Origin of the sequence: Raineya orbicola, from assembly GCF_002843425.1 — a bacterium.
Lineage (GTDB): Bacteria > Bacteroidota > Bacteroidia > Cytophagales > Thermonemataceae > Raineya > Raineya orbicola.
In genome coordinates this window covers 1-57,671 of the sequence record NZ_NKXO01000017.1, presented here as the reverse complement: position 1 = coordinate 57,671, position 57,671 = coordinate 1, and the positions used below count along the sequence as shown (strand labels likewise).

At 37.9% G+C, this 57,671-nt stretch carries 48 protein-coding genes (1 of these 48 running past the window's edge); 28 read left to right on the top strand and 20 right to left on the bottom strand.

Annotated features, from left to right (window positions below):
• Positions 1-689, top strand: partial view of a gliding motility-associated ABC transporter substrate-binding protein GldG gene (gene gldG, locus Rain11_RS06555; protein WP_101358548.1) — the end only. Its footprint begins 1,036 nt before the window's first position; only the last 689 of its 1,725 coding nucleotides appear in the window; its start codon lies beyond the left edge, outside the window; the stop codon is at positions 687-689.
• Between the two features lie 339 nt (positions 690-1,028).
• Here gldG and Rain11_RS06550 read toward each other — a convergent pair whose 3' ends face one another.
• From Rain11_RS06550 to Rain11_RS06530, 5 genes are all read right to left on the bottom strand, one after another.
• Positions 1,029-1,418, bottom strand: coding sequence for a hypothetical protein (locus tag Rain11_RS06550; RefSeq protein WP_101358547.1), 390 nt, complete (start codon positions 1,416-1,418; stop codon positions 1,029-1,031).
• 57 nt (positions 1,419-1,475) lie between these two features.
• Positions 1,476-2,528, bottom strand: coding sequence for a tRNA preQ1(34) S-adenosylmethionine ribosyltransferase-isomerase QueA (queA, locus tag Rain11_RS06545; protein WP_101358562.1), 1,053 nt, complete (start codon positions 2,526-2,528; stop codon positions 1,476-1,478).
• A 101-nt stretch (positions 2,529-2,629) separates the two neighbouring features.
• Positions 2,630-3,004 (bottom strand): response regulator, encoded by a 375-nt coding sequence (locus Rain11_RS06540; protein WP_101358546.1) that lies wholly within the window; start codon positions 3,002-3,004, stop codon positions 2,630-2,632.
• Positions 3,005-3,125: 121 nt separating this feature from the next.
• The gene (murD, locus tag Rain11_RS06535) at positions 3,126-4,487 is read right to left on the bottom strand and encodes a UDP-N-acetylmuramoyl-L-alanine--D-glutamate ligase (protein WP_101358545.1); all 1,362 of its coding nucleotides are present in this window, start codon (positions 4,485-4,487) and stop codon (positions 3,126-3,128) included.
• Between the two features lie 37 nt (positions 4,488-4,524).
• Complete coding sequence (locus Rain11_RS06530; RefSeq protein ID WP_101358544.1) at positions 4,525-5,208, bottom strand: phosphatase; 684 nt, start codon at positions 5,206-5,208, stop codon at positions 4,525-4,527.
• A 178-nt stretch (positions 5,209-5,386) separates the two neighbouring features.
• Here Rain11_RS06530 and Rain11_RS13875 point away from each other — a divergent pair, with 178 nt between their 5' ends.
• Entirely contained in the window at positions 5,387-5,557 is a 171-nt protein-coding gene (locus Rain11_RS13875) for a hypothetical protein (RefSeq protein ID WP_165778088.1), read from the top strand.
• Positions 5,558-5,656: 99 nt separating this feature from the next.
• Here the strand turns inward: Rain11_RS13875 and Rain11_RS06525 are convergent, their stop codons facing one another.
• A complete protein-coding gene (locus Rain11_RS06525) occupies positions 5,657-6,526 on the bottom strand; it encodes a hypothetical protein (protein ID WP_101358543.1) in 870 nt (289 codons plus the stop codon).
• Between the two features lie 111 nt (positions 6,527-6,637).
• Between Rain11_RS06525 and Rain11_RS06520 the strand changes: the two genes are divergently transcribed.
• Both Rain11_RS06520 and Rain11_RS06515 read left to right on the top strand, forming a co-directional pair.
• Complete coding sequence (locus tag Rain11_RS06520; RefSeq protein WP_101358542.1) at positions 6,638-8,362, top strand: AAA family ATPase; 1,725 nt, start codon at positions 6,638-6,640, stop codon at positions 8,360-8,362.
• Positions 8,359-10,077: an AAA family ATPase gene (locus Rain11_RS06515; protein WP_101358541.1), complete on the top strand. Its 1,719-nt coding sequence runs from the start codon at positions 8,359-8,361 to the stop codon at positions 10,075-10,077. Before Rain11_RS06520 ends, Rain11_RS06515 begins: the two co-directional genes overlap by 4 nt.
• 78 nt (positions 10,078-10,155) lie before the next feature.
• Here Rain11_RS06515 and Rain11_RS06510 read toward each other — a convergent pair whose 3' ends face one another.
• The 5 genes from Rain11_RS06510 to Rain11_RS06490 form a co-directional block, all read right to left on the bottom strand.
• Entirely contained in the window at positions 10,156-10,767 is a 612-nt protein-coding gene (locus Rain11_RS06510; protein WP_101358540.1) for a superoxide dismutase, read from the bottom strand.
• Between the two features lie 57 nt (positions 10,768-10,824).
• Positions 10,825-11,280, bottom strand: a complete 456-nt coding sequence (locus Rain11_RS06505) for a nucleoside deaminase (RefSeq protein ID WP_243390552.1) — start codon at positions 11,278-11,280, stop codon at positions 10,825-10,827.
• The gene (locus Rain11_RS06500) at positions 11,249-11,857 is read right to left on the bottom strand and encodes a hypothetical protein (protein WP_133121525.1); all 609 of its coding nucleotides are present in this window, start codon (positions 11,855-11,857) and stop codon (positions 11,249-11,251) included. The genes Rain11_RS06505 and Rain11_RS06500 overlap by 32 nt, the downstream gene beginning before the upstream one ends.
• Positions 11,858-11,933: 76 nt before the next feature.
• Complete coding sequence (locus Rain11_RS06495) at positions 11,934-12,707, bottom strand: enoyl-CoA hydratase/isomerase family protein (RefSeq protein WP_101358538.1); 774 nt, start codon at positions 12,705-12,707, stop codon at positions 11,934-11,936.
• 100 nt (positions 12,708-12,807) lie between these two features.
• The gene (locus Rain11_RS06490) at positions 12,808-13,668 is read right to left on the bottom strand and encodes an OmpA/MotB family protein (RefSeq protein WP_101358537.1); all 861 of its coding nucleotides are present in this window, start codon (positions 13,666-13,668) and stop codon (positions 12,808-12,810) included.
• 280 nt (positions 13,669-13,948) lie between these two features.
• Between Rain11_RS06490 and Rain11_RS06485 the strand changes: the two genes are divergently transcribed.
• The gene (locus Rain11_RS06485) at positions 13,949-17,245 is read left to right on the top strand and encodes a DUF7948 domain-containing protein (RefSeq protein WP_101358536.1); all 3,297 of its coding nucleotides are present in this window, start codon (positions 13,949-13,951) and stop codon (positions 17,243-17,245) included.
• A gap of 167 nt (positions 17,246-17,412) precedes the next feature.
• Here the strand turns inward: Rain11_RS06485 and Rain11_RS06480 are convergent, their stop codons facing one another.
• From Rain11_RS06480 to Rain11_RS06460, 5 genes are all read right to left on the bottom strand, one after another.
• The gene (locus tag Rain11_RS06480) at positions 17,413-18,582 is read right to left on the bottom strand and encodes an acyl-CoA dehydrogenase family protein (protein WP_101358535.1); all 1,170 of its coding nucleotides are present in this window, start codon (positions 18,580-18,582) and stop codon (positions 17,413-17,415) included.
• 191 nt (positions 18,583-18,773) lie between these two features.
• Positions 18,774-20,216, bottom strand: a complete 1,443-nt coding sequence (locus Rain11_RS06475) for a CCA tRNA nucleotidyltransferase (RefSeq protein WP_101358534.1) — start codon at positions 20,214-20,216, stop codon at positions 18,774-18,776.
• 17 nt (positions 20,217-20,233) lie between these two features.
• Positions 20,234-20,446 carry a KTSC domain-containing protein gene (locus tag Rain11_RS06470; protein ID WP_101358533.1) on the bottom strand — a complete coding sequence of 71 codons (213 nt, stop codon included), beginning with the start codon at positions 20,444-20,446 and terminating at the stop codon, positions 20,234-20,236.
• A 12-nt stretch (positions 20,447-20,458) separates the two neighbouring features.
• Positions 20,459-21,985, bottom strand: a complete 1,527-nt coding sequence (gene guaA / locus Rain11_RS06465) for a glutamine-hydrolyzing GMP synthase (RefSeq protein ID WP_101358532.1) — start codon at positions 21,983-21,985, stop codon at positions 20,459-20,461.
• Positions 21,986-22,095: 110 nt separating this feature from the next.
• A complete protein-coding gene (locus Rain11_RS06460; RefSeq protein WP_101358560.1) occupies positions 22,096-23,694 on the bottom strand; it encodes an FMN-binding glutamate synthase family protein in 1,599 nt (532 codons plus the stop codon).
• Between the two features lie 133 nt (positions 23,695-23,827).
• On the opposite strand from Rain11_RS06460, the gene Rain11_RS06455 reads away from it, so the two are divergent.
• Entirely contained in the window at positions 23,828-25,312 is a 1,485-nt protein-coding gene (locus Rain11_RS06455) for an acyl-CoA synthetase (protein WP_101358531.1), read from the top strand.
• Here Rain11_RS06455 and Rain11_RS06450 read toward each other — a convergent pair.
• Positions 25,305-25,691: a DUF1987 domain-containing protein gene (locus tag Rain11_RS06450; RefSeq protein ID WP_101358530.1), complete on the bottom strand. Its 387-nt coding sequence runs from the start codon at positions 25,689-25,691 to the stop codon at positions 25,305-25,307. The two genes, Rain11_RS06455 and Rain11_RS06450, sit on opposite strands and share 8 nt — an antisense overlap.
• 122 nt (positions 25,692-25,813) lie before the next feature.
• Between Rain11_RS06450 and Rain11_RS06445 the strand changes: the two genes are divergently transcribed.
• The 9 genes from Rain11_RS06445 (at position 25,814) to Rain11_RS06405 (ending at position 37,161) form a co-directional block, all read left to right on the top strand.
• The gene (locus Rain11_RS06445) at positions 25,814-26,911 is read left to right on the top strand and encodes a Nif3-like dinuclear metal center hexameric protein (RefSeq protein ID WP_101358529.1); all 1,098 of its coding nucleotides are present in this window, start codon (positions 25,814-25,816) and stop codon (positions 26,909-26,911) included.
• Positions 26,912-26,942: 31 nt separating this feature from the next.
• Complete coding sequence (locus tag Rain11_RS06440; RefSeq protein WP_101358528.1) at positions 26,943-27,743, top strand: zinc ribbon domain-containing protein; 801 nt, start codon at positions 26,943-26,945, stop codon at positions 27,741-27,743.
• Between the two features lie 99 nt (positions 27,744-27,842).
• Complete coding sequence (locus Rain11_RS06435; RefSeq protein WP_101358527.1) at positions 27,843-29,039, top strand: S-adenosylmethionine:tRNA ribosyltransferase-isomerase; 1,197 nt, start codon at positions 27,843-27,845, stop codon at positions 29,037-29,039.
• A 101-nt stretch (positions 29,040-29,140) separates the two neighbouring features.
• Positions 29,141-30,874: a lysine--tRNA ligase gene (lysS, locus tag Rain11_RS06430; RefSeq protein WP_101358526.1), complete on the top strand. Its 1,734-nt coding sequence runs from the start codon at positions 29,141-29,143 to the stop codon at positions 30,872-30,874.
• 20 nt (positions 30,875-30,894) lie between these two features.
• Entirely contained in the window at positions 30,895-31,140 is a 246-nt protein-coding gene (locus tag Rain11_RS06425; protein ID WP_101358559.1) for a 4a-hydroxytetrahydrobiopterin dehydratase, read from the top strand.
• 5 nt (positions 31,141-31,145) lie between these two features.
• Positions 31,146-31,922 (top strand): enoyl-CoA hydratase/isomerase family protein, encoded by a 777-nt coding sequence (locus Rain11_RS06420; protein ID WP_101358525.1) that lies wholly within the window; start codon positions 31,146-31,148, stop codon positions 31,920-31,922.
• 8 nt (positions 31,923-31,930) lie between these two features.
• Entirely contained in the window at positions 31,931-32,776 is an 846-nt protein-coding gene (locus tag Rain11_RS06415) for a hypothetical protein (RefSeq protein WP_101358524.1), read from the top strand.
• Positions 32,773-33,768 (top strand): DNA adenine methylase, encoded by a 996-nt coding sequence (locus tag Rain11_RS06410; protein ID WP_101358523.1) that lies wholly within the window; start codon positions 32,773-32,775, stop codon positions 33,766-33,768. The genes Rain11_RS06415 and Rain11_RS06410 overlap by 4 nt, the downstream gene beginning before the upstream one ends.
• A gap of 114 nt (positions 33,769-33,882) precedes the next feature.
• Positions 33,883-37,161 carry a DUF7948 domain-containing protein gene (locus Rain11_RS06405; RefSeq protein ID WP_101358522.1) on the top strand — a complete coding sequence of 1,093 codons (3,279 nt, stop codon included), beginning with the start codon at positions 33,883-33,885 and terminating at the stop codon, positions 37,159-37,161.
• A 40-nt stretch (positions 37,162-37,201) separates the two neighbouring features.
• Here the strand turns inward: Rain11_RS06405 and Rain11_RS06400 are convergent, their stop codons facing one another.
• Positions 37,202-37,783, bottom strand: coding sequence for an adenylate kinase (locus tag Rain11_RS06400; RefSeq protein ID WP_101358558.1), 582 nt, complete (start codon positions 37,781-37,783; stop codon positions 37,202-37,204).
• 115 nt (positions 37,784-37,898) lie between these two features.
• Between Rain11_RS06400 and Rain11_RS06395 the strand changes: the two genes are divergently transcribed.
• The 3 genes from Rain11_RS06395 to Rain11_RS06385 all read left to right on the top strand — a co-directional run bounded on the left by Rain11_RS06395 (position 37,899) and on the right by Rain11_RS06385 (position 42,417).
• A complete protein-coding gene (locus tag Rain11_RS06395; RefSeq protein WP_101358521.1) occupies positions 37,899-40,925 on the top strand; it encodes a tetratricopeptide repeat protein in 3,027 nt (1,008 codons plus the stop codon).
• A gap of 211 nt (positions 40,926-41,136) precedes the next feature.
• Positions 41,137-41,847: an ABC transporter ATP-binding protein gene (locus tag Rain11_RS06390; RefSeq protein ID WP_101358520.1), complete on the top strand. Its 711-nt coding sequence runs from the start codon at positions 41,137-41,139 to the stop codon at positions 41,845-41,847.
• Positions 41,848-41,997: 150 nt separating this feature from the next.
• Entirely contained in the window at positions 41,998-42,417 is a 420-nt protein-coding gene (locus Rain11_RS06385) for a YbjN domain-containing protein (protein ID WP_101358519.1), read from the top strand.
• 113 nt (positions 42,418-42,530) lie between these two features.
• Here the strand turns inward: Rain11_RS06385 and Rain11_RS06380 are convergent, their stop codons facing one another.
• Positions 42,531-43,295, bottom strand: a complete 765-nt coding sequence (locus Rain11_RS06380; protein ID WP_317042749.1) for an alpha/beta fold hydrolase — start codon at positions 43,293-43,295, stop codon at positions 42,531-42,533.
• A 158-nt stretch (positions 43,296-43,453) separates the two neighbouring features.
• Here Rain11_RS06380 and Rain11_RS06375 point away from each other — a divergent pair, with 158 nt between their 5' ends.
• From Rain11_RS06375 to Rain11_RS06330, 10 genes are all read left to right on the top strand, one after another.
• Positions 43,454-44,479 carry a transaldolase family protein gene (locus tag Rain11_RS06375; protein WP_101358557.1) on the top strand — a complete coding sequence of 342 codons (1,026 nt, stop codon included), beginning with the start codon at positions 43,454-43,456 and terminating at the stop codon, positions 44,477-44,479.
• A gap of 82 nt (positions 44,480-44,561) precedes the next feature.
• The gene (locus tag Rain11_RS06370) at positions 44,562-45,677 is read left to right on the top strand and encodes a DNA polymerase III subunit (protein WP_101358517.1); all 1,116 of its coding nucleotides are present in this window, start codon (positions 44,562-44,564) and stop codon (positions 45,675-45,677) included.
• 25 nt (positions 45,678-45,702) lie between these two features.
• Positions 45,703-47,166, top strand: coding sequence for a Fic family protein (locus tag Rain11_RS06365; RefSeq protein WP_101358516.1), 1,464 nt, complete (start codon positions 45,703-45,705; stop codon positions 47,164-47,166).
• 9 nt (positions 47,167-47,175) lie between these two features.
• Positions 47,176-48,180: an NAD(P)H-dependent glycerol-3-phosphate dehydrogenase gene (locus Rain11_RS06360; RefSeq protein WP_101358515.1), complete on the top strand. Its 1,005-nt coding sequence runs from the start codon at positions 47,176-47,178 to the stop codon at positions 48,178-48,180.
• Between the two features lie 95 nt (positions 48,181-48,275).
• Complete coding sequence (locus Rain11_RS06355) at positions 48,276-48,680, top strand: DoxX family protein (protein ID WP_101358514.1); 405 nt, start codon at positions 48,276-48,278, stop codon at positions 48,678-48,680.
• A gap of 15 nt (positions 48,681-48,695) precedes the next feature.
• Entirely contained in the window at positions 48,696-49,175 is a 480-nt protein-coding gene (gene ispF / locus Rain11_RS06350; RefSeq protein ID WP_101358513.1) for a 2-C-methyl-D-erythritol 2,4-cyclodiphosphate synthase, read from the top strand.
• Between the two features lie 37 nt (positions 49,176-49,212).
• Positions 49,213-50,607 carry a dipeptidase gene (locus tag Rain11_RS06345; protein ID WP_101358512.1) on the top strand — a complete coding sequence of 465 codons (1,395 nt, stop codon included), beginning with the start codon at positions 49,213-49,215 and terminating at the stop codon, positions 50,605-50,607.
• Positions 50,608-50,684: 77 nt separating this feature from the next.
• Positions 50,685-52,580, top strand: a complete 1,896-nt coding sequence (locus Rain11_RS06340) for an ATP-binding response regulator (RefSeq protein ID WP_101358511.1) — start codon at positions 50,685-50,687, stop codon at positions 52,578-52,580.
• On the top strand, positions 52,577-54,112 hold the full coding sequence (locus Rain11_RS06335; protein ID WP_101358510.1) for a PorP/SprF family type IX secretion system membrane protein: 1,536 nt from the start codon (positions 52,577-52,579) through the stop codon (positions 54,110-54,112). The genes Rain11_RS06340 and Rain11_RS06335 overlap by 4 nt, the downstream gene beginning before the upstream one ends.
• A gap of 19 nt (positions 54,113-54,131) precedes the next feature.
• Positions 54,132-55,256 (top strand): methylmalonyl-CoA mutase family protein, encoded by a 1,125-nt coding sequence (locus tag Rain11_RS06330; RefSeq protein ID WP_101358509.1) that lies wholly within the window; start codon positions 54,132-54,134, stop codon positions 55,254-55,256.
• 30 nt (positions 55,257-55,286) lie between these two features.
• Here the strand turns inward: Rain11_RS06330 and Rain11_RS06325 are convergent, their stop codons facing one another.
• Positions 55,287-57,560: a TonB-dependent receptor gene (locus Rain11_RS06325; RefSeq protein ID WP_101358508.1), complete on the bottom strand. Its 2,274-nt coding sequence runs from the start codon at positions 57,558-57,560 to the stop codon at positions 55,287-55,289.
• Positions 57,561-57,671 lie beyond the last annotated feature (111 nt).

The following is a 57,671-nucleotide window of genomic DNA, read 5'->3' as shown; positions in this document are numbered from 1 at the left end:
GGAGGCATTATTTAGCTATTCGCAATTTTTATACACACCCCACCACCAAAAATTTAGAGGCACTTTGGGGCAGATACGTGAGCAGTTTGGATACAGTGGCATCAGCAGGAAAAATTAAAAAAATACCGCTTGCCAGTTCCTCCCCTTACTCTTTGGTTGTAGCCTACCCTGTAATTATCAAGTATGACGAAGCCCGCCAAAATCCAGATATGGAAAAATACAAGCGTGGCAAACCCTATACTCTGATGTATCTTTTGGAAGGAAAATTCACTTCGCTGTACCAAAAAAGAATTTTACCCTCCGACCCTCGCTACAAAAACTTTATCCCCGAGAGCCAACCTACCAAAATCTTGGTTTGTGCCGATGGTGATTTTCTACGCAATAGCGTAAATGCCAAAACCAAACAAATTTTACCTTTGGGGTACGATAAATTTACAGGCGTTCAATTTGCCAATAAACAATTTTTGCAAAATATTTTAAGCTATATGCTTGATGAAAACGGAATTATTCTCTCTCGCAATAAAGAAATTATGCTTCGCCCATTGGATAAAAAGAAACTGCAAAATCAACGAACCTTTTGGCAGTGGTTTAATGTAGGCTTGCCCGTAGTGTTTCTAATCATTTTTGGAATAGCGTGGAATGCGTGGAGAAAAGGCAAATATGCTGTTCCTTTCAAAGAAGTTGTTTAGGATTGTAATTTTTTATTTGTTCTTTGTAAAAAAACAAGAAAAAAATGTGATTGTTGGATTAAAAACACCACCCCCAACCCCTCCTCAACGAGGAGGGGGGAGTTTTAAGTCCTAAAAATCAAAATTTCAGGAATATCTAATCTCCCCTCCTTTCCAAGGAGGGGATTAAGGGGTGGTTTTATCAAGTACAAAAAGATTATTTTTGATTCTAAAGCATAAATTTGGAAAACCTTTTTAATCCTAAACAACTTCAAATAGAAAATTAAAAGCGGCAACATTACACAGCTATAATGTTGCCGTTGAAAACTATTGAGCAGTTCGTCAAATGCTATTTTTTGCCTAATTTACTTTCGTAAGACGCACAGGCAGGGTTCTTTTTTTATCTAAACTTGTCCAAGTACCTGTAAGCACATCATAAAATTTTTGTGGGTCTCCTTTCAAGCTAAAATATCCCGTAACAACATTGCCATCACCTACCTCAGTAAGTTCAATGGTTTCCAATCTTGCCAGCCACACGCCTCTCAAAGAAAGTTCTTTGCCAACGTGGTCGTAGTAGTAAGTACCTGTGTAAGTAGTTTGATAGTTATGCCAATCGGAAGTAATACTCAAAGTAACTTTTACATTACCCACTGTGCCTTTGTAGTTCATTGTGAAATTATTAACTTGTGCAAAGCTCATCACAACCAATACACAAATAAAAAAAGCAGAGAGCGAGATTTTTTTGAACATAATGTTTGGAGCTTGATTTTTGAACAAAATTAAAGCGTTTTCTTGAAAAAAGTAAAATTACAAAATCAGCATAGCATCTCCGTAGGTATGGAAACGATACTCTTCTTGTATTGCGATTTCATAAGCCTTCATAATGAGTTCATAGCCACCAAAGGTACAGGCAGTCATAAACAATGTACTTTCAGGCAAATGAAAATTAGTAATGTAGGCGTTAGGAATTTTGAAGTCATAGGGGATAAAAATAAACTTATCTGTCCAAGCATCAGCGGGCTTCACCCTGCCCGAAGCCGAAACAGAAGATTCCAAAGAACGCATCACGCTTGAACCTACGGCACAAACTTTCTTTTTGGCATCAAGGGCTTCGTTTATCCTTTGAGCTGTTTTTTCGGGGATACGAAACTGCTCGGAATCTGGTTTGTGTTTGGTGAGGTCTTCTACTTCTACGGTTTTGAAAGTTCCTAAACTAATATGCATTGTAAGTGTTACAATATCAACTCCTTTGATAGCCAGTCTTTTGACAAGCTGTTTGGTAAAATGCAGGCAAGCCATTGGTGCGGCTACTGCCCCAACTTCTTTGGCAAAAATACTCTGAAAACGCTCTTCGTCTTCCTTTTCTACTTTTCTTCGCTTGATAATTTCTTTGGGCAAAGGCGTTTGCCCAAGTTGATGAACTGTTTTGTAAAACTCTTCGTCTTCGCCGTCCCAAAGAAAACGAATGGTTCTACCCCGATTGGTAGTGTTATCAATAACCTCGGCAACTAGCTCACCATCACCAAAATAGAGCTTATTACCCACCCTAATTTTACGAGCAGGATCTACAAGCACGTCCCAGAGATGATATTGAGAATTTAGTTCACGAAGTAAAAAGACTTCAATATCTGCACCTGTTTTTTCTTTATTGCCATACAAACGTGCAGGGAAAACTTTGGTATCATTTACCACCATTACATCTCCGTCATCAAAATAATCAAGCACATCTTTGAAAATACGATGTTCAATTTTACCTGTTTTTCGGTGAACGACCATCAAGCGAGATTCATCGCGATTGGGCGTAGGGTGCAAAGCAATGAGTTTGGTAGGTAAATCAAAGGCATAATCCGATAATTTCATAGGCATTCAGAGATTTTGATTTTGCAAGCCCGCAAATATAATATCAAACACCCCCCGAAAGCAAGTATTTCGCAAGAAAAAATCAGAAAATCAGATGATTGCTATAAGTTTCCCGTCATTTTTTTTACCATACCCACAAGCAAATCAAAATTGATAGGCTTTGGAATGAAGTCGTTAAAACCCAATTCCTTGAAGTCTTGCATAGTATAATTAGAGGCATTGCCCGTGATAGCGATGATAGGAACTTTTGATTTTTGCTCATCGGGCAAGTGCCGAATAGCTTTTGCACAAGCCTCGCCATTCATTACGGGCATATTCAAGTCTAAAAGTATCAAATCAACAGATTCGTTTTGTAAAATTTCTAAAACCTTTTCCCCATTTTTGGCAGTAAGAATTCTAAAATTTTGGTATTCCAAAACTTTTTTTGCCATATTTTGCACCACAGAACTATCTTCTCCGATAAGAATGGTTTTCATTGGGAGGTTAAATTTTTTCCTTTTTACAAATTATCTAACATCTTTTTTTGTTTGCTTTCTAATAGCAAGTTAGACCTAAAATTACACCGAAATTAGGAATTTTCATTTAGAAAAACAAATCTTATTTCAAACTTTCTACTGCTTTTCGGAACTGCTCTCCTCTATCCTCGTAATTTTTGAACAAATCAAAACTGGCACAAGCTGGTGAAAGCAAAACAATATCACCTTTTTTCGCTAATTTATAGGCTTTTTTGACTGCCTCCTCAATATTATCGGTTTTTGTAATATCTACTGCATTTTCAAAAAAATTGCAGAGTTTGCTATTATCTTTACCAAGGGCAATTAGATGTTTTACGCGACCTGCTACCAAATCTTTGATTTGTTCGTAATTATTACCTTTATCAACTCCTCCTGCAATCCAAATTATTTTTTTCTCCTCTTCAAAACTATCCAAAGCATAAAAAACTGAATCTACATTGGTTGCTTTGGAATCGTTAATAAATTTTACTCCACGCACCTCTCTGACTTGCTCCAAACGATGTGGCACACCTTGAAAAGTAGCAAGCCCCTCTTTGATTTTTTCGTTATCTACCCCTAAAATTTGAGCCACCAAAATAGCCACCATTGCATTGAAAATATTGTGCTTACCTTGCAGAGCTATATCACTTTCTTGGAAAGTGAGCTGTGAGGGGCGATTGTAAGGCAAACGTGTAATGATTTTACCATTTTGATAGTAAGAAACTTTGGAAATGGCTTTCAAATCATCTTTGGCGGCAAGAGTGATAGCCAGTTGCTGTACAGCAGGTTTGAGTTTGAGTATTTTTTTCTCAATAATTTCGCTATCAGCATTGTAAATGAAGTAATCATTTTCATTCTGACTGCGAATGATGCGAAATTTAGCATCTGCGTATGCCTCAAAACTCTCGTAGCGATCTAAATGGTCGGGGGTAATATTTAAGATAGCCGAAATATAAGGCTTGAACAAAAAACAACCATCAAGCTGAAAGCTACTCACCTCCAATACGTAATATTCGTGATGATTTTCAATAACCTTTTGGGCAAAACTTTCGCCTACGTTCCCCGCAAGCCCTACATTCAAACCAGCATTTTTGAGAATATGATACGTGAGCAAAGTAGTAGTAGTTTTACCATTGCTACCCGTGATAGCAATAATTTTAGCTTTGGTATGTCTGAAGCCAAATTCAATTTCTGAAATAACAGGAATTTGCTTCTCCAAAGCGGCAAGTACAATAGGGGTATTATCGGGAATGCCCGGGCTTTTGATAATTTCATTAGCGGAAAAAATGATTTCAGGGGTATGTGTTCCCTCCTCAAAAGGAATCTCATTTTCCTCTAAAATCTTTTTATATTTTTCTAAAATTTTGCCTCCATCGGATACAAATACCTCAAAATTTTTAGCTTTGGCAAGCAAGGCGGCACCCGTACCGCTTTCGCCTGCACCCAATACAACTACTTTTTTCATAGCTTTTATGAAATTTTTTCGCTTAAATTTTGGTCTATCACTTTTTCAATACAATAGTTTCAAGTGTATTGCGTTGCAAAAGATATTCTTGATAAGCTGAACTATAAGCAATACGTTCGGAAATAGTTTTATGGTAGCTATCAAAGAGCGAAAGAATTAATTCACAAATTTCCCGAATAGCCCCTTCCCCACTTTGCGAAGCCGTAATGTAGTCGCAAATTTCGTGTTTTTTTGCATATTCTACAAAGAAAGGTGCAGAATTTCTTTGTACCAAAAAACGTCCTGATACTTTTTGAGCCAAAGCTACATCTAAAATATCATCAAACACAAAAGCAATTTTCTGACTATCAAGCAAGTATTTTTTTTGTAAAATTTCTAATGCTTCGGTTTTATGGGAAAATTTAAGGCAAATGGCATTGAAATGCTCTCTTTGAGCAAAATGAATAGCCGTTGGGTTCTCTTCGCCTGTAATAATAGCTGTAAAAGGAATTCTTCCATTTTTCAGCCAATATCCGAAACGTAACATATTGATACCCATAGAGTCAGACTCGTTAAAGCCACTACTTTGCTCTTTGGTTTTGTAGCCTGTATTAAAAACGCCGTCCCAGTCCCATAGAAAGCCATTCCACTGCGAAGCCCTTTCAGCAAGCTCGGCGATAGAAACACAAAATTCAGCCCCCAACTGCTCTAATGTTTCCTGAATATGTAGCAATCGTTCCATTTGAAATAGGATAGCTCAAAATGTCCGCAAATTTGAAAAATCTTTTGATACCCCCAGCAGTTAATAAGATTTTTTTTAAGGCTTGTAAGTTTTTTAGAAGCAATCCAAAGAAAAATAATCCCAAAACTGCCAAAGATTTTCAATTATTTTCTTATATTTCAGCAAAAATTATAGAATTATGGATAACAAATTTGTAAAAATAGCAATAGCTTTACTAATTGGCTTAGTGGTAGTGGTAGTAGTAAAATTTTTGTGGAAAGCCTTTACTTGGCTTATTTGGGTTGCTATATTTTTGTTTGGTGCTTATGTAGCCTATGCAATGCTTTCTGATGACAAAAGTAAAAAGTGAGTTATAAAATCAAACCTCATTTAGAGTAAAGTCCTTGAAACTTTTGTAGGCTTGCCCCTAAAATATACTTAAAATCAAAATATTGAGACAACTTTACGCCTAACGCCAACGAAATTCCTTTTGCCCGAAAAGCGTGTAAATGCCCTCAAAACTACAAGTAGGGCTATGTAATCGGCAAGGCTTTCTTTCAGAAATAGAAATTTGTCCGTCTTTCCGCAGTTCAAAAGAAATATTACATAGCTCGTTTTCAAATGAATTGGCTTGCATATCAGAGCTTAAAGATGCTTTTCCTTCATATTTGCCTTTGCAATCGGTATTGGGGTTTATTTCAAGGAAAAAATCAAAAGTATTTTCTTTGAAATTCTTAATTTCTAAGTAGGCTTCTATTTGCCTTCCTCCCTCTATTACAAATTTACCTTCCCATTGCTCTTTCAGTGGTATTTTTCGTTCAAGAAATGGGCGTTCTTGGTAAGCTATAATATTATAGGCTTCATCAAAAACAAATTCAGCTTCAAAAGTTCTATTCTTCTCGGGCTCAATTTGTTTGATAGGTACAATGGCTTTTTGTGGAAAGACTTGTATTTTCGCTAAATCTGCAAAAAAGCGAGGGTTTTTGCGATTTTTCAGTTTTGCTTTTTCTATTTGAGCAACTGCTTCCTTAGTAATGTGCTTTTGTCCCAAGTAAAACTGCACGCTATCAGCAAAAAGTGATTGTAATTTCTTGAAATCTTGTTCATTGAGGCTCTGACAATACTGCTGAACAATATTGATAACAATCCCCTTTTGCTGTTCAACACTCAAATTAGCCTTATTTTCTTGAAAAACATACTCTATGCTATCTGCTTCTGTATTTTGTGAAGCAACTTCTTTATTTTGAGTACTATCTTTTTCTGTTTTTTCCGAGAGTTGCTCTTGCTTGCAAGCCCCCAAAATCAATACAAAGAAACAAAAGAAAAAAAAACTTCGCATATATCTGTAATATTCAAAAAGTTAGATAAATTTTGGTGTAAAAATAGCTTTTTGCAACTAAATACAAACATTTGAGTATCTTTTTTTAACTTTGCTTCAAAAGTTAAAGCGATGAGCAACCGAGTGTTTTTTCCCTATGGCATCAGTAATTTTGAAAAAATTGTACGAGAAAACCTTGTTTTCGTAGATAAAACAAATTATTTGCCTTTATTAGAAAATTATTCCAATATTGCTTTCCTGCGTCCTCGCCGTTTTGGGAAAAGTTTGTTTGTTTCGCTTTTAGAACATTATTACGATATGAACCGAAAAGAAAAATTTCAAGAGCTTTTCGGCAAATACTATATCGGCAAAAATCCTACCCCACTGGCTAACGCTTATCGGATTTTGTTTTTTAATTTTAGTGGCATCAATACTGAAACAGAAGAAAAAAGTCGGGCAGGATTTATTTCTAACATCAAATCAGCATTAGAAGAGTTTTTTATCAAGTATGCCCTCTTTGATAGAACCTTGCAACAAGAAATTCTAAATCATTCAGAAACAAGTGAAATTCTAAGTCATTTTTTTAGAAAATATGCCGCTTTTTACAAAGAACCTATCTACCTGCTCATAGACGAATATGACCATTTTACCAATGAAATCTTAATCCGTGATTTGCAAGAGTTCAAAGAAACCGTTTCCCTGAATGGCTATGTTCGTAAGTTTTACGAAGCTATCAAAAATGCCACACAACAAGGTGTCGTTGATAGATTTTTTATCACGGGCGTTTCACCTATTACATTAGATAGCCTCACAAGTGGCTTTAATATCGTGAGGCACCTAACCCACGAGAAAGACTTTGAGGCAATGATGGGTTTCACTGAAAGTGAAGTTAGGGACTTGCTTGGGCTTGTCCTTCAAGATAAAAGGCAAGAAGAAGCTGTTTTGAACGATATGAGGCGGTATTACAACGGATACAGGTTTTACCCTTCAAGCCAAGAAAATATTTACAATTCTGATATGGTTTTGTATTTCCTTGACCACTTCAAACAACAACAACAATACCCTCGCCAAATGCTTGACCCCAACATTGCCCCCGACTATGGAAAGCTCAAAGCAATGTTTGAAGTCGCTAATTGGCAAGAAAATATTAAAGTATTAGAGGAGGTTTTAGAAAAAGGGTACGTAGATACTCAACTGATTTTGCAGTTTAATTTTGAAAAATATTTCGGTAAAAAAGAATTTATCAATTTTCTTTTTTATTTAGGCAACCTCACTATTCAAGAAACCGATATTACAGGAACTATCCTTTTCAAAATTCCCAATCAAGTAATTGCCGAGCTATATTGGCAATATTATGCCGAAATTTTGCAAGAACAAGCCAACTTGCACACTGAAGCAGATTTAGTTTTATCAGCCGTAAGAGAAATGGCTATTAGTGGAAAAGCAACAATATTTTTCGGGTTGGTGCAGAAACTTTTACAACATCTTTCCAATCGCGATTTTATTCGCTTTGATGAAAAGCATATCAAAATGGTGCTGATGGCGTATTTCATTCAGTCTAATATTTTTTGGGTGCAAAGTGAGCGAGAAATCAGCGGGGGCGGGTATGTGGATTTAGAGCTTTTTATCAGACCCAATAACCCTTTCAAGCATCATCAGTTTGCTATTGAACTGAAATATCTCAAAAAAGAGGAGACCCATTTACTTCAAAACACTATGCAAGAAGCCAAAGAGCAAATTTTGCACTACTATCAGCAAGATACTTTGCTAAAAAGCAAAGAACAACTGCATCTGCTTGCCGTAGTGGTAGTAAAAGATGAAATTTTTGTAGAGGAAGTAAAAATTCAAATCGTATGAATAGCCAAGTATTTTTTCCTTATGGCATCAGCAATTTTGAAAAAATTGTACGAGAAAATCTCGTTTTCGTAGATAAAACAAACTATTTGCCTTTATTAGAAAATTATTCCAATATTGCTTTCCTGCGTCCTCGCCGTTTTGGGAAAAGTTTGTTTGTTTCGCTTTTAGAACATTATTACGATATAAACCGAAAAGAAAAATTTCAAGAGCTTTTCGGCAAATACTATATCGGCAAAAATCCTACTTCATTGGCTAATTCTTATCGGATTTTGTTTTTTAATTTTAGTGCAATTGATACTCGTACTTCTGAAAGCAGTTATAGAGACTTTTTGAACAGCATTAAAATTTCGGTACGTGATTTTTTGATAGGATATGGCTTGCTATCTTTGCGTGAAGCAAGAGAAATACTTGATGAGCCAACTCCTGAAATAATTTTAAGGAGTTTCTTCGGTTTTTATGAAAAAAATCATTTCAATCATAAAATCTACCTGCTCATAGACGAATACGACCATTTTACCAATGAAATTTTAATCCGTGATTTGCAAGAATTCAAAGAAACCGTTTCCCTGAATGGCTATGTTCGTAAGTTTTACGAAGCTATCAAAAATGCCACACAACAAGGTGTCGTAGATAGATTTTTTATCACGGGCGTTTCACCTATTACATTAGATAGCCTCACCAGTGGCTTTAATATCGTGAGGCACTTAACCCACGAGAAAGACTTTGAGGCAATGATGGGTTTCACTGAAAGCGAAGTCAGAAACTTGCTTGGGCTTGTCCTTCAAGATAAAAGGCAAGAAGAGGCTGTTTTGAACGATATGAGGCGGTATTACAACGGATACAGGTTTTACCCTTCAAGCCAAGAAAATATTTACAATTCTGATATGGTTTTGTATTTCCTTGACCACTTCAAACAACAACAACAATACCCTCGCCAAATGCTTGACCCCAACATCGCCCCCGACTACGGAAAACTCAAAGCAATGTTTGAAGTCGCTAATTGGCAAGAAAATGTAAAAGTACTAAATGATGTTTTAGAAAAAGGGTACGTAGATACTCAAATGATTTTGCAGTTTAGTTTTGAAAAGCACTTCGGCAGGAAAGAATTTATCAACTTTCTCTTTTACTTGGGTAACCTGACTATTCAAGAAACCGACATTACAGGAACTATCCTTTTCAAAATCCCTAATCAAGTAATTGCCGAATTATACTGGCAATATTATGCCGAAATTTTGCAAGAACAAGCCAACTTGCCCGCAGAGGCAGATTTAGTTTTATCAGCCGTTAGAGAAATGGCTATCAGTGGAAAAACAGAAAGTTTTTTTACATTAGTGCAGAAACTTTTACAACATCTTTCCAATCGCGATTTTATTCGCTTTGATGAAAAGCACATCAAAATGGTGCTGATGGCGTATTTCATTCAGTCTAATATTTTTTGGGTGCAAAGTGAGCGAGAAATCAGCGGGGGCGGGTATGTGGATTTAGAGCTTTTCATCAGACCCAATAACCCTTTCAAGCATCATCAGTTTGCTATTGAACTGAAATATCTCAAAAAAGAGGAGACCCATTTACTTCAAAGCACTATGCAAGAAGCCAAAGAGCAAATTTTGCACTACTATCAGCAAGATACTTTGCTAAAAAGCAAAGAACAACTGCATCTGCTTGCCGTAGTGGTAGTCAAAGATGAAATTTTTGTAGAGGAAGTAAAAATGTAAAAAATTAAAGTTTTCATCTTTCAAATGCAAAGAGCGACTTTTTAGTCGCCCTTTATTGAAAAAAAGTAAATTTAAGTCTTAAATGGCTTTTTTGTACTTTTCAGCTACTTTGTTCCAATCTACTACATTGAAAAAAGCGGCTACGTAATCGGCACGGCGGTTTTGATATTTCAAATAGTAAGCGTGTTCCCACACATCTAAACCTAAAATAGGCGTACCACAACGTACTCCTTCAATATCCATCAAGGGGTTATCCTGATTGGCAGTAGAGCATATTTTCAGGGATTTATCTTCCATTACACAAAGCCAAGCCCAACCAGAACCAAAACGCCCCATAGCGGCTTTGGAAAACTCCTCTTTGAACTTATCAAAAGAACCAAAAGCCTTATTGATAGCCTCGGCAAGCTCTCCTGTGGGCGTACCACCCCCATTAGGACTCATAATTTCCCAAAAAAGTGTATGATTGTAATGCCCACCGCCATTGTTACGAACTGCCACAGGATATTTGCTAATATTTTTGCACAAATCCTCAATACTCATATTTTCAGCATCGGTGCCTGCAATGGCATTATTGAGATTAGTTACATAAGCGGCGTGATGTTTGCCATAGTGGATATTCATTGTTTGAGCATCAATATGAGGCTCAAGAGCATTTTCAGCGTAGGGTAAAGGTGCTTGTGTGAATGCCATAGTTGAAAAAGTTTTAGGTTAAAGAACTATACACCGTAAAAACAAACAAAATTACATTTAGTTTCGCAATTCAGCAAAGAATTTTTTTAATAGCTCGCTACATTCTTGTTCCATTATGCCACCTATTATTTCTGTTTTGGGGTGCAAAAGGTTGCCCCAACGGCTAAAACCTCTGTGTTCGTCTTTTGCTCCAAACACAACTCTACTGATTTGCGACCAAGCAAGTGCTCCTGCACACATTACACAAGGTTCAAGCGTAACGTAAAGCGTACAACCTTGTAAATATTTGCTTCCCAAATGATTAAATGCAGAAGTTAAAGCAATCATTTCGGCGTGAGCCGTTACGTCTTGCAATTTTTCAGTCTGATTATAGCCTTTGGAAATGAGTTTTTCGTTAGCCACCACAATTGCTCCAACGGGGATTTCTTTTTCTTCATAAGCGATAAGTGCTAAATTATAGGCTACTTGCATCCAAAAAAAATCACTTTCCTTCTGTTGGATTTTTAGGTTCATTTTCTTTCAAATTCCTGATTTTTACCGATTGCATAATTTTAGGTAACAACGGCTGCCAAATAGACTGATACTTGGCAGGGCAATTGAAATTCACTACTACAATTCTATTTTCTACCACCGTGTACATCATATAGTTGTAGCGGCTCAAAGCATTTTTTTTGCCCATTATGCTTTCTTTATCATCTTCTACGGTGCCTACAAATTCCAAAACTACAAATCGTCTTCTGTTAATAGTTCGTACCTCTTCTGTAAAAAATTGAACTTTCGTGTAACTGGCTCGCAAACTACCTTTGTAGAGGTCTTTGAGCATTGGAATATCTTGCTCCTGCCAATAATTGTTCGTAATATTTACGCCCAAATCTATTTCTCCTGCGGGGTCAGAATACATTGCAGAAGGTTTTTTAGTTGTCAGATATTTTTTGGCAAGAGCCTCATCGGGCATAAGCGTAAAATCCGAAGGCACAAGCATACTGATACCGGGCGTCAGGAATGTTTTTTTGAGTTTGATATTTTGGGCATCTGCCCAAAAATGCGTTAAAAATAAATTTAACAATAGCCAATAATGAATTTTTAGCATTTTTCCTGCAATTTTTTGCAAAATTAACTTCTTTATATTTACTTTTTACATTTATGAAAAAATAAGAAATCTCTAATCACCATTCCAAAGGTTTTTTTTCTAAAAAAGAGGCTATTCCTTTCTTGCAGTCGGCGGTTTGACGAGCAAGAGCATTTTGCTGTGCGGCAAAACTAAGAGCCTCCGAGATAGGCATTGTAGGCACTTGGGCTATCATATTTTTAGTGGTTTGCATACTCATTGCAGAATTACTTTTGCAAAGATGTAAAGCAAACTCTTTCACTCTGTTTTCTAAATTTTCGTTAGGTACAATTTCGTTGATTAAACCATATTCCAGTGCCTTTTGAGCGGAAATTAAATCCCCAGAAAGAAGCAATTCTTTGGCTCTGCCCTCCCCTATTTTGCGAAGTAAAAATACCGATACAATAGCAGGAATAAATCCAATTTTTACTTCTGTATAGCCAAATTGAGCATCAGGCACAGCAAAAGAAAAATCACAAACAGTGGCAAGTCCCGCCCCACCTGCAATGGCGTGTCCGTGAATTTGAGCAATTACCACTTTGGGGTGTGTGTAAATGATTTCAAAAAGTTCTTTCAGATTAGAAGAATCGGCTAAATTTTGCTCGTAAGTATTATTTTGCAAAGTTTGCAAATATTCTAAATCTGCCCCTGCACAAAAAACCTTTCCTGTGGCACGTAATACAATCACTTTGGCGGATTCATCATTTTGAGCCTTCCCAAAAGCCTGTTTTAGTTCTTTTACAACTTGTTCGTTCAAAGCATTGCGTTTACCAGGGCGATTGAGCGTAATGTATGCTATGCGGTCTTGCGTATGATACTGCACAAAATTCATATGCTTACAAATTAAGGTTGCCCAAAGATAAACATTTTCTCAAATCAAAAAGCCTTTCCCAACAGAAAGGCTTTTGATTGGCAAAATTTTTATGAAAAAATTACTTTCCTCCTTTCATACCTTTTTCAATCATACCATAAAATTCTTCAATTTTAGGCATCACTACCACACGGATACGGCGGTTTTTAGCACGATTTTCGTCAGTATCGTTAGCTACCAATGGCAAAAACTCACCTCTACCCGCAGGAATAAGACGTGCAGGATTTACCCCCATACGCTGATAGAGCAAGCGAGCGAGTGAAGTAGCTCTTTTCACGCTCAAATCCAAATTGTCGTAAATATCACCTTTTCTTTTGTAGGGTACGTTATCAGTATGACCTTCTATCAGTACATCAAAAGTAGGGCGGTCTTTGAGTACTGCGGCAATAGCTTCTATCTGACGAAGGGTTTGAGGGTTATCCGTACGAATATCATAGCTTCCTGTTTTGAATAAAAGCTTTTCAGAAATGCTAATCATCACAACTGCTTTATCTACATTTACCTCAATATCTTGGTTATCTGTACCCACAGCACGTTTGAGCTGGGTAACAAGAGCTATGGTCATTGAGTCGCGTTTGTTGATAGCCTCGTTCAAGGTTTTAATTTGCAGGTCTTTTTCTTTCATTTGCTCCAAAGAAACTTGCAAGTTTTTGGCTTGCTCGGAAGAGAGCGTGGACATTTCCGTTACCTGACGAATCAGCTTTGCATTCATTTCCTTCAATTCTTTCACTTCACTTTCCAAGCGGGCTTTATCATTGTTGCAAGCATTCAAAGCCGTTTTGGTAGATGCTAAATCCGTTACATAATCTTTATTTAGTTTTTCTAAACTTGCATATTTTGCCTCTAATTCTTTGAGCTTCTTTTTGGGTACGCAAGCAAAAAAAATCAAAGGCATCAATAAAAAAAATCCTAAATGCTTCATAGAAAACAGGGTTTTGAGGTTGAAACAAAATTTTATGCAAACTTACACACAAAACTGCCATACTTCCAAAAGGTTTGAAAAAAAAGACCTGCCACAAAGTGCAACAGGTCTTTTATCCTTCAACCAGCTATGATTACCTCAAAGTTAAGAAACTTTTATGAATATTCAAAGATTTTTTTGAATTTTTTTAAGTAAAGAAGCATAAAGAAAAACTTTACGTCTATTCAGATTGGCTTGATTTTTGTTTTTTTGTTACATTTGTAAGATAAAATCTCCAAAAATGAAAAACTATCTACTTCTTATTTTACTTGTGGCAATTTTGCAAATATCTTTTGCACAAGGATTTAAGCAAATGCATATAAACACCGATAATGCTATTCGTTTCGTAGAAAACAAACATCAATGGGAAGATACCGTTCGCTACCGAGCAGAACTGAATAGCGGTTATCTGTTTGTTTATGCCAATGCTTTGCAATATAGTTTTTATGATGGCAAAGCACTTTTCTACCGCAAACACCCCGAACTTTTTCCACAAGAAGTGAAAAATGGTATCAAAGCTCATAGTTTTGTAGTAGATTTTTTGAAAGCTAATCCACGCACACGCATAGAAGCACGCCGTAGTAATGCTGAAAGTTATTTTTTCTATAAAGGCAATAACCCCAAGCATTGGGCAAGCGATGTAAAAAGCTATCAAGAACTTTATTACCACAATCTTTACAAAAGCATTGACTACCGAATTTTTAGTAAAGGTGAAAATCTGAAATATGAGTTTATCGTCAAGCCACAGGCTGATGCTCGTAAAATTCAAATGCACATCAAGTTTGCCGATGCAGTTGAAATCTTGCCTGACGGCTCGTTGGAGATAAAAACTTCCGTAGGCAGTGTGTATGAAAAAAAACCTTACAGCTATCAAATCATTGAAGGTAAAAAAGTAGAAGTTCCTACTGAATTTGTTTTGAAAAAAAATGTTGTAAGTTTCTATTTTCCCAAAGGTTACGACAAGGATTATCCGCTCATCATAGACCCCGAACTTATTTTTTCGACTTATTCAGGAGGGCGTTCCGATAACTGGGGCAATACAGCCACTTTCGATAACAATGGCAAACTCTATTCAGCAGGCACTACGTATGGAACAGATTTTCCACGCTTTACAGGGGCTATCAAAATTGGTTCGGGCGGTTTGAATAACCAAGACCTACGAAGCGATATTGCTCTTTTTCGCTACAATGCCACAGGAACTACTTTGGAGCAACTTATTTTCATCGGTGGTAATAGTTCCGAAGTAGCTCATAGCTTGGTAGTGGATAAAGATAACCGATTGCTTATTTTAGGCACAACCTCTTCTACAAATTTTCCTATTACGATGGGTTCAATTTTCGTGGGTGGTAGCAGTGTCAATCTTTTAGGCAATGATTATGCCAATGGTAGCGATATTTTTGTAATGAAAATCAATCCGAATGGCTCACTGAACCGCTCTCGCCTCATTGGCGGTACAGGCAACGATGGCATTAAACCTCGTGATATAGCTATCACCTTCATTCATAATTACGGAGACGAATTGCGAGGCGATATTTACACCGATGAAAATAAAAATGTTTATATTGCTTCTACCACTCGTTCAAGTAGTATTGCAGGCATTTCTGGTTCTCTACAAGGTTCGCAAGACGGCTTGGTAGTAAAAATGGACGAAAACCTCAATTTTCTTTGGGGTACATATTTGGGCGGTAGCGGGCTGGATTTCGCTCTTTCTATCAAAACCAATACCGCAGGCGAAGTATATGTAGGCGGAGGCACTACCAGCAATAACTTTCCCGCTACCGCTAGTGGTATGCACGCCACTGCGAGAGGAAGTGATGATGGATTTATAGCGAAATTTTCACCCACAGGTACGCTTCTGCAAGCCACTTATGTAGGTACTTCTGCCGCAGATATGGTTTTTTTGATAGATTTAGATGCCGAGCAAAATGTGTATGCTTTCGGGCAAACTTTTGGCAATTACCCCGTGAGTGCAGGAGTGTATAACAACCCCAATAGCGGGCAATTTATTCATAAAATCAATGCTAATCTCAATGCTTCGCTTTGGAGTACGCGTATAGGTGCAGGCGATGGCAATCCCGATATTTCGCCTACGGCTTTTATGGTTGTTACGGAAAACAATTGCGGAAATATCTACATTGCAGGTTGGGGCGGAAATACAAATAGAAATTCAGGGGGAAATAACAATGGCAGTGATGTTAGCAATATGCCTACTACAAGCGACGCTATCCGTAGAAATAGTGTAAATGGTAGTGATTTCTACTTGGCAGTGTATCGGAAAGATATGCAAGGATTGATTTATGCTACATTTTTTGGAGAAAACTCTACTGATGAAAACGGCGACCACGTAGATGGCGGTACCAGTCGTTTTTCCAAAGATGGTACAATTTACCACGTGGTTTGTGCCTCTTGCCGTGGCACAAATGGCTTTCCAACTACCCAAGGGGCTTGGTCAAGAAGTAACGGCAGTAGTAATTGTAATAACGCCGCTTTTAAGATAGCTTTTGATATTTCAGCAGATTTTCAGGCTCAAGACCCTAAAAACGGCTTTGCTGTTATTAAAAAAGATAGCGTAGTATGTGTAGATAGACTTTTTTTCAAAAATCTTTCCATAGGAGCACAGGGATTTTTATGGCAAATTTTTGATGAAAACGGCAACCTGATTTTTTCCCAAAATACCCAACGCGATTTCTTTTTTGATTTTACAAAAGGTGGAATTTACACCGTTCGTCTTACTATTTTCAATAATTCATCTTGCAAATCCCCTTTGATTGTAGAGCAAAAATATGATATTACTATTCCCGGATTTGTTATTACGGATAGCCTTTCGGTTTGTCAGGGTTCAAGTGTGCAACTTTCCGCAAGCGGTGCAGTGAGTTATCAGTGGTCTCCTCCTACGTACCTCAACAATCCTAATATTCCTAATCCTATTGCTACGCCTTTGGAAGATATTACTTACACGCTTTTACTTCAAAATGATAGTTGTACGGCTCAAAGAAAGATTATCATAAAAGTAGATAAACTACCTGAATTAGACTATGAGGTTCGTTTAGTAAAAGATTGTTTTTCGCCGTATAGTGTAAAATTCAGACTTATTGTCCCTGATAGCTTGCTTTTAGATGTAACTGACGATAGAGTTACTTGGACTTTGAGCAATGGGGTTATTCTGCAAGGCATTGAACCTCCGCTTTATACTTTTCCCAATCAGAATGATGAGCAAGGGCAAAACTACACGGTTACTCTATCATATGCCAGCCGAAAATGTCAAAAAGTAGTGCAAAGGGAGTTTGAAATTCCTTCGCTACGTATTCCGCCCAATACCATAACCCCCAATGGAGACGGCATTAACGACACTTTTGCCATAGAAGAAAAAGGAGCTAAACTCACTATTTGGAACAGATGGGGCAAACCTATTTACAAAACCGATAATTATCAAAACGAATGGGGTATGCAAAAAGAAATTGTAGCAGGTTTGTACTACTATCAATACGAAACTCCTTCGGGTGCTGTTTGTAAAGGATGGATACAGGTAATGAAGTAAAAATCATTCTAAAAACTGACTTTTGTCATTCATTCTAACTTATCTTTCATTTAGATTTGCTACAAAGATTTGAATAAAACCTTTATTCAAACCTTGCTATCAAAAACTTAGGTGTAAAACTCTTGGAGTAAGGAAGGTAATTTTGTTACCTTCCTTCTTGCGTTTTTTTAAGAATAGACAGGCTTGTACTCTACATCATCAATCATCATTTTAGCAATAATTTCTCGCATAATTTCAGACGTTCCCCCTGCAATAGTACCTACACGAGCATCACGATAGGCTCGGCAAACCAAATAATCTTCCATATAGCCATAGCCTCCAAAAACTTGCAAACACCTATCTACTACTTTGTTGGCGAGTTCAGAACAATGCAGTTTCACCATAGAACATTCCTTTACAGCTACTTCGCCTTCATTTTGTAGCCAGCAAGTATGATACACCATTTGCTCGGCGGCATACAACTCGGTAGCCAAATCGGCTATCGTATGACGTAGGGTTTGGTATTTAGCTATCTTTCTGCCGAAAGCTTCTCTTTCGTGCATATAACGAATGGTCTCCTCCAAAATCCATTTAGAACTCGCTACCGCCATAATTCCCGCCACTAAACGCTCCAGCTGAAAACTTTCCATAATATAGTAAAACCCAAAATTTTCTACACCTACCAAATTTTCTTTGGGTACGCGAACATTATCAAAACTAATTTCAGCAGTATCAGAGCTATGCCAACCCATTTTTTTGAGCTTGGTACGTGTGATACCTTCACTATCCAAATCTACCACTATCAGACTTATCCCCCCCGCCTTATTTTCAGGATTGGTAGAAACCGCAAGCGTAATAAAATCGCCATAAGTGCCATTGGTAATAAAGGTTTTCGCACCATTGATAATATAAAAATCGCCATCTTTTACGGCTTTGGTACGTATAGATGCTACATCAGAACCCGCCCCTGGCTCACTGATGCCCAAAGCGGCAACTTTTTCACCTGCAATTGCAGGAACAAGATATTTTTGTTTCAGAAAATCACTTCCCGCCCTAAAAATGTGGTTGATAGCCATATACTGATGAACACTTACGGCTGTTGGGAAGCCCCCTGCTCCTACTTTGGCAATTTCTTCCAAAAATACTACCGAATACCAAAAATCTGCCCCTACCCCTCCATATTCAGCAGGGAAATTCAAACCTAAATAACCCTGCTCTCCCATTTTTTTGAAAATTTCTTTGGGAATACGCCTCTCTTCCTCCCAAGCATTGATGAAGGGAATAACCTCTTTTTGTAAAAACTTTCTAACACTATCACGAAATAAGTTGTGCTCTTCTTTGAAATAGAGTGATTTCATAAGCATTTAATTTTGAAATGAAATATAAAAAATTTGTTAGTAAAACGCTGATTGCCTGAAAATGTTTTATTCTACTTTTGCAAGCAAGTAGATAAACGCTGTGAAAAATTGTTTTTCTGTAAGAAAAAAACTTATTTGCTCGTTGTAAAAAGTGTTTTATACAAATTTAGAAAAAGGTTACAGATAATCAATTACTGCATAGGAGTATCCTTTTTCAAAGGTTTCAATCCGTGTTTTTCACCTACTTTAAGCATATATTCAAAGGCTTGGGGCAAGGCATTGGGGATTTCTCCTTCCAAGATAGCCTCTCGCACCTCTGCTTTGATGTTTCCTACTTCGGGACAAGGTTTCAAGCCAAAAGTTTGCATAATCAGTTCTCCTGTAATGACCGGTTGGAAATTTCGCAAGCGGTCTTTTTCCTCAATTTCTTTGAGTCTTTGTTCTACTTTATCAAAGTTAGCAAGATACTTTTTTACTTTTTGGTGGTCTTTGGAGGTAATATCAGCACGGCATAGTTGCATTAAAGCCTCCAAATCGCTTCCTGCCTCAAAAAGCAAACGTCTTAAAGCTGAATCTGTGATATTATCTTTCACCAAAGCAATGGGTCTCAGGTGCAAACGCACCAATTTTTGCACAAAACGCATATTTTCACCCATAGGCAATTTGAGTTTTCGGAAAATATGCGGTACCATTTTAGCACCTTTTTCTTCGTGTCCGTGAAAAGTCCAGCCAACCTTTTCATCAAAGCGTTTGGTGGCAGGTTTGGCTATATCGTGTAAAATTGCCGCCCAACGAAGCCATAAATCCTTAGTTTTCTCACTTAAATTATCCAACACTTGCAAGGTATGATAAAAATTATCTTTGTGCCTTTTATCACCTACGGCTTCTACCCCTTGCAATTCTACCATTTCAGGGAAAATGTAATGCAAAAGCCCCGAATGAAAAAGCAACTTGAAGCCATAAGACGGCTTATCGGAAAGAATAATTTTGTTGAGTTCATCAGTGATACGTTCTTGGGAGACAATCTGTATGCGTTCTTTATTCCGAATAATTGCTTCAAATGTTTCAGGGGCTATATCAAAAGCAAGTTTTGAGGCAAAACGTATAGCCCTCATCATTCGCAAAGGGTCATCGGAAAAGGTAATATCAGGATTGAGCGGCGTTTGGATAATTTTTTTACGCAAATGTTCCACACCGCCAAAAGGGTCTATGAGTGTAGCAAAATTCTGCTTATTCAAAGAAATGGCAAGTGCATTGATAGTAAAATCTCTGCGATGTTGGTCATCTTGTAAAGTACCATTTTCTACAACAGGCTTGCGAGAATCTCGGCTGTACGATTCTTTCCTTGCTCCTACAAACTCCAAAGTCCATTCTTTATAGCGAAACATTGCCGTTCCGAAATTACGATAAGTGGTTACAGAAATGTTTTCATCTAACTTTTGAGCAACTTTCAGAGCAAACTCCACCCCACTACCCACACAAACAATATCAATATCCTTACCTATACGTCCCAGAAGCAAATCTCTCACAAACCCACCTACCAAATAGGCTTCTGTGCCAATTTCTTGGACAATTTGAGCCAGTTGGGCTAAAAACGAATTTTCTGCAAATATATAATCAAATTTATCAGACATTTCCTAATCACAAAGTTTTATCGCACACGTACATACGGATAACAATCAATCACGTGGCTTCTCATATACCTACCTTTTGATTCTGCTTCGAGTAACTCCTCAAATACCTTTGAAGGTACTTCAAAATATTGATATACTTGTCCCTGTTTGAATTTTACTTCTAAAATTTCCTTTTTAGCATCGTAAGCTACCGAAGTAATCATTGAGGATTCTACTGCAATGTGCTTCATTTTAAGAGTTTTTTATTCCCACTCAATAGTAGCAGGCGGTTTAGAGGATATATCCAATACCACTCTATTCACCCCTTTCACCTGATTGATGATTTGGTTAGAAATTTGAGCCAAAAACTCGTAGGGCAATCTTGCCCAATCGGCGGTCATTCCGTCTGTACTCGTAACCGCACGCAAAGCCACTACTCGCTCATAGGTACGCTCATCACCCATCACCCCTACACTCTGCACTGGTAATAAAATTGCCCCCGCCTGCCAAACTTGGTCATAGAGTTCGGCTTTTTTCAAGCCTTCAATAAAAATAGCATCTACTTCTTGCAAAAGTTTGACTTTTTCAGCGGTAATTTCGCCCAAAATCCGAATAGCAAGCCCTGGTCCAGGAAAAGGGTGTCTGTGCAAAATGTTAATAGGCAAGCCCAATTCTTTCCCGATATTTCTCACCTCGTCTTTGAAAAGCATTTTAAGCGGCTCTACCACTTTCAAGTTCATTTTTTCGGGCAAGCCTCCTACATTATGATGCGACTTGATAGTAACCGAAGGACCTGAAACACTCACGCTTTCTATTACATCAGGATAAATGGTGCCTTGTGCAAGCCATTTTACATCTTTAATCTGTCCTGCTTCACGTTCAAAAACATCAATAAATATTTTCCCGATAGCTTTTCGCTTGGCTTCGGGGTCGGTGAGACCTGCAAGGGCTTGGTAAAATTCTACTTTGGCATCAACCCCTTTTACATTCAAACCTAAATCTTGGTAGGAATGTAATACGCTTTCAAATTCATTCTTACGCAAAAGTCCATTATCAACAAAAACACAATACAGGTTTTTCCCGATAGCTTTGTGCAAAAGCAAAGCCGCTACGCTGGAATCCACTCCTCCTGAAAGACCTAATACCACTTTATCATTTCCTAATTCTTTTTTCAGAGCCTCTACACTGCTCTGAATGAAAGAAGTGGCTGTCCAAGTAGGCTGACAGCCGCAAATTTCCAAAACAAAATTCTGCAAAATCTGCTTCCCTTCCAAGGAATGTGTAACTTCGGGGTGAAACTGCAAACCAAAAGTTGCTTCATTTTGCACTTGAAAAGCCGCAACAGGTATGCTTTCGGTACGGGCAATGGTTACAAAATCAGAAGGTATTTGGGTAATCGTATCACCGTGGCTCATCCACACTTGCGAATGAGGCGAAATATGATGAAAAAGGGGATTATCCGCTTCAAATTCCGTCAGGTTAGCTCTGCCATACTCGCGTGTAGCCGATGGTTCAACATTTCCGCCAAATTTTTGAGCAAGCAATTGAGCACCATAGCAAATTCCTAAAACAGGCACTTTTTTACGAATAGCTTGCAAATCTATGTCTGGGGCATTGTTATCTCTTACAGAACAAGGACTTCCAGAAAGAATAACGCCCTTTATTTCTGGGCTTATTGTTGGCAAATGGTGAAAAGGATAAATTTCGCAGAAAACGTTCAATTCTCGTATTCTGCGGGCAATGAGCTGGGTATATTGCGAGCCAAAGTCTAAAATAATGATTTTGTCCATTGTAATATTAAGTTGGGACGGCAAAGATACAATAAATTAAGCCAAGATTAAAATGATTTTTTAGACTTTCAAGAAAAAGACAAGCCCCAACGAGCTTGCCTGCTGATAAATTATTTAAAGTTAATTTTTTGAGGTGGGCTTCCCAAATATGGGCAATTCATCAAATCTGCTACACTCGTGAAAGCAACAGGCGTTTTTTCGTATCCGAAATTATCAAAAAGTGTTTTAGTGCTTTCGCTTACCCCCATACCTACCTCTACATCGTGCATAGTCATTTGGCAAGGATGCTCATAGCCGCAAGCGTGGGCAATTTCCAAAACTTCTTTCCGAAAAGTTTTGATGTAATTAGCAAAACGAACAGATTTGAGAGCGGGGTCTAATCCTCCCATAAGCCATTTGTTTTGTGTAGCCACCCCTGCGGGGCAACGATTGGTATGGCAAACTTGTGCCTGAATGCAACCTATAGAAAGCATCGCCTCACGTGCTACGTGTATGCAATCTGCCCCCAAAGCGAAAGCCATAAGAGCCTTAGCAGGAAACCCTAGTTTGCCTGATGCAATGAAAACAATTCGGTCTGTAAGTCCTCTCTTCTGAAATACTTTATAAACTTCTGTAAAAGCAAAAATAAAAGGCAAAGAAACGTGAGCAGAAAAAGAGTGAGGAGCGGCACCCGTTCCCCCTTCGCCTCCGTCAATAGTGATAAAATCAGGTCCTTTTCCTGTTTTGAGCATTAAATCTGCTAGTTCCTCCCACATTTCCATTTTCCCAACGGCGGCTTTGAAACCTACAGGCAACCCTGTTTTTTCAGCGATATTTTCAATAAAATCTAATAATTCAGGAACATTGCTAAATGATTTATGATAAGCAGGCGAAATAGCATCTTCACCCACTTTCAAACCTCTTACTTGGGCAATTTCCTCAGTTACTTTTTTCCCGGGCAAAATTCCTCCTTTACCCGGTTTAGCTCCTTGTGAAAGTTTGATTTCAATAGCTCTGATAAAAGGATTTTTTTCAACTAACTCCACCATTTTTTGCATTGAGAAATTTCCTTTTTCATCTCTCACACCAAAATACCCTGTACCGAAATGGAAAATTACATCTGCTCCGTTGGAATGATAAGGCGAAAGCCCACCTTCACCTGTATTATGATAGCAACCAACCATTTTCGCTCCTAAATTCATCGCTTGTACGGCATTTTTAGAAAGCGAACCATAGCTCATCGCCGAAATATTGATAATAGAGTAAGGTCTAAAAGGGCGTTTGCGTTTGTTGTAAAGTCCCATTACTTTGGCACAAGGCACAAAATAAGGGTCTTTACGATTAGGGTGGTCTTCTGGCATACGATAGGCAAAAAGAGCTGGATTGATAAACACGTGTCCTGCGGCATAAAGGTCTTTATCTGTACCAAAGCCCTCTAAGTTGTTTTGTTGTTTGGAAGAGGCATACACCCAAGACCGCTCACTACGATTGAAAGGTAGTTCTTCTCTGTTATTAGCCACAATATATTGCCGAAGTTCAGGACCAATAGATTCCAACAAATACCGCAACCTGCCTATCACGGGAAAATTGCGTTTGATGGTTTGAGCCTTGTTCGTTAGGTCGCTGATAAGCATATAAATCAGGATTATGGGGATAAGAAGCCACAAGAAATGTAAGCTCCACTCCTCCCACTGAATAATTTTTTCAATCCATTCAGAAATTTTTTCCATAAGCATACGAATTTTAGGTGCGGTCTGAAAATACAAAAAATTCCGTATAAAGCAAATTTTTATCAGTTTTGAAAAAACATTTTTTCGTAACATTCAAAGTGCTTAACTTTGTGATACAAAGATTTTATATCAAATGCTTTGGTTTCAAGAAACTTCCAAATTTGGCTCTAAAATCGCACTTTGCGATGAAAAAGGGCATTATACGTATCAAGAGCTTTATGAAAATGCTCAAAAAGTAGCTTACTTTTTGATGCACCAACTACACACTAATTCTTTGCAAGGTGCGAGAATTGCCTATTTATTTCCTTCTTGCAAGGAGTACGTAGCAGTACAATGGGGTATATGGCTGGCAGGAGGAATCGCCGTACCACTTTCGCCACTTCACCCCAAGGCAGAAATGGAATATTTTATTCAGGATAGTGAGGCTTCTTTGGTAATCTTACACAATCAATTTACTTCCGAAAACTTTTCCGTACCAAGTCTTACTTGGCAAGAAATTGAATATCGTTCAGAAAATTTACAAGGTTTTTCTGCTCTACCCAAAGTACATTTAGAAAACCCTGCCTTAATGATTTATACCTCTGGCACCACAGGCAAGCCCAAGGGTGTAATACTTACACACAAAAATCTGGCTTTTCAGATTGAAACCCTTGTAAAAGCTTGGGAATGGAAAGAAAACGATAAAATTTTACACGTACTTCCACTACATCATATTCACGGCATCGTTAATGCTTTACAATGTGCTTTGTATGCAGGTGCGGAGGTTGTTTTTTTGCCTAAATTTGAAGCTCAAATAGTTTGGCAAATGTGGCAAAAAGAAGTATTTTCGGTTTTTATGGCAGTGCCTACTATCTACAACCGCCTCATTGCCGAATGGCATAAAGCCAGCGAAACTGAAAAAATCGCTATGCAAAATGCCTGTAAATCTATGAGGCTAATGATTTCGGGTTCGGCGGCTTTACCTGTAAGTATTTTAGAGGAATGGAAAAACATCAGTGGGCATTTTCTATTAGAACGCTATGGAATGAGCGAAATAGGTATGGCTATCAGTAACCCCTTGCACGGAAAACGAAAAGCAGGCTCGGTAGGTTTGCCCTTACCTGATATTCAAATACGTTTGGTTGATGACAACAACCAACCAGTACCACAAGGCGAAGCAGGTGAAATTCAAGTAAAAGGAGATAACGTGTTTGTGGGTTACTGGAAAAAAGAACAAGCCACTGCTGAATGTTTTACTGCTGATGGCTTTTTTAGAACAGGTGATATAGCCCTGAAAGATGACGAGGGCTACTACAAAATTTTAGGCAGAAAATCTACGGATATTATCAAGACCGCAGGATACAAGGTTTCAGCTATTGAAATTGAGGAAACCTTACGCCAACACCCACAAATTAGCGATTGTGCAGTAATAGGCATCTCCGATGATGATAAAGGCGAAAAAATTGTAGGTTTTGTTATTGCTAAAAATAAGGAGCTTGATGAAACCTCTTTGAAAAACTGGCTGAAAGAAATCCTTGCATACTATAAAATCCCTTCCAAGGTTCTTTTTGTAGAGGATTTTCCTCGCAATGCTATGGGAAAAGTAATAAAACCTGAACTCAAAAAACTACTCAAATAGCCGAAGGAGCAACCAAAATCTTAAAGTTCAATTGGCTGATTCGTTTGAAATCTTCTCCAAGCAAACGCATATCATCATCGTCTTCTTCGTAGTACCAATGTATTTCTACTTCTCTGCCCGTGGATTTGAGTTTGCGAAGTTTTCGCAAAATTTCGGAAATATACATTGAGGAACTAGTGTTGCAATACATTATGTTGAAAGTCGCTATTGTTTTAGCAGGTGCTTTTTCGATGTATGCATCAAGCCATCGCAAAATAGGCGTAAAGAAGGAGTAAGAATCCTCGGGTATAGAAACCCCCGAAAACTCAATTTTTCCTTCATTGGCATTAAGCACTACATCAGCAGTTTGTTCGGTAGCCTTAATTATTAAGTTTTCCATAGCAAGGCAATTTGCAGAAGTAAAATTTTCTATTTTTGCAAAGCTAATAAAATTTTATTTTCAAGCAACTGCAAAAAGCAAAGAAAAATTACATCTTTTTTCAAAACTTAAAGTTTGGCTTTATGCAAATCAGAGAAGTAATAAACCTCTTGGAAGGTTTTGCACCCACTATTTATCAAGAAAGCTATGATAATGCAGGTCTGATTTATGGTAATTTGGAAGCAAACATTACAGGCATCTTGATAAGTTTAGATATCACAGAAGCCATTTTAGACGAGGCTATTCGTGCAAATTGTAATCTCATAGTAGCCCATCACCCTATCGTTTTCAAGCCTTTGAAAACTTTTACAGGCAAAAATTATGTTGAAAGAGTACTTATCAAAGCTATTCGGCAAAATATCGCTCTGTATGCCATTCATACCAATCTGGATAATGTACAAAATGGTGTAAGTTTCCACATTGCCTCTATTTTGGGTTTGAAAAATATAAAAGTTTTAGCACCCACTACGCAAAATCTGTACAAACTCACAACTTTTTGCCCACCCGATTACGCACAAAAGGTTTTAGAAGCACTTTGGCAAGCAGGGGCAGGTCAAATCGGTAATTATCAAGATTGTAGTTTTCGTTTGGAAGGTATGGGTACCTATCGCCCCAACGAAAAAGCTAATCCTTTTGCAGGTACGCAAGGCTATTTGGAGCAAGCCCCCGAAACAAGGTTGGAAGTAATTTTACCTGCTCACGCCAAAAATGATATTTTCAAAGCACTACGCAAAGCTCACCCTTACGAGGAAATTGCTTACTATTTGCACCTCTTGGAAAATGAAAATCAGGAAATAGGAGCGGGAGCGATAGGAATGTTAGAAAATCCAATGACCGAAAAAGATTTTTTGGGTTATTTGAAAGAAAAAATGAATCTGAAAGTCATTAAGCACACCGCTTTACTCGGAAAGCCAATTCAAAAAGTAGCCTTATGTGGTGGAAGTGGTTTCTTTTTACTCAAAAAAGCTATTGCACAAAAAGCAGATGTTTTTATTACCGCAGATATCAAGTATCACGAATTCTTTGATGCTGATGGGCAAATTTTGCTTGCAGATATCGGACACTACGAAAGCGAAGTTTTTACCAAAAATCTAATCACAAAAATTTTACAAGAAAAAAATCCTCATATTCCATTAAAAATTTCTCAAATTTCTACCAATCCTATTGATTATTTTTTCTAAATTTGCGGTTTGAAACGAAATCCCAATTTGTATGGCACAAATAGCAGAAAAAAGCATTGAGCAAAAATTAGAAGCTCTTTTGAAGTTGCAAAAAATTGATAGCGAACTGGATAGCATAAAACGCTTGCGTGGGGATTTGCCCAATGAAGTACAAGACCTTGAAGATGAAATTGCTGGTTATCAGACACGCATACAGCGATTTGAGGAGCAAATCAAGGAGTGGGAACAGGTTATCAACGAAATGAAAAATCGCAAAAAAGAAGCTGAAAAGCTCATTGATAAATACAAAGGGCAACAAATGAATGTAAAGAATAACCGCGAATACGAAGCCCTTGCCAAAGAAATAGAATCCGAAGAGCTAGAAATTATACTATGCGACAAAAAAACCAAAGAAGCCAAAGAGAAAATTGATGCTAAAAAAGCTGAAATTGAAAACGTAAAAAAGACCCTCACAGAGCGTAAAAAGTTTTTAGAAGAGAAACAGAAAGAACTTACCCAACTCATTGAAGAGAGCGAAGAAGATGAAAAAAATCTTTTGATTCAAAGAGAAAAGCAAAAAAATCAGATTGATGAACGTTTGCTTGTTTCTTATGAGAAAATTCGCAAAAACTCCTCTAATGGCTTGGCAGTAGTTCTTGTACGAAGAGATGCCTGTGGCGGTTGTTATAGTATGGTACCTCCTCAAAGACAGGTAGATATTCGCGAAAGAAAAAAAATTATTGTTTGCGAACATTGTGGAAGAATTTTGGCAGGTGTAGAAGAAATACAACAAGTAGCAGAAGAAAAAACTACTCGCAAAAAAGGACTGAAAAAAATTTCTGAGGAAGCATAATCGCTCTCACCTGCTAATTCCGAAAATTATACAGCAGATATGTACATCAGTGCGTATCTGCATTTTTTCTATGCTACCCTTAACTAAAATGTTCTACCAATGCAACTTTCTGACTTTGACTACCACTTACCCCCTGAACTTATAGCCCAAGAGCCTTTACCCCTACGCGACCAAGCCAAGTTGCTATTTTACAATAAAGGCACTATTGCCGACCATATTTTCTACGAATTGCCTCAAATTTTACCCCAAAATAGCTTTTTAGTTTTTAACAATACCAAAGTTATTCCTGCTCGTTTGCTTTTGCAAAAATCTTCGGGAGCGTGGATTGAAATTTTCTTGCTTGAACCCGTAGAACCTCATAGCCTTGTAACCATAGCTATGCAGGCTCGTAGGCGATGCTTATGGGAATGTATGATTGGTAATAAAAAACGTTTCAAAGATGCTATTGAAGTTCCTATCACTATCAGAAAAGAAGAATTAAGCCTTAAATGCTCACTTGTAAGCGAAAACCGAGTGCTCTTTGAGTGGGAAAATGAAAAAGTTAGTTTCGCTGAAATTTTAGAATGTTTAGGTAAAATTCCTTTACCTCCTTACATTAAAAGAGAAGTAAGCGAAAAAGATAAGGAGCGTTACCAAACTATTTTTGCTCTGAAAGAAGGAGCTGTTGCCGCCCCTACGGCAAGTTTGCACTTTACTGAAAATGTCTTTGAAAATCTCAAAAATAAAAATATCTCTTATGATTTTCTTACTTTACACGTTGGAGCAGGAACATTTCAACCTATTAAAGTGGCTAATTTTCAAGAACATAAAATACATTCAGAACGTTTAATAGTTTCATTACAAAATATTGAAAATTTAATAAACAATGTTCATAAAAATATTATCCCTGTGGGTACAACCTCAATGCGTACGCTTGAAAGTTTGTACTGGTTCGGAACAGAAATTATTTTAGGAAAAAGCCACTCTCCTATTTTGCATATAAAGCAACAAGTTCCTTATCAAATACCCGTCTCTCAACACCCCCCTTTGCAGGAAGCTCTACAAGCTATCAAAGAACTTATGCAGCAACACCAAATAAACGAACTGCAAGGAAGCACAGAAATTTATATTTACCCAAGTTATGATTTCAAGGTCTGCAAGGGACTAATTACTAATTTTCATATGCCACAAACTACGCTTATTTTACTTATAGCCGCATTTGTAGGCAATGACTGGCGAAAAATCTACCAACACGCTCTACAAAACAACTACCGATTTTTAAGCTACGGAGATTCTTCCTTACTTTTACCTTCGTAACTGCAATAGATTTTGCTTTTTCCAAACATTTTTTCAAAATTTGCAGTCTTGTTTTTATTTAGCCTAAAACAAGAGCAAAACTTAATTTTCTAAATCAAGCTATGCAAAATTTAAGCGAACAAGAAATTTTGAGACGTCAGAAACGGGAGGAACTGATGAAAATGGGCATAGACCCCTACCCCGCCGAAACTTTTGAAGTTACGGCATATGCCCAAGAAATTTTGCAAAACTTTCCTCAACAACCCGAAAAATATCAAGCGGTATCTCTTGCAGGTAGGCTGATGAGTTTTCGGATTATGGGCTCGGCTTCTTTTGCCGAACTGCAAGACTCCACAGGTAGAATACAGATTTATGTACAAAGGGACGATATTTGCCCCACCGAAGATAAAACCCTCTATAATACGGTTTTCAAAAAACTTTTGGATATTGGCGATATTATTGGCGTACAAGGTTTTGTCTTTACCACCAAAACAGGTGAAATAACCATACACGTCAAAAGTTTCAAATTGCTCTGCAAATCTTTGCACCCTTTGCCTATCGTAAAAGAAGTAAAAGATGAGCAAGGCAATGTAAAAACCTACGACGCCTTCACCGACCCCGAACAACGTTACCGCCAACGTTATGTAGATTTAATTGTTAATCCTCACGTAAAAGATATTTTCATTAAACGCTCAAAACTGGTTAATTCTATTCGGCAATTTTTGCAAGAAAGAGGCTACTTGGAAGTAGAAACGCCTATTCTGCAACCTATTCACGGCGGTGCGGCGGCTCGTCCTTTTATCACGCACCACAATACACTGGATATGACGCTCTACTTGCGTATTGCTAACGAGCTTTACCTCAAAAGACTTATTGTAGGTGGTTTTGAAGGGGTTTTTGAATTTGCCAAAGATTTCCGCAACGAAGGTATGAGCCGTTTTCACAACCCTGAATTTACACAAGTAGAAATTTACGTTGCTTACAAAGATTACAACTGGATGGCTGATACCGTTGAGGCAATGATTGAAAAAGTCGCTTTGGACTTACACGGTACTACGCAGGTACGCGTAGGTGAGCATATCATTGACTTCAAACGCCCTTGGAAGCGTTATACAATGCAAGAAATCATTTTGCAATTTACAGGTTTAGATATTGAAAAACTTTCTGAAAGCGAACTTGCTCAAGAAGCCCAAAAAATGGGAATTGAGGTAGATGACTCTATGGGAAAAGCAAAGCTCATTGATGAAATTTTTGGTGAAAAAGTTGAGCCTCACCTCATTCAGCCTACTTTTATTTTAGATTACCCCGTGGAAATGTCGCCACTAACTAAAAAACATCGCAGTAAGGCAGGTTTGGTAGAGCGTTTTGAGGTCATTTGTAATGGCAAAGAAATCTGCAATGCCTATTCCGAACTTAACGACCCCATTGACCAACGAGAACGCTTTGAAGAGCAACTTCGCCTTGCCGAAAGAGGTGATGAGGAAGCTATGGCAATGGACGAAGATTTCTTACGAGCTTTGGAATATGGTATGCCCCCTACGGCAGGTATTGGCATCGGCATTGATAGGCTCACAATGATAATGACCAACCAGCCCTCTATTCAAGAAGTAATATTTTTCCCGCAAATGCGTCCTGAAAAAAAGCCTCAAATGGCTAAAATAGAAGATTACACCGCTTTGGGCATCAGGGAAGAACTTGTACCTATTTTGCAAAAAATGGGTATTCTCACCATTGAGGAACTTAAAAAATATGAAGTCAATAAACTTTTCAATGATATTTGTGGAATGCGAAAGAAAATGAAGTTGGATAATGTCAAAAATCCTACCAAAGAAGAAGTAGCCTCGTGGTTAAGTTAAAAAAACAAAATTTTGTGTATATGTGGCAAGAACAAAATAACGAACTTCGGGCAAAATTTGAGTTTTCTGATTTTTCGGAAGCCTTTGCCTTTATGACGCAAGTAGCCCTGCTTGCCGAACAAATGAACCATCACCCTTGGTGGGCTAATGTGTATAATAAAGTAGAAATTGCCCTTACCACTCACGATGCAGGCAATATCGTTACCGAAAAAGACCGCAAGTTGGCGTCTGCAATTGATAAAATTTATGCCAAATATCAAAAATAGCTTTTATGGAAAATCCTGTTTTAGTAAGTCTTGAAAATCATATCAAAACCATAACGCTCAATAACCCCACGCGTAAAAATGCCCTTACCAAGCAAATGGTTTTGCAAATTCACGAAGCTATCCAAGCCAGTGAAACCGACGGCACACGTGTAATTATTCTGACAGGGGCAGGCAAAGATTTTTGCAGTGGAGCAGATTTAGTGGCAGGCGGAGCAGAACTGATGTCGGGGGTTACAGAATACCTGAAAACTTGCGTCAATCCGTTGATTTTAGCGATGCATTACACGGATATACCCATTATTGCCAAAATTCGCGGGGTATGCGTGGGTTTGGGCTTTAATTTGGCACTGGCTTGCGATATGCTTTTTGCTTCCGAAGATGCTCGTTTCAGCGAAATTTTCACCAATATCGCTCTTTCAAGCGATGGAGGCGGTGCTTTTTTCTTGCCTCGTCGCATTGGCTACTACAAAGCCTTTGAACTAATGACAATGGCAAGTATTTTTACCGCCGATGAGGCATATCATTTGCGTTTGCTCAATAAGGTTTGCGAGGAGGAAACGCTGGATAAGGTTGTCAAAGAAATGGCAGAACGTTTGGCTTCGGGTCCTTGGGTGGCTATCAAACATACCAAAGCCAATTTGCGTGAAGGTTTCAAAGGAACTTTGGAAAAAACTTTGGAAATAGAAGCTGAAAATCAGGGAATTAACTTCAAAACCCAAGATTTCGCCGAAGGCGTACAAGCCTTTTTACAAAAAAGAAAACCGAATTTTCAAGGGAAATAGCAAATAAAATGTTTGATGTAAGAGACATAAAAAAATCCATTGATAGCAAAATAGTAAAGAAAATTTTTGGCAATAAAACCAATGCAAATCTTTTTTTGCAAAAACTTAACTTACCCAAAGAAAGTAATCCTTATGATAAAATTGTAAAAATATGGAATTACGAAGCTCACAAAGGCATTATTAGAGAAATGTTCAAAGAATTGCCTAAATTTACAAGTGGGATAGAGGGTGAAAGGTCTTTACAAATATTGTTAGAAGAGTGGGAAAAGTTAGGTTTAGGCGAAGTAAAATGGCCTTTTTCACAAGGAGCTTTTGACGAATTTGTGCAAAAAATCAATGGAGATAATCGTTTTAGCCGCCTGCAAAAAGACGAACAAGTAAAGGAAGCCGCCGTAAGATATAGAAGAATTAAGGAAATTAACACGGTAAGAAATGATTTTATAGAAACTTTGTTATTTTTAAAACACGAAGATTTAATCCCCACACTTTCCCACACCAGAGGCGTAGATTTTTTCATCAATGGTATTAGCTATGACCAAAAAGTAGCTAAAAGTCCTACAAATGAGTTCAAAAAACAATATGGCAACCAATGGAAAAGAGTTGCTTTGGAAAATCCTGCCGAAGTAGCTAAATATTTATATCAATACCAAGATGAAGGACGCTTTGGTGCATCGCCTCGCCTTTTTGTAGTATATTTGGACGAAGGGATAACACCTGTTCAAATTAAGCACATTATTGATAAAGCCCCAATACGAACACCTTTAGAAATTACTTTTTCCTATCAACACAAAAGTCTTGGTAGAATAACTTACAAGACCTTTTGCTTTATTATCTTGCTAACCAATGACTTATGAACTATATTGGCTCAAAATACAAACTTATCCCCTTTATACGTGAAACCATCTTGGAAGTTGTTGGTCAAGAAAAGCTATCAAAAGCTATTTTTTATGATGCTTTTGCAGGAACAGGCGTAGTAGGAAGAGTTTTCAAAAGCAAAGTAAAAAAAATTATAGCCAGCGATACTGAATATTATGCCTTTGTGCTTAATAGAAATTATATCCAAAATCATCAAGAAGTTTCTTCGCAAAATTTGTATTATCTCAATACTCTTGAAGGCAAAGAAGGATTTATATACCAAAATTACTCTGAAAAAGGTAGCTTACGTAATTATTTTTCAGCCCCAAACGGAAAAAAAATAGATGCTATACGCACAGAAATTGAAAACTTAAAAAATAGCATTTCTGAAGATGAATACTTTTTCCTGCTTTGCTCTCTTTTAGAAAGTGCGGATAAAGTAGCTAATACAGCTTCCGTATATGGTGCTTTTTTGAAGCAATTGAAAAAATCTGCTCAAAAACCATTTTTTTTAGAACCCGCTCATTTTGAAGTCAATCATCAAACTCATGAAGTATATCACGGCGAAGCCGAAAAAGTAATAGAAAAGGTATCAGGAGATATTTTATATTTAGACCCGCCTTACAATACTCGCCAGTATGGTAGCAATTATCATTTACTTAATACTATTGCTCTTTATGACCATTTTGAGCCACAAGGCAAAACAGGCTTACGACCCAATTATTACAAATCTTTATTTTGCTCTAAACAAAAAGCCCCCGAAACACTTGAAAAAATCATTGCCAAAGCTCAATTCAAATACATTTTTTTAAGCTACAATAATGAAGGCATTATACCATTAGAAAAAATTCAAACAATTATGCGTAAATACGGCACTTACGAGGTATTTTCCCAAAATTACAACCGCTTTATGGCTGATAAACCTTCCCAACGCTCTTACAAAGCAAACTATACCACTGAATTTCTACATTTTTTGGAAAAAAAACACTGAATTGTCAAAAATCGGTAATTGGGGTAAATTTACATCAACTTTTAATTTTTTCATTATCAAAAACTTGCATATCTCTGTATTTTATTTAACTTTGCTATAAAAAGTAGCAAAGATATGAAAAGACTTTTACTCATCTCTGTATGCGTGTGCGTTAGTATAAGCATTTCCTTTCCACAAAGCACAAAGGATTTTAATAAAAAAGTTTGGGCAAAAACAAGTCCGCAAGGTATTACCTTCATTGAAAACAAAAATCAATGGGAAAAATCTATTGCTTTTCGTGCCGATTTGCCAAGTGGCTTTCTTTTCGCCTACAACAATGCCCTGCAATTCAGTTTCTATGATAGTAAAGCCCTTGAATATTTACGCCACAAGCCCGCCCATCAGAATAATCCTGAATTTGCCATTTATGAAAAACAAAAAGGTATCAAGGCTCATAGCTTTGTAATAGATTTTTTAGGGTCAAACCCTGTGCAAGTGCAAGCCTTGGGCAAAGCCAAACCCACAATTTATCATTACTACATAGGTGAAAAAAGTCGTTGGGCTGAAAATGTAAAGGGATATGAGGGCATTTTGTACAAAAACCTCTACACAGGCATTGATTATGCGATTTTTCAGGGGGAAAATCATTTGAAGTACGAATTTTATGTAAAAGCAGGGGCAAATCCTGCATCTATTCAAATGGAATACAAACACGCCGAAAGTGTAAAAATCTTGCCTGATGGTACTTTGCTCATTCAAACTTCTGTGGGCGATATGTATGAAAAAAAGCCCATAAGTTACCAAATCATCAGAGGTAAAAAAGTTGAAATACCTACTGAATTTCGCCTGCAAGGCAATATACTTTCTTTCTACTTTCCAAAAGGATATAACAAAAATTACGACCTTATCATAGACCCTGAACTTGTATTTTCAACCTATTCTGGTGGAGTTTCTGATAATTGGGGTAATACCGCCGCCTTTGATAATGCAGGCAACTTATATTCGGGAGCTACGCTTTTTGGTTTAAGTTTTCCTAATTTTACAGGAGCCATCACTATTGGCAGTACAGGTTCAGGGGGAACAATTACTGATGTTGGCATTTTCAAATACAATGCCACAGGCACAACATTACAACAACTTACTTTCATTGGTGGATCAGACTCCGAAGTGCCTCATAGCTTGGTAGTGGATAGCCAAAATAATCTTTGGATTTTAGGAACAACCAGTTCTACGAACTTTCCTGCCACTTTTGGTTCTTTCGCAGGCGGAACGGGTCTCACCCCTATTTCAGGAATTTCCTACAACAACGGAAGTGATATTTTTGTAGTAAAACTTAATCCCACAGGAACGCTGAATGCTTCTCGGCTCATAGGCGGTACAGGCAACGATGGTATCAAACCTTCGGGGGGAATGGTTATCAATAATTACGGCGATGAATTTAGAGGAGATATTTATGCCGATGCTAATGATAATATCTATATCGCCTCTACTACCCGCTCTGCAAGTATTACAGGTATAACAGGCTCTTTGAGCGGTGTAGCAGACGGATTAGTTGTAAAAATGAACAATAGCTTAGGAATTTTATGGGGCAGATATATTGGCGGTTCAGGCATTGATTACGCCCTTTCCGTAAAAACCAACCAAGCAGGCGAAGTGTATGTAGGTGGAGGTACTAATAGCACCAATTTGCCCAATACCACAGGAGCCTTCAATCCTTCTGCGTTGGGCAGTGATGACGGCTTTATTATGCGTTTTGATGCTTTGGGAAATATCATTCGTACCACTTATTTAGGCACTTCTGCCGCTGATGTTTCCTTTTTTATAGATTTAGACTCTGATGAGGAAGTTTATGCTTTCGGACAGACTTTCGGTAATTATCCTGTGAGTTCGGGGGTGTATAATAACCCCAACAGCGGACAATTTATCCATAAAATTAGCCCCGATTTGGCTACTTCTCGTTGGAGTACGCGTATAGGTGCAGGCGATGGCAATCCTGATATTTCCCCTACGGCTTTTTTGGTGGTTACTGAAAATAACTGCAACAATATTTACATTGCAGGTTGGGGTGGCAGTCTGAATGGTTCGGGTAGTAGCGTAACCAATATGCCTACCACCGAAGACGCTTACAGACGTACCACGATAAATGGCAGAGATTTCTACATTGCCGTCTATAAACGCAATATGGAAAGACTTTTATATGCTACTTTCTTTGGTGAAAATGCTTCTAACGAAACAGGCGACCACGTAGATGGCGGAACAAGCCGTTTTTCTAAAAATGGTATTATTTACCACTCTACTTGTGCCTCTTGTGGAGGCACTAATGGCTTTCCTACAACGCCCGGGGCTTGGTCTAATACCAATAACAGCACCAATTGCAATAATGCCGTTTTTAAGTTCAAGCTCAATGTAACCGCTGATTTCCAAATGGTCAATCCTCGTAACTCGCAACTAATTAGCAGTGGTTCGGAAACTTGCGAACAAAGGGTAAGTTTTGTTTTCAATGCTATTGATGCTGATGACTTTTTGTGGGAAATTTTAGACGTGAATTTTAATGTAATTTTCTCTCAAAACACCGACCGCAATTTTTCATATACTTTCACTGCTCCCGGCGACTACAAAATTCGCCTCACCGTTACGAATTGCAATCAGGTAAGCCAAGCGATTAAAGATTTAAAGGTGATTTTTCCCAATTTTACCTTTCCTCCTGACCAAATCAATCTTTGCAGAGGAGAAAGCGTACAACTACAAGCCAGCGGAGCAACTTTTTATCAATGGAGACCTACCACAGGGCTAAATAATCCGAATATTCCTAACCCTATTGCCTCACCTACTCAAAGCATTACCTATACGCTCACTATGCGTGATGGCATTTGCGAAAGAGTAAAAAATGTTAGAGTAGAAGTTATACCTGCTACTCCTGCGGATTTCAACTTTACACTACTCAAAGAATGTAACAGCCCTTACCGAGTGCGTTTGCGTCTTGCTGATAATGTAGATACCACCAAATTCGTAAAATTCCGTTGGGATATGGGCGATGGCAATATTTTAGAAGGCACAAGACCTGATGAATACACCTACGCCGAAATGAATAGAACTTACACTATCACTCTGCTTGCTGAAAATCCAAATGGCTGTATTTCAAGAGCCACGAAACAAGTAATTATCCCCAAGCCCCCTATTTTCCCGCCGAATGTTATTACCCCTAATGGCGATGGCATCAATGATACTTTTGAAATTGCCGAAAAAAATGCTAAAATTCAGATTTGGAATCGTTGGGGGAAATTAGTATTCAAATCTGATAACTATCAAAACAATTGGGGCAAAGATGAAAACATCACCGCAGGTGTATATTACTACTATTTGGAAAGCCCTTCGGGAGTAAGTTGTAATGGCTGGGTGCAAGTGATGAAGTAAATTAAAAAGGCAGGCTAAAAAACCTGCCTAATATTTTTGGTTAAACTTTTTCTTTCACCTGTTCAATGGCTTGGCAGATATTCTGAAAAATCTCTTCTATATCACCAATGCCATTGATTTTACAGAGTTTGCCCTTGCTATGATAATAAGGCAAAACGTGCATTGTTTTGTTGTAGTATTCAAAAATGCGTTTGTTGATTTTTTCTTCTTCATCGTCAGAGCGTCCTTCTATCAGTTTGCGTTTTGCTAAACGCTCTCTTACTTCTGTTTCACTGACATCAAGAGCTACGACAGCGTGAATTGCCGTACCACGCTCTTTCATAAATTTATCCAACATTTCGGCTTGCACAACGGTGCGTGGAAAACCATCAAAAATAAAACCACTTACTTCGGGGTGAGCATCTAAAACCTCTTTGAGCATCGCAATAGTAATTTCATCAGGTACTAAAATACCATTATTGGTATATTCAACCACTTTTTTTCCAAGCTCTGTTTGCTCTTTGATATGTTTTCGGAACAAATCTCCTGTGGAAATATGAAACAAATTGTATTTGGCGATGAGTTTATCGCTTTGTGTGCCTTTGCCTGCACCCGGCGGACCGAAAATGACTAAATTTAACATTTTTCTGTAAAATTTTGATTTTTGATTAACGCAAAAATAAACTTTAACCAAAATTACACATTTTTCAAGAAATACAAATATTTTTGCGGGAAAATAATTTTTCAGCAAACAAGCTATGCAAAAAAAACACCTTCTCTTTTGGCGTAATTTCCCTAATAAGTGGCTCGTATATTGGTTTATGATTTTTGCTGTGGCTACTCTCATAGCTATGCTTATTAGTAGGCATTGGGGCTATCAGTGGCTTTATGAATGGAAAACGCTTATCACTACACAAAACCAAGAAATACCTCTGGAAACTTTTGAAAAAGGGCTTTTACAAGTTGATTTTCTTGTTCCTTCTTACTTTCAGCAATACTTATATGTAGCTACTGACCTAAAAATTCCCTTTTGGGCTTCGCAAGTTTGGTGGATAGTTATTTCGCTTGCTATCAGCTTGCTTGGAGCAAGCATAAGTTTTTTCAATAGAACTTATTTCCTACTTTCTGCTACACTAATGATAATTTTTATCATCACACTGCAAATTCATTTGCTCGGAATTTTTGGAATTTATGCCAAATGGCTATGGAGTGGCATTTGGATTGTACTGATTGTAGGGGCTAATTATTATTTTCACGCTTTTGGACAAAAATATTCGTTCTTGCAACGCTTTGGCATTAACCTCATTCTTTGGCTACTACTTGATTTACTTATTTTTCTTTTTGCCAAAGAAAGTAACCCAACCCTTTACTTATCCAGCTATGGTATTGTTTTGCCTGCTATTGTTGCAGTTAGTACTATTTTTTTAGTGGCTTCTGAAATTCCTTATTTAGTAGCTTCGCTTACCGCCACTCAACCCAAAAAATTAGGCTTTCATCTTTTTATAGTTTTGTATCTTACCAATTTGCTTTTGCTTTATTTACGCAATAGCAAGCAGTATAACACTAATTTTTTACTCATTGACGACTTTTACATTTTAGCTATTTCCCAAATAGCGGGCTTTTGGGGCGTTAGATACAACCCTTTATTTCAAACCATTGTCCCCGAAAGAATGCGTATTTGGGTGTATTTGGCTATGGTCATTATTACCAACATTACACTTTTTTATTTCAATACCACCGCCAACGAAGATGCCATCGCCGCAAGCGAAGATTTTATCACGTATTCTCACGCAGGTTTTGCTGTGGCTTTGTGGGTGTATGTTACATTTAACTTGCAAAAAATTAACTTTCAGGAAGCTAATCAAAACTTTTCACAAATATTTTATGGCAACCAAGAAGCCAAACCCATTCCTTGGTATCTGACAAGAGGATTAGGATTTTTACTAATGGGACTTTTGATTTACAAAGAAAATGCGATTGCTCTCAATCAAGCTATTGCGGCGTATTTCAGTGGTGTAGGTGATTTGTATTTAGAAAGTCCTCGTGAAACTGAACATTTGCTTGCAAACGACTCCTACGAAACAGCCCTTTCACGCGACCCCGTCAGTCATCGTTTGTGGCTTGCAAAGGCTTCTATCATAGGAAAAAAAGAAAATTTAAGCGAAGAACAAACTGAAAAACGTGTCAAAGCACTCAAACAAGCTCTTCTCCGCGACCCACAAGCCTTTACTTATGCTATTATTGCCCAAGAGTATATTGATAAAAATCAAATTCCGCAGGCTATTGCCTATTACTTGCAAGGTGTGCAAAAGTTCCCTCAAAATGCTTTCCTCTACAACAATTTAGGCGTGATGTACTCTTTGGAAAACAAGATAGATTCTGCCTATTTTTATCTAAAAAAAGCTCAAAATTATACCAAAAATCCCCTTGAAATTCAAACCAATGTACTGGGGCTTTTGGCTCGCAAGCCTTTTCTGCCACAGGATACTTTGGGTAAAATTTCCCCCCAAAATGATGCTACTTTTAATAGCAATCTTTTTGCCACTTTTAATGCCTACCAAAAAATGGCTAATTTCCCCTTTAATGTAAGTTTTGCAAGAAAAAATCTTGATGATACCACACTTCTGAACAAAAATCAAGCAATTTATTTGTATAATTTTTTATCAGCTAACGCCCAAGATACCAATGCTTTACACGTTATCAATCGTTTGCTCAATAGCAATCAGAATATCTCTTTGAACGACTTTCTCTTACAAGCCAAACTTAATCATTTTTACAAGAAAAACCATCATCAACAAGCCGTTGAAGCGAGCCGCTTTTTGGCTTACATATCTGCATCAGACTACCAGTACAATCTTGTAAAACATTTACTTAGATTAGGACAACCTTGGCAAGCTGTGCAAGCAGTGGAAAAATTGCAGAAAAATGAATTTGCCTCACAAAGTAAATCTGAAATCAACTACTTATGGGCAGTGGCTTTGAGCGAAGATAAAAATTTAGAAGAATGTGTAGGACTATGGCAATTGGTTGCTTTGGATAGCTTAAAGCCACAACGCAAAAAAATTGCCGAAACAATGTTCAAAATACATTATGCTGAAAAAAACAAATGGCAAGAATACTCCGACTCGGTGCGTTATGGAATGATTTACTACCGAAACGACCTTGACAATCAGCTCAAAATGCAAATGGCAGAAAGTATTCAGAACGAAACGCTGAAAGCCAAAGCCTTTGCCGAAACAGCCAACTTACTGCTCAAAGAAGGAAAAATAGCAGAAGCTGATAATTTTTTGCAGAAAATCCCTAATAACCTTTCTATTTCGCCAAATGCCCAAAGCGAACTCATTTGGGTAAAAATGAAAGTAGCTTTCTACAAAAATGATTTAAGCACGTTAAAAAATTTAGTAGAAAATTACAAGCTCAATGCTTTGTACGAGCCTTATCAGAAGTTTTTTAGAGGAGTTCTTGCAGAAAAAAATCAGCCTGATAATGCCTATAAATTGTACCAAGAAGCTATTTGGGGCAATCCGTTTGAAATAATGTTTTACCCCAATATAATTGCCCTTTCAAATGAATTGGACAAAAATCCACAAGGCAAGGCTTATGACTGGGCAGTACAAGCCACTCGCTTCAACGAACTTCACCCACTTGCTTGGAAATTGTATTTTGAACAATGCCTAAAAGCCGAATTCTGGGAATATGCCCAAGAGGCTTTAAGCAAAATAGAAAGTCTTGCTCCCCAAGATTTTCCTCGTTACAAGACAATGCTTACAGAAAAAAAGCGTTGATTAGTACAAAACAAGAAACAAGATGCAGGAAACAGGATTTTAGACATATTGATGCTATACACAAAAGGAATAAGAGATAAAGTTCTTAAAATCCTGAACTCCCAATGCTAAACTTTTTGAATGTAAATAATTACGGAAACAAGAGGCAAGAAATTAGTTAAAACAAAGTTTTTGAAACTCAAACTTCTGAACTTTCAAAATCTGAACTATTATGAGCAAAATTATCATTGAAACGCATCACTTGGCTCGCAGATACGAAATGGGTAGCGAGGTAATTCACGCCTTGAAAGATATTAGCATAACCATTCGTAAAGGCGAATACGTGGCTTTTATGGGACCTTCGGGCTCGGGAAAATCAACCCTGATGAATATTATTGGCTGTCTGGATACTCCCAATGAAGGCACTTATATCTTAAACGGCACGGAAGTAAGCGATATGAGCGATAATGAACTCGCCGAAATTCGCAACAAAGAAATTGGCTTTGTGTTTCAAACTTTTAACCTTTTGCCCCGCTCTACAGCTTTAGAAAATGTTGCTTTGCCACTCATCTATGCAGGAGTAGGCAAGAAGGAACGCATAGAACGAGCTATGGAAGCACTGAAAAATGTAGGTTTAGAAAACCGAGCCAAACATCGCCCCAACGAACTTTCGGGCGGGCAACGGCAAAGAGTTGCTATTGCAAGGGCTTTGGTAAATAATCCGAGTATTATTTTAGCAGATGAACCCACAGGTAACCTTGACACAAAAACCTCCCAAGAAATTATGGCTCTTTTTGATGCCTTACACCAAAAAGGAAACACCATTATTATGGTTACTCACGAAGAAGATATTGCCCGACACGCTCATCGTATCATACGCCTACGAGATGGCTTAATAGAAACTGATGAAGCCAATAAACAATTTAGCAGTCAATTAATATGAGCTTGAAGCTCAGTAAAAACGGCTTTCTGATTTCCTTACTTTTATTTCAAAAATTTTTGAGGTAAAAAAAATATTTTTCAAAGTTTTTTTGCATATTTGCCCAAATTGTATTTGTTTTGATTTGCGTTAGCCTCAAAAATTCTAAAAATTATGCAACAACCTATCAAATACTATTACGAAATTATTGAAAGTTGTATCCGTGATATGGGCGAAGACCCCGTAGCTTGCAGAGGCGAATTAGAAGGACAATGGAACTTGAAAAGAGGCTCGGCAAGCGTTTGGGTAGATGTTTGGGAAATGGAAAGCAACAAGCAAATTTATTTCCAACTGCTTTCGCCTGTGGTAGGCGTTCCCCCTACCAATCGTGAGGCTTTTTACCAAGAGCTTTTGCAAATCAATCATACTTTGTATGGTGTAGCTTTTACAATCAAGGATAATTATGCCTATATCAAAATGATACGCGAAGCACAAGGACTGGATAAAACCGAAGCCGCCGCTATGTTGGATAGAATTGGCTACTATGCCGACCTATACGATGATAAATTGCGTGAAAAATATTTTGGTAAATAATTGCCTCAAAAATTAAAAATAAATAACCGCACCAAAGAGCTTGATGCGGTTGTTTATTTTTAGGGAAACAACTTTGTATAAACGATAAAAAAAGCAAAAACTTTCAGAAAAAATCAACTTTTTAAGAAGTTTTTCACCACCTCTAAAAATGCTTGGGGCTTTTCAGCGTGAAGCCAATGCCCTGCCTCTGCTATGGTTTCTATAATTGCTTTGGGGAAATAATAACGAATAAGCTCAAAATCTTCATCAAGAATATAATGAGATTTTTCGCCCCGAACAAAAAGTGTGGGTTCATCAAAAGTAAGATTGGTATGCAAACCCTCACCTACATTGGCAATTTGTTCAGCGATAACAGCTAAGTTGATACGCCAAGCCCATTTTTCTCCTTCTCGGTACAGATTTTTGAGTAAAAAGGCTTTGGTAGAATCTTCTTTTACATAAAGGCTTAAAATTTCCTCCGCTTCTTTGCGAGATGTCAGTTTTTGTAAATCAATTGCCTGCAAGCCCTCTAAAATATGCTGATGATGAAGCGGATAACTTTTAGGAGCAATATCTGCTACAATGAGCTTTTCAATCTTGCTTGGAAAGTAGTTGCAAGCATAATACATTGCTGTTTTGCCCCCCATAGAATGCCCCAAAAGAGTAGGATTTTGCAGATTTTTAGCTTCTATAAATTCGTGTAAATCTTTCGCCATAGCCTCGTAAGTCCATTCAGAGCTATGAAAAGATTTGCCGTGATTGCGTTGGTCTATGAGATAAACCTTATATTCATCAGCCAAAGCTCTTCCGATAGTAAGCCAATTATCTGATGAACCAAAAAGCCCGTGAATAATCACAATTTCTTTACCTTTTGAACCTAATTCCTGATAGTATAGCATAATAGTAATAGATTTCCTGTTTCTTGCTTCCTACCTCCTGCTTCTATTTTGCTTTGCAAATTACAGAAAATTTTGCCTTGTAGTAAAATCCATTTTGAGAATTACAAGAAAAATCTTTACTTTGGGGCGTAATTTTGGAAAATAAACTTTTGTACGCAATGGAACTCTATCTTGATTCAGCAGACATCAAAGAAATTGAAGAAGCCTTCCAGCTCGGATTTCTCACAGGACTGACCACCACTCCTACTTTTATGCACCGCGAAGGCGTAAAAAATGTAGATGAAATTATCCTCAAACTTTCAAAAATGGTACCTATTTTACAAGTAGAAGCCCTTGGCGATAATGCAGATGAAATTGTAAAAGAAGCCAAAAGACTTGTAAAATTGGGTTTAAGCAAAGAAAAAACCGTTTTCAAAATACCTGTCTCTTTGGAAGGTGTAAAAGCCTGTAAAAAACTCACAGACGAAGGCTATCAAGTAAATATTCATTTGGTTTATACCCTCCAACAAGCCTATATGGCTATGGCAGCAGGGGCTACTTATGTATGCCCACTGGTGGGCAGATTGCAAGACCAAGGACACGATGCTCTGGCTCTTGTTCAGCAATGCGTAGATGCTGTAAATTATTATGGCTATCGTTCTAAAATTATGTTCTCTTCTGTGCGTAATGTAGAACACGTCAGAAATGCTATCAATATAGGTGTGCATACCATTACCGTGCCTTGGAAAATAATGAAACAACTCACCGAAAACCATTTCACGGCTATTGGCACACAACAATTTGAAGAACACACCAAACTAATGACTAAGCGTGTCAAAGATATTATTCGTCAGGAAAACCCTACCGTCAAGCTCACCGAAACCGTGCTTGATGCAATTGTGCAAATGACAGAATCGGGCTTTGGTGCTGTTTCTGTAATTGATAGTAAGAAAAACCTTGTAGGCGTTTTTACCGATGGCGATTTGCGTAGAAAACTTAAAGAAAATGGAAAAGATTTGCTCAAAAAGAAAATGAGCGAATTTGAGTTCAAAACGCCGCTTACCATTGAAAGCGATGCCCTTTTGAATGATGCCGTTCAACTTATTAAGCAAAAAAATGTAGATAATCTGATTGTTACCGAAAAAGGCAAGCTCAAAGGAATGTTAGATGTACAAGATTTGATAGATATTGGCTTGATGGGTTAATTATTACAACATACCCCTCTTTTACATAAAAACTTGTAGAGAGGGGTGTTTTTTTCAAAACTCACCGCCTAAATACTTTCCGATGTATTTCAGGGATATTTTTGGTTTAGAAGAAATTAAAAGAACACTCATTACAGCCCTTAGGCAAAATCACGTTGCACACGCTCAACTTTTTGCAGGGGCAGAAGGCTCGGCAAATCTGGCAATGGCACTGGCTTATGTTCGTTATATTTTTTGTCATAACAAAGGCGAATATGATAGCTGTGGCACTTGCCCCGCCTGCCGTAAATTAGATAAACTCACGCACCCTGATTTGCATTTTGTTTTTCCCACAAGTTCTACCCCCAAAATCACAAAACCTTTGAGCCAAGATTTGCTCAAAGAGTGGCGAGAATTTGCCTTGCAAAAAACTTACGCAGGCATAAGTGAGTGGCTGGAGCATATTGGGGCAGAAAGCAAAATGCCTAATATCAGTGCCGAAGAAAGCCGTAAAATCATCACTACGCTTTCGCTAATGCCTTTTGAAAGTGATTTCAAAGCAATGCTGATTTGGCTTCCCGAACTAATGCACCCCACAGCCGCCAATGCTTTGCTTAAAATTTTGGAAGAGCCGCCTCCTCAAACGCTTTTTTTTCTGGTAAGTCAGGAACCCGAAAAACTCCTGATTACTATTCTTTCGCGTCTGCAACCTGTACGCATACGCAATTTCAAGGATAGTGAGGTAAAAGAGTTTTTACAAGAAAAAATGCAAGTAGAGCCTCTCCGAGCTGAACAAATCGCTCATTTGGCAGAAGGTAATTTACTAAAAGCACAATATTTAGCCCAAGAAATTGTAGATGATAACCATAGTCTTTTTCGGAATTGGATGCGAATCTGCTACTCTCGCAAATACGCCGAACTCTGTAAAATGATGGAAGACTTTGGAAAAATGCCCAAAGAAGCTCAAAGAAATCTTTTGCAATACGGCTTAAATATGTGCCAAGAAACTTTGGTATATCGCTTTGCTGAAGGCAAACTCAATCGTCTTTCCGAAGAAGGAATGACCTTTGTACAAGGATTCTCCAAAACCATTCATACAGAAAATATCGCTAAATTTTACGAATTGCTCAACAATGCCATTTTTCATTTAGAAAGAAATGCAAACCCAAAAATTGTTTTTTTAGAAACATCTTTGCAAATTAGCCAAATTATTCGTTGAAAAATAAAATTTTACTTGATTGGATATGCAAAATAAGTACATTAAAGTTTGGCAACCTATCCAATTTAATGAAAAGTGGTCAAAAACCAACACTTCTTTATTTGACGAGCTTGCCCCAAGTTGGTATAAAAAAAGAAGTCAATTAAAAAAAAATAGCAAAGAATTTGATGAATTTCTTAACCAACTGAAAAGACAACACGCTATTGAAACAGGCATTATTGAAAAACTATACGATTTAAGTGAAGGCATCACTCAAACCTTCATAAAAGAAGGCTTTATTGAAAGTTATATCAGCCATAACGATACCAATATTTCCCCAAATCAACTGATGAATTATTTGAAACATCAGTTTGAAGCAATAGATTTTGTTTTTGATGTTGTTACGAATAATAGACCTATTAACAAGTCCTTCATTTTAGAACTTCACCAACTTGTTTTGAAAGGGCAGGAATATACTTGGGCAATTGACTCTTTGGGAAGAGAAATAAAAGTAGAAGTGTTGAAAGGGAAGTTCAAAATGCACCCTAATAATCCTAAGCGAAGTGATGGAACCATTTTTGAGTATTGCCCCCCACTTCAAGTGGATAGCGAAATAGACAAACTGCTTGAAATATCAAACGGGTTAGAAGCCAAACAAATCCACCCTATCATTTTGTCGGCTTGGTTTCATCACGCTTTTACTCAAATACATCCTTTTCAAGACGGGAACGGGAGAATGGCAAGATTGCTCGCAAGTCTAATTCTCATAAAACATCAGTTGTTCCCCCTAAATATTTTGCGAACAGAAAGAAAAGAATATATTGAAGCGTTAGAACAAGCTGATAAGGGAAATCCTGAAAATTTAGTAATTCTTTTCTGCAAAGTACAAAAAAGAAACATTGAAAAAGCCCTCAATATTCAAATGAGCTTTGATACGCTCTCAGTACTTGCTCAAACCTTCAAAGAGAAGGTAGAAAAAATGAGCTTGCAAGAAAAATTAGAACGTGATAAAACGATTGAGAAGAATTGGAATATCTTATCAGAAAGTGTGTATGAAATCATCGGGAAAATTCAACAAGAATTATTTGAAGTAATACCCAAAGAGAAAACTTATATTCAAACAATTGCTTCTAAACCCGAAAATTCCTATTACTACACGAAACAAATTATTGCATTAGCCCAAGAAAACGATTATTTCTTCAATAAAAACAGACCACGAAAATGGTTTAGAATATCTTTTCATATCTCGCAGTTCAAACGTTATGATATTATTATTTCGCTCCATTATTTCGGCTATTTTGACTCAGTAATTGCTCTTGGTTCTTTTGTTGAATTTATAGATAAAAGCAGAAAAAATCAAAGAATAGAACAAACTATCCCTATTCATATAAAACCCTATACCATATCACTTGAAAATGAATTTTCTGAAAATTCAAAGGAGAACTTAGAGGTGTTTCTGAAAGATGTCTTGAAAGTAGGAATGTCTATAATTATTAACGAATTAACATAGTTTCTAAAAATGGAAAAAACAAATTCCATAGCCGTTTTAGGGGGAGGCAGTTGGGCAACTGCTTTGGTTAAAATTCTTACCGAAAAGAATAATGTTCGCATTCATTGGTGGATGCGTAATAGCCGAACCGCCGCTTTCATTCGCCGTTTTCACATCAATCCGAATTATTTGAGCGATGTGTATATTGATGAAAACAAGGTAAAAGTTTGGCTCAACCCCAAGCAGGCAATTGCACAAGCTGAATATGTACTTGTAGCTGTTCCTGCGGCTTTTGTGGAAGAAGCCGTTCAGAATATTAGTGCAGAAGATTTGCAAGGCAAAAAAATCATTTCTGCCGTAAAAGGAATGATCCCCAACAAAAATTACTTGGTAACAGATTTATTTCACGAAGAAAAAGGCATAAAATTTAAGCAAATGGCAGTCATTGGCGGTCCTTGCCACGCCGAGGAAGTCGCTTTAGAACGGCAATCTTACCTGACCATAGGCACTTCCAACGAAGAACTCGCCCGCGAAGTAGCTCAAATGCTTACTTGCCGCTACATCAAAGCCACTCCCTACGACGATATGATTGGCGTAGAATACAGTGCCGTAATGAAAAATATCATTGCTCTTGCCTGTGGTATTTGCCACGGATTAGGCTATGGCGATAATTTTCAGGCGGTTTTGGTAACTAATTCTGTGAAAGAAATTAAAGCATTTTTAGATGCCATTTACCCACAACACCGAGATTTGAGCCATACTGCCTATTTAGGCGATTTGCTTGTAACTGCTTACTCTCAATTCAGCCGAAATAGAACATTCGGTAATATGATAGGCAGAGGATATAGCGTAAAATCGGCTCAAATGGAAATGAATATGATTGCAGAGGGCTACTACGCTGTAAAAAGTGTTTATACCATCAACGAGCAAAAATACAAAGTAGATATGCCTATTACCAGAGCCGTATTCAGAATTTTGTATGAAAAGGCTTCCCCAAGCAAAGAAATAGCCCTTTTACGAGAAAAGTTTGTCTGATAAAGATTCTCAAAAACAAAAGCCATAAGCCTTCATTTAGAATTTACAACTTAATTCCTTATCTTTGAAGCAAAACAACCCAAACGCATACGTTTATGTTAGAACAATTTTTTCAAATCAATTTTCTTTCAAAAATATTTTGCAGTGCATTTTTGGCTATTTTATTTTTGCAATCGGGTTTGGATAAAGTATTGGATTGGAAAGGCAATCTTTCGTGGCTGAAAAGCCATTTTTCAAAAACTTTCCTTAAAAATTCTGTGCCTTTACTTTTAGGTATCATCACCATTACAGAAGTGGCGGCAGGAGTATTCTCTTTGATAGGTTTTTTACATTTACTCATTACCCCCAAAAGCATTTGGGCTTATTATGGAGCAGTTTTGGCAACCGCTAATATTATTATGCTCTTTTTCGGACAACGCATCGCCAAAGATTACACGGGTGCGGCAGGATTAGTACCTTATTTTATAGCCTGCCTAATGGCTATGTGGATATTATGGTAAAACGAAATGATTGTTATGAAATTTCGCATAGGACAGGGATATGATGTGCATCAATTAGCCGAAGGGCGTGCTTTTTGGCTTGGGGGCTTGCAAATCCCCCACACACGCGGAGCCGTAGGACATTCCGATGCTGATGTGCTTATTCACGCTATTTGCGATGCACTACTCGGAGCTTTGGCTCTGCGTGATATTGGTTATCATTTTCCCAACAAAGACCCCCGCTATAAAGATATTGATAGCAAAAAGCTTCTAACCCAAGTAGTAGCTATGATTCACGAAAAAGGCTACCTAATTGGCAATGTAGATGCTATGGTATGCCTTGAAGAGCCTAAAATCAATCCGTATATTCCTGAAATGCAGAAAATTCTTGCCGAAATTATGCACATCAGCCCCGATGAGGTTTCCATTAAAGCTACTACTTCCGAAAAATTAGGCTTTGTAGGGCGAAAAGAAGGGATTACCGCCACCGCAATAGCATTGATTTACAAAAACTGATTTTTTCCAAAAAAGACCAACAAAATTTTTATCATTTATGCAAACTCACCAAACTTACCTTGAAGCCAACCGAGAGCGTTTTTTAGCAGAACTGATAGAATGGCTAAAAATACCTTCGGTAAGTACTGATGAAAGCAAAAAAGCAGATGTAAGACGTGCCGCTGAGTTCTTGCGAAATAAACTATTAGAAGCAGGTGCCGATACAGCAGAGCTTTGCGAAACCGCAGGACACCCCATTGTATATGGTGAAAAAATTATTGATAAAAATTTGCCTACGGTGCTTGTGTACGGGCATTATGATGTTCAACCTGCCGACCCCTATGAACTTTGGGACTCGCCCCCTTTTGAGCCTGTCATCAAAAAGACAGCTCTACACCCGCAAGGAGCTATTTTTGCTCGTGGTGCCTGCGACGATAAAGGACAAACTTATATGCACGTCAAGGCATTGGAAATGATGCTAAAAACCAACTCTTTACCCTGCAACATAAAATTTATGGTTGAAGGCGAAGAAGAATGTGGTTCGGGTAATTTAGAGCCTTTTATCAAACAAAATAAAGAACGCCTCCAAGCCGATGTTATCCTCATTTCTGATACAGGTATTATTGCCAATGATATTCCCTCAGTAGAAATAGGTTTGCGTGGTTTATGTTATGTAGAGGTAGAAGTTACAGGACCCAACCGCGATTTACATTCGGGTGTGTATGGCGGGGCAGTAGCTAATCCTATCAATGTGCTTTGCCAAATGATTGCCTCTCTCAAAGACGAAAAAGGCAGAATTACCATTCCTCATTTCTACGACAAAGTGCAAGAACTTTCCGCCGAAGAGCGTGCCGAAATGGCAAAAACGCCCTTTGACTTAGAAACTTACAAAAAAGATTTAGGTATTGATGACGTAGCAGGCGAAGATGGATATTCTACCATTGAACGCACTTCTATTCGTCCTACGCTTGATGTGAATGGTATTTGGGGTGGATACATACAGGCAGGTGCTAAAACAGTGCTTCCTTCCAAGGCTTTCGCCAAAATTAGTATGCGGCTTGTGCCACATCAGCACCCCGACGAAATTGCTGAACTCTTTGAACAGCACTTCCGAGCCATTGCTCCCAAATCTGTGAAGGTTGATGTTCGCTTTCATCACGGCGGTTTCCCTTACGTAATGCCCACTAACTCCATAGAATACCAAGCGGCGAATTTGGCTTTGGAAGAAACTTTTGGCAAAAAGCCTATTCCTACGCGTGGTGGAGGAAGTATCCCGATTGTAGCTCTTTTTGAAAAAGAATTGGGCTTGAAATCGGTGCTTTTGGGCTTCGGACTGGATTCTGATGCTATCCACTCCCCTAACGAGCATTACGGAATTTTTAATTTTTTCAAAGGTATTGAAACCATACCACTTTTTTACAAACATTACATTCGCCTGAAAAATAACGCCTGAAAAGTACCGAAACCTACTTTCACAAAGTTGAACTTTGAGGAAGTAAGTTAGAATGTAAAAGTTCTCATCAAATAACTATGCTAAGCATCTTTGACTATAAAAAACTCTATCTTTCGGAGCAGTCATTTTATCAGTTCTTAAAACTTGATGATGACTTGATAATTTTAGATAGTTGCCAAAGTATTTTTGAAATACCTATCGGGGAAAGTTTGATAACAATTTTCCCCTTTTTGGAAAGTATTAGCCAAGCTATACAAACTGAAAAAACCATTTTTCTGCCACGCATAGACATTTCGGAGAATGAGGACGAAAACAAGTTTTTTGATTTTCTGCTTTTCCGTGAGGAACGTTTCCCTGATAAACCCATTATTTGTATTATCAAAGATGTGAGCCGTAGTGAAAAAAGTGTTTTGGAAATGGAGCAATTAGCACGGCTAGCTATGCTTGAAAACGAGTACCTGAACTTGCAAAATAAAAATATTCAATTAGAAAATATAATCTTACAAATGCGTAACGAGGAATTACGCAAAAGCCGTGATTTGAAAAACCTTTTTTTCTCTAAAATCAGCCACGAATTACGCTCTCCTGTAAATGGTATTTTAGGACTTTCGCAAATCATTTTAGAACAAGAAAACCCCACAGGCGAGCTTAAAGAATACATTGAAAGTATTTATACTGCCTCAAAGCATTTAAGAACTATTTTAGATGATATTTTAGACCTTTCCAAATTAGAAAGTGGCTCTATTCGCCTGCAAAAGCAACATTTTCAGCTTAATACTATTTTTCAGCACCTACAACTCAATTTCTTGCAAATTTTAGAGAAAAAACACCTGAAATTGTATTTTGAAATTGACGAACAAATTCCTCATACGCTTATAGGTGATGAGGTACGTCTGACACAAATTTTTTACAATCTCATCAGCAATGCTGTCAAATTTACAGAGCAAGGGCAAATTAGTGTAAAAGCTACATTAGAGAGCCTTCAAGCCAACCAATGTAAGCTCAAATTTGAAGTCGCTGACACAGGCGTAGGAATGAACGAAGAAGAAACAAAACGCATCTTTGACCCATACGAGCAAGTAGGCAACCTTTCTTATCAAGAACTTGGCGGTACAGGATTAGGACTTTCGGTAGTAAAGCAACTCGTAGAAATTTTTGGCGGAAATATTCAGGTTAGCAGTCTGAAAAATGTAGGAACAACTTTTGTATTTACTATTCCATTTGAGTTTCTACCCAAACAAGAAATTTCCGAAACTCACCCAAAATATCAATTTTTTGCCCTCAAGGCTCTTTTGGTTGATGACTCGGATATCAGCAGACTTTACACCCAAAAACTGCTTAAACAATTAGGGTTTGAGGTAAGCGTATGTAGCGAAAGTAACAAAGCCCTTGAAATGCTCAAAAATCAATATTATGACTTACTCATTACCGACTTACAAATGCCTAATTTACAGGGAGATGAGATGGTAAAAATCTTTGAAATGAACAATCCTCACAAAAATAAAACCGCCATACTTTACGCTACGGGTAGTTTGGGGCTACGCAAAGTCAATTATCCCATTCTGTTGAAACCTTTTTCGCAGGAACAATTACTTTTTATCTTGGAACAAGTAATACCACAAGAAAAACGTACCTTGTGCAGTATGAATTATTTGCAAAAAATCACAGATGGACAAAAAGATTTTATGCAAGAAATGCTTGACTCGCTGATGATAAGTATCCCCGAAGATATTAGCAAAATTGGGGAATTTCTCAATAGCCGAGACCAACACAATTTACACAAAGCTATTCATAAGCTCAAACCCTCTACCACACTGATTGGCAGTGAAGTACTTTCTCGCATAGCCACTGAAATGGAAAAAATGACGCTTCAAGCCCCCACCAATTGGGAAAAATTGCAAAACTATTACGAAGTTATGCAAAAATTAGTAAATTCGTGTAGCGAAAATATGAAAAAATTGGCTGAAATTTGAAACTGAAATTTAGTTTATCCTTTTTTCTTTTGAGTATCATACTTTTTCCTTTTTTAGCAAAAGGACAAAATGCTCTTTTTTCACAATATTACGAGCCTACCCCTTTATTACAAAACCCTGCTTGGGCGGCGGCAAGGCAAGAAATATGGGCTTCGCTGAATTTTCGCAGACAGCAAATCGGTATAGGGCAAGGTATTAGCACTTCTGCTTTTCAGTTTGTATTTCCTTTGGTTGATGCTTCTAACTATCAGGCAGGAGGTTTTGGTCTACTGGCTCTCAATGAGAGAGCAGGCAAAGGCGGACTTTTGCAAACCAACGCTATTTTAGCAAATTTAGCCTATCGTGTCAATTTCACCGAGTATGACCACTTGGCTTTCAGCTTGCAGGGAGGTTATTTTTTTCGCAGATTGAATGCCAATCTACTTACTACTGAAAGTCAGTACACTATCAATGGCTTTGATGCTTCGCTTCCCCTGAATGAACCCCTCTCCGACTTTCGCTCCGATTTTCCTGCGGTCAATGCAGGACTTTTGTGGTATGGCGAAGATGATGAAAAACTGCTTTATTACGTAGGTGTAGCAGGTTACACACTCAACCGCCCCAATACTACTTGGTTTGCAGAAGTGAGCCGTATTCCTTTGCTCTGGAACATCACAGGAGAGTTTTTTCTTGCAGAAAAAGATAATTGGACATTCCACTCTACGGCTCGTTATATGGAACAAAGTAGCAGACGAAATCTTTCTTTGGGGGCTTTGGCTCGCTATAATGCCAAAGAACGTAACGAACAAAAATATCGTTTAGGGGCAGGATTGTGGTACAATACCAATAAAGCACTGGTAGCAAGTCTTGATTTTTGGCAGAAAAATTATCAATTCTCATTTAGCTATGATTTTGCTTTGGGCAATAGAAACATAGCAGGACAAACTTTAAGTGCTTTTGAAATCAGTTTGCTTTGGCGAAATCCTTTTGAAAGAAACCAAAAATCAAAAACTAAAAAGCAGAAAATAGAAAAAAAAGATACTGGCAAGCCTCCTATTTCGCAAATAGATAAACCCAATCCTACCGAAAAGCCCCAAGACACACTTAACAAAGATAGCCAAATTCGTTTAGATACTGCTCAGAAAATGACTAAACAAGCAGGCGAAGCCAACCGAGTAGAGCAAAAAGGAGGCTTGAAAGTCATTATTCGCGAGCCGATAGAAATTTCTGCTAAAAAATCAAAAAGCAGGCTCTCACCACTGGAAAAACAAATGTTTAAGCCCGTTTTTCCTGATAAAGATGGCTTTTTGGAAATAGATAAGGCGAAAATTTATCAGATAGCCCAAATTTTAGAAAAAAACGAAGATTTCAAAATCAAGATTGTTATTTTTGCCAATAGAGAGTACTCTGAAACTGAATTTCTGAAAATTCAGGCAGATGATTTGAAAGAAAAACTTATCTTGCAGGGGATTGCTCCCGAACGCATTATTCGTCAGAATATCGTACGAAAAAATGAAAAAAATCGTTTGGAATGGGTAATTTTGCAAAAATAAATTTCTAACAAAATCAAATATGCTTTTTTCTGAATTTCAATCCATTACACCCCAAGATTGGCTTTCGCAAATTGAAAAAGACCTGAAAGGCAAGCCATTGGAGGAAATTTTAGCCAAAAATTACGAAAATATACCTATCAAGCCTTTCTACACACAAGCAGATGTAAATGTAGTATTTTCACAGGCTCTTGCTCAAAGTATGTTGCGAAATAAAAATTTCACCTTATCCGAAGGAACAATGGGACGAGCCGTGGAATACATCGGCGATTGGCTCAATAGCGGTAGAGACTGGAACGAAACGGCTTTTGAAACTTTTTTGAAAAGTGTATTGCAAGAAGATTACATTACTATCAATGCCTCGTTTCTACATAACGCAGGAGCGAATGCTATTCAAGAAATTGCTACCATTCTGGCCATTTTGAATGTATATCTACAAAAATTGATTTCAGAAAGTATTGATATTGAAGCATTTACAAGAAAAATTAGAATCGTTGTAGCTGTGGGGAGTAATTTTTTTATGGAAATCGCCAAACTGCAAGTAATTCCTCTCTTGGTAAATCGGCTATTGGTGCAATATTTGGGCAGAGAAAGTGAAATCTATCCCCGTTTGATTGCTGTAAATGCTTTTATCAATAAATCAGCTCGCGATGCCTATAATAATATCATCAGAAGCACTTTGGAAGTAATGGCGGCTCGTTTGGGAGGGGCTGATGAAGTTTCTGCCATCCCCTACGATTATTTTTTAGGCGGAACAGAAAATAGAGAAAGTGAATATATTGCTACTTGCATAGACAGAATTCTGCATCACGAAAGCAAAATTGATTTTGTAAAAAATGCTACACAAGGCACTTATTTTGTAGAATATTTGGCTTACGAACTTGCTCAAAGAAGTTGGGCTTTACTGCAAGAAATTGAAAAACAAGGCGGATTGATTGCCTACGAAAGTAAAGGACTATTAAGCAGGCAAATTCAAGATGTAGCCAAGCAGAAAATTGCGGATTTTCAGCAGAAAAAAAGTGTATTGATTGGCGTAAATAAATACCCCAACCCCAAAGACGAAAATCTGCAAGTTGAACGTAAAAACATAGATAGCTTTTTCGCAAGCAGAGCTATTCGTGAGTTTCGCTTGGAGGAATTTTTGTAATTATCTGAAAAATTATTACATAGAAATTGATTATTCTTTATCCATTTTGTCCTCTAACCTGAACCGCACGCCCAGATACAACTCGCGTCCGCGTGTGGGACCCCAAACAGAAGAAGTATCAAAATAAGGACTAAACGGATTTTGCCAACTGATAATGGGTTGCAATTGTCTGAAATCAAAAATATTTTCGCAACCTGCATACACCTCAAACCTTTTGAAATTGTAGGTAAATTGGGCATTTACAAGAGCAAAAGGACGTGAAAAATCTGGGCGTTGAAACTCCACAGGATTGGATTGGGTATTGGGCAAACGCTGCTTTCCGTACCAATGCACATTCATATCAAAATGAAATTTGTTGCTGAGCGGTTTGTAGCTCAGGCTTGTCAGTATCTTGTGCATCGGGTTGAAAGGTAGCAATTGCTTGGTTTCGCCAACTTCCCGATATACGTTGAGGTAGTTATAGCCTGTTTTCAGTTCAAAACGCTTGTAAATTTTCAAATACAATTCTGCCTGAAAACCATTGCTAACACTCCTGCCCGTAAAGTTTTTGATGATGGCTTTGGTGGCATCGGTATCGTAGTCGGGGAAGATTTGGTTTTGAAAATCGGTTCTGTAATAATCGGCACTGAAATAACCCGAAAGGTTTTCATTTTGAGTTTCAAATTTTTGGGTTAGGTTAATGCCGTAATTGATAGCTTTTTCGGGTTGCAATGGCTCGGCAAAAATAATATCTCTTGAACTAACGAGTAGCCCAATATTTTCGCTGAAAAGATTAACGGTTCGCCAACCTGTGCCTATGTTGGCTCGCACAATGGTTTGAGGCGTGAGGTCGTATTTTAGCAATGTTCGTGGCGTAAGTTGAAACCCAAACTGATTGTGCTGGTCGCCCCGAAAGCCTGCAATCCACGTCAGTTTGTCGTTGAAAAATCGCATCACATTTTCAGCAAAAAGCCCCCAAATGTTTTCTATTCTGTGGTAGTTTCCTACGTAGGTACGTGGCAAAAAAGTATCGGTAAAAGCAATATTTTCATTCAAATTGAGATGGCGAAAACTGAAACCTGTTTTGAGGTCGTGTTTGGCGTAGCTATGCTCGTATTGAATATTGCCGTAAAAATTGCTTTGCTGTGCTTGGTATTTCACCGTGCCGAAAAAAGAATGTTGTTGGTGGTGGAAAGCCGAAACAAACCCGACAAGACTGCTTTTGTCGTTGAAGCGATAGCCTGTTTTTGTCCAAATTTCGGGCTGATGGATATTTACGCTTTGCCCATACACAATGCTACTGCCTTTATCGGTTTCAGGATTAAAAAAAGTTTGCCCACCGATGCGTTGCTCGCTCAAAAACCGTACACCTACTCGGCTGTGCCAGCCCCATTCTTTCTCGTTGCCGTATTTCCATTTGTTAGAAATCATATAACGAGTAAGCAGAGGCAAGTCAAGAAAATTGTCCTTATCTCTATCAATTTTTTGGGCAGGTTGAACGGTGTGCAATGCCGTTAAATTGCTCCATTTGTTTTTTTTGAAGGCATAGTTTGCGTTGAAGTGTTTTTCCAAAAAATTGTTCATATACACATTGAGCAAAAGACGGTCGGTTTGGTCAGGTTCTTTGGTTTCTACATTGATTTGCCCGCTGATGCTCTCAAAGCCTTGTAATACGCTGTTTGCTCCTTTGGCTACGTAAATGTTATCTACCAATGTACCCGGAATGCTGCTAATGCCATAGGTGTAAGTCAGACCTTGTATCATAGGAAAGCCGTCAATCAGCACCTGATTATACACGCCCGACAAGCCCAAAATGCGAAGTTCTTTTGAATTGGTTATCACATTTGTAACCTGCGGTTGTACGGTGGTTTGAGTTTCAAAACAGCCCGATAAGTCGCAACAAGCGGCTTTTTTGAGTTCGGTCTGGGTGATTTGCTCGGTTTTAATCGGAGTAAGGTCTGAAATAATTACGCCCTCACGCTCACCGCGAACGACTATCTCTTTGAGGTTTGAGGCATCTTGCAATACAAACTCAACAATGGTTTGATGAGTAATTTCAAGTGTATCGGGCGTATAACCTACATAACTGGCAATAAGTTTTTTATTTGAAATGCCTTGTGCAGAAATTTCAAATGTTCCTTTTTCGTCAGTGGTTACGCCTGTGGTAGTCCCGAGCCAAAAAACACTTGCCCCTGCGAGAGGTTCTTTTTTGAGATTAGTTACTTTGCCTACAATATTTTGAGCCGAAATGCCGAAGGGAAACAATAAACCAACATTCAGTCCTCCGACAAAATTTTTAGTTTGAAAAAGTAAAAAAAGAGCCATATAATTGTTGAGAGAAAAAACAAAGTTTATATGGCTCACACACAAGGGAAAGCTTTACGCAAAGGTAATGAAATGTTAGCTGTTTTGCAAAAATATTTATCAGATTGGCAT

Bases quoted from the DNA above. Each gene is read 5' to 3' on its own strand.
- Rain11_RS06550 (WP_101358547.1), bottom strand. From the start codon at position 1,418: ATGTTCAAAAAAATCTCGCTCTCTGCTTTTTTTATTTGTGTATTGGTT.
- queA (WP_101358562.1), bottom strand. From the start codon at position 2,528: ATGAAATTATCGGATTATGCCTTTGATTTACCTACCAAACTCATTGCT.
- Rain11_RS06540 (WP_101358546.1), bottom strand. From the start codon at position 3,004: ATGAAAACCATTCTTATCGGAGAAGATAGTTCTGTGGTGCAAAATATG.
- murD (WP_101358545.1), bottom strand. From the start codon at position 4,487: ATGAAAAAAGTAGTTGTATTGGGTGCAGGCGAAAGCGGTACGGGTGCC.
- Rain11_RS06530 (WP_101358544.1), bottom strand. From the start codon at position 5,208: ATGGAACGATTGCTACATATTCAGGAAACATTAGAGCAGTTGGGGGCT.
- Rain11_RS13875 (WP_165778088.1), top strand. From the start codon at position 5,387: ATGGATAACAAATTTGTAAAAATAGCAATAGCTTTACTAATTGGCTTA.
- Rain11_RS06525 (WP_101358543.1), bottom strand. From the start codon at position 6,526: ATGCGAAGTTTTTTTTTCTTTTGTTTCTTTGTATTGATTTTGGGGGCT.
- Rain11_RS06520 (WP_101358542.1), top strand. From the start codon at position 6,638: ATGAGCAACCGAGTGTTTTTTCCCTATGGCATCAGTAATTTTGAAAAA.
- Rain11_RS06515 (WP_101358541.1), top strand. From the start codon at position 8,359: ATGAATAGCCAAGTATTTTTTCCTTATGGCATCAGCAATTTTGAAAAA.
- Rain11_RS06510 (WP_101358540.1), bottom strand. From the start codon at position 10,767: ATGGCATTCACACAAGCACCTTTACCCTACGCTGAAAATGCTCTTGAG.
- Rain11_RS06505 (WP_243390552.1), bottom strand. From the start codon at position 11,280: ATGAACCTAAAAATCCAACAGAAGGAAAGTGATTTTTTTTGGATGCAA.
- Rain11_RS06500 (WP_133121525.1), bottom strand. From the start codon at position 11,857: ATGCTAAAAATTCATTATTGGCTATTGTTAAATTTATTTTTAACGCAT.
- Rain11_RS06495 (WP_101358538.1), bottom strand. From the start codon at position 12,707: ATGAATTTTGTGCAGTATCATACGCAAGACCGCATAGCATACATTACG.
- Rain11_RS06490 (WP_101358537.1), bottom strand. From the start codon at position 13,668: ATGAAGCATTTAGGATTTTTTTTATTGATGCCTTTGATTTTTTTTGCT.
- Rain11_RS06485 (WP_101358536.1), top strand. From the start codon at position 13,949: ATGAAAAACTATCTACTTCTTATTTTACTTGTGGCAATTTTGCAAATA.
- Rain11_RS06480 (WP_101358535.1), bottom strand. From the start codon at position 18,582: ATGAAATCACTCTATTTCAAAGAAGAGCACAACTTATTTCGTGATAGT.
- Rain11_RS06475 (WP_101358534.1), bottom strand. From the start codon at position 20,216: ATGTCTGATAAATTTGATTATATATTTGCAGAAAATTCGTTTTTAGCC.
- Rain11_RS06470 (WP_101358533.1), bottom strand. From the start codon at position 20,446: ATGAAGCACATTGCAGTAGAATCCTCAATGATTACTTCGGTAGCTTAC.
- guaA (WP_101358532.1), bottom strand. From the start codon at position 21,985: ATGGACAAAATCATTATTTTAGACTTTGGCTCGCAATATACCCAGCTC.
- Rain11_RS06460 (WP_101358560.1), bottom strand. From the start codon at position 23,694: ATGGAAAAAATTTCTGAATGGATTGAAAAAATTATTCAGTGGGAGGAG.
- Rain11_RS06455 (WP_101358531.1), top strand. From the start codon at position 23,828: ATGCTTTGGTTTCAAGAAACTTCCAAATTTGGCTCTAAAATCGCACTT.
- Rain11_RS06450 (WP_101358530.1), bottom strand. From the start codon at position 25,691: ATGGAAAACTTAATAATTAAGGCTACCGAACAAACTGCTGATGTAGTG.
- Rain11_RS06445 (WP_101358529.1), top strand. From the start codon at position 25,814: ATGCAAATCAGAGAAGTAATAAACCTCTTGGAAGGTTTTGCACCCACT.
- Rain11_RS06440 (WP_101358528.1), top strand. From the start codon at position 26,943: ATGGCACAAATAGCAGAAAAAAGCATTGAGCAAAAATTAGAAGCTCTT.
- Rain11_RS06435 (WP_101358527.1), top strand. From the start codon at position 27,843: ATGCAACTTTCTGACTTTGACTACCACTTACCCCCTGAACTTATAGCC.
- lysS (WP_101358526.1), top strand. From the start codon at position 29,141: ATGCAAAATTTAAGCGAACAAGAAATTTTGAGACGTCAGAAACGGGAG.
- Rain11_RS06425 (WP_101358559.1), top strand. From the start codon at position 30,895: ATGTGGCAAGAACAAAATAACGAACTTCGGGCAAAATTTGAGTTTTCT.
- Rain11_RS06420 (WP_101358525.1), top strand. From the start codon at position 31,146: ATGGAAAATCCTGTTTTAGTAAGTCTTGAAAATCATATCAAAACCATA.
- Rain11_RS06415 (WP_101358524.1), top strand. From the start codon at position 31,931: ATGTTTGATGTAAGAGACATAAAAAAATCCATTGATAGCAAAATAGTA.
- Rain11_RS06410 (WP_101358523.1), top strand. From the start codon at position 32,773: ATGAACTATATTGGCTCAAAATACAAACTTATCCCCTTTATACGTGAA.
- Rain11_RS06405 (WP_101358522.1), top strand. From the start codon at position 33,883: ATGAAAAGACTTTTACTCATCTCTGTATGCGTGTGCGTTAGTATAAGC.
- Rain11_RS06400 (WP_101358558.1), bottom strand. From the start codon at position 37,783: ATGTTAAATTTAGTCATTTTCGGTCCGCCGGGTGCAGGCAAAGGCACA.
- Rain11_RS06395 (WP_101358521.1), top strand. From the start codon at position 37,899: ATGCAAAAAAAACACCTTCTCTTTTGGCGTAATTTCCCTAATAAGTGG.
- Rain11_RS06390 (WP_101358520.1), top strand. From the start codon at position 41,137: ATGAGCAAAATTATCATTGAAACGCATCACTTGGCTCGCAGATACGAA.
- Rain11_RS06385 (WP_101358519.1), top strand. From the start codon at position 41,998: ATGCAACAACCTATCAAATACTATTACGAAATTATTGAAAGTTGTATC.
- Rain11_RS06380 (WP_317042749.1), bottom strand. From the start codon at position 43,295: ATGCTATACTATCAGGAATTAGGTTCAAAAGGTAAAGAAATTGTGATT.
- Rain11_RS06375 (WP_101358557.1), top strand. From the start codon at position 43,454: ATGGAACTCTATCTTGATTCAGCAGACATCAAAGAAATTGAAGAAGCC.
- Rain11_RS06370 (WP_101358517.1), top strand. From the start codon at position 44,562: ATGTATTTCAGGGATATTTTTGGTTTAGAAGAAATTAAAAGAACACTC.
- Rain11_RS06365 (WP_101358516.1), top strand. From the start codon at position 45,703: ATGCAAAATAAGTACATTAAAGTTTGGCAACCTATCCAATTTAATGAA.
- Rain11_RS06360 (WP_101358515.1), top strand. From the start codon at position 47,176: ATGGAAAAAACAAATTCCATAGCCGTTTTAGGGGGAGGCAGTTGGGCA.
- Rain11_RS06355 (WP_101358514.1), top strand. From the start codon at position 48,276: ATGTTAGAACAATTTTTTCAAATCAATTTTCTTTCAAAAATATTTTGC.
- ispF (WP_101358513.1), top strand. From the start codon at position 48,696: ATGAAATTTCGCATAGGACAGGGATATGATGTGCATCAATTAGCCGAA.
- Rain11_RS06345 (WP_101358512.1), top strand. From the start codon at position 49,213: ATGCAAACTCACCAAACTTACCTTGAAGCCAACCGAGAGCGTTTTTTA.
- Rain11_RS06340 (WP_101358511.1), top strand. From the start codon at position 50,685: ATGCTAAGCATCTTTGACTATAAAAAACTCTATCTTTCGGAGCAGTCA.
- Rain11_RS06330 (WP_101358509.1), top strand. From the start codon at position 54,132: ATGCTTTTTTCTGAATTTCAATCCATTACACCCCAAGATTGGCTTTCG.
- Rain11_RS06325 (WP_101358508.1), bottom strand. From the start codon at position 57,560: ATGGCTCTTTTTTTACTTTTTCAAACTAAAAATTTTGTCGGAGGACTG.